Genomic DNA, 57,671 nt, shown 5'->3' on the forward strand with positions numbered 1-57,671 from the left:
CGCCGAGGACGGCCACGGCGAGGGCCGCGGCCGGACCGAGGCGGCGCAGGACGAGGATACCCGGCAGCATCAGCGCCCCGAGCACCGCCAGCATGATCGAGGTCTTGCTTTTCGTGAGGATCAGAAAGCCGAAGGCCGCCGCCGTGAAGGCGAGGCCGACCATCATCCGCCCCGGCCGCAGCCTGTCGAGGGTCCAGCCGAGGCCGACCACGACCGCGATCATCGCCACGAGCCCTGCAACGTTCTTCTGCGAGTGGTAGCCACGGACGCCGATATCGGTGAAGGCGAAGCCGGGATTGAGCACCGTCACCGCGAGGTCGGCGGCGATCACCACCGCCAGCAGGCCGACCGACAGGGCGAGGACCCGGCGCAGGGGGCCGATCCCCGCCGCGATGGCCAGCGCGATGAGAGTGATGAACACCATTACCATCACCCGGCGCAGGGCGATGTCCGGGAAGGCGGCCCAGGTCACGCTGGCGCAGAACCACCCCATCACCAGCCAGAGCGGCCAGGCCCGGGTTACGAGGGACAGTACCGCCCGGCGGCGGCGCAGGATCTCGATGAGGGCGACGCCGGTCATTCCGAGAACGGCGAACCGCTCGGTGGCGTTGCCGTCGCCCGAGGTAATGGCGCTCGCGTCGTTCATCGGCATCACGCCGATGTACATGTAGGCGAAGAACGCGAGGGTCAGCGCGACGGGCATCCAGCGCAGGAACCAGACCTCCCGGCGCGGGCGCGGGATGCCGGAGGTCTTCTCCGCGAGGGTCTGCTGGAGCCGGTGGACGGCGACGCTCACCGGCGTTCCGCCCAGCCGGCTGCCGTCCCGGTCGAAGATGACGGGGTCACGCGAGGGCTTCCTTGTCGGAGGCGAGGGCGAAGCGCTGCGGCAGGGGGCGCGCCCGCGCCGGGGCTGAAACGATGGGGTCCGCCCCGTTCACGACGAACAGCGCCCCGGCGATCTTGTCCGAACTCGACAGGAGCGCGGCGCGCAACTCCTCGATGCGATCCGAGGTGGCGACACCGCTCTCTGCCACGAGGACGATGGCGGTGGCCGTCGAGGCGGCGCGCCGCAGGCGCGTCTCGTCCTCGCCCGCGCCGCCGTCGATGACGACGCAATCGTAGCCCTCGTCCCGGTCTCCGGCGGTCTCCGTCGGCGGGCGCTCACTCACCGTGGTGGCGCAGAAAGGCGGGTAGCCCTCCACCGTGCAAGACACGACGCCGGCATGGCGGTCGCGCGGGATCATCCAAGTGAGGCGGCCGGAGCGGGTATCGCCGTCCACGAGGAGGGCGCGGCGTCCCCGCGCCGCCTGGGCCAGCACGAGGTTCTGGGCGATGATGGTGGAGAGTGGCCCGTCCGACGCGGCGACGACGAGCAGGCGCACCTGCCCGTGCTCGGCGGCCTCGTCGAGGTAGTCGGCGAGCCGGGTCAGGATCCGCGCCGAGGAGGAGGTGCGGGCGCCTGCCAGCACCGGCACGGCCTCGGTGGTCTCGCGCAGTCCCTTGCGCGGCAGCGGCAGGACGCCGAGCACCGGGATCCCGGTGCGGGCGGTCAGGCGCTCGGCCGAGTGGAGGCGGCCGCCCCGGCGGTCGTACAGCGTCGAGCCGCCGCCGACGACGATCAGACCGAGCAGGCCCGCCGCCGCCAGGATCATCGCCGGCTGGAGATCGATGGGCTGCGTATCCGGCTTCGAGGGGCTGACGAGGGCGACGTTGGAGGTGACGACGCTTTCCTGCTCCAGGAGCTCGCGCTCGCGGCCCAGGGTCTTCTCGTAGACGGAGCGCTGGGCCAGGGCCTCGCGTTCAAGCTGGCGGAGGGTCACGAGCGCCGTGTTCGTCTTGATGGTCTCGGCCTCGGTGCGGGCGATGTCCTTCTGGAGCGATTGCTCGCGGGTCTGCGCCGCCACGAGGTCGCTGCGGAGGGAGGACCGGATGCGGTTCGACTCGCGGGTGACGGCGGCGCGCAGGCTCTTCACCTGCGCGTCGAGTTCGAGGGCGGCCGGGTGGCGCGGTCCGAGTGTGGCGCGCAGGTTGTCCTGCTGGCGCAGGATCTCGGCGAGGTTCAGCCGGAGCTGGGACAGCATCGTCGAGTCGATCGGGTCGGGGGCGCCGGGTTCCGGGGCGCTCGCGCCCTGCCCGTCGAGAGCGGCGACCCGCGCCGCCAGCGTGCGCGTCTGGGCGCGGGCGGCGAGCAGCTGCGAATTCAGTTCGCTCAGGCGGGCGGTGTTCAGCACCTTCCCGTCCGAATCCACGACTCCGATCTCGCGCTTGTACTGTTCCACCGTCTGCTCGGCGGCGATCACGCGCTCGCTCTGGCCCTTCAGGGTGGCGCTCATCGCCTCGCGGGCCTTGGCGACGACGTCGCGGCGGCGGCGCTCGATATCGTCCACGAAGGCGTGGCCGATGGTCGTGGCGATGCGGGCCGCCTTGGCGGGGTCGTCGGCCTTCACCGTCAGATTGACGACGAAGCTCTTGCCGTCGCGCTGGACGGTGGTCTGCTTGCCCAGCACCGCCGTCGCCACGTCGACGGGATCGAGCGTCGGGCCGCTGCCCAGGCCAAGCATCTCCTTGATGCGCGAGGCGAGGCCGCGCTTCACGCCGAAGGCGGGATCGGCATCGAGGTGGAGGGCGACCACCACTTCCCGCAGGACGGTGTCGAAGTGGAGGAAGCGGGTCTGCGTCTCGATCACCGCGTCGTTCACGTCGGAGGACGGCGGCTGCGGCACGATCTCGTTGCTGACGACGTTCAGGCCCCGCGGGTCGAGGAGGATCTGGGCGGCGCCCACATAGGTTGGCGTGCGCGTGGCGACCACAGGCACCGCGACGGCGACGGCTGCGACGACGGCCATCAGGATCAAGACCCAGTGGCGGCGCAGGGAGGCCAGCGCCTCCCGGATCTCCAGGCGGAAGGCGTCCCACTCGTCGTGTTCGGCGCGCTGGAACTCCGAACCGCCCCGGCTCCGGTTGTCGCGTTCGACCAACTGCATCGATCGGCTGTCCCCGATAACCTCAGGTTCCGCGCCGGCCCGGAGGCCGGGGGCCGGGTGATCCCGGCGTAACACTCCGCGGTCGGCACGCGTCGGAACGCTCTCGTGCCGTAACGCGCCGCCGGTTGCGGAGGGTTAAAGTCTATCCCGGCGGGCGTTCTTTAATGCTATCCAGCGTTAATATTGTGTCGGCGATCAGGATCATCCGCGCAACCGCGGCCGGAGAGCGAGACAGCACTGAGTTCGCGTCGAACCGACTGGCGAACACGGTCTCAGGTCGAGCGGATGTGGGTCGCCTCGGCCCTGTAGAGGGGATAGAGGCTTCGCCAGCACAGCTTGCCGGCGATGCCCGCGACGCGGATCGCGATGCTGCGGGCGGGCGCCTCCCGCCGCAGCATCGCCAGCGCGGTGAGGGGCAGCAGGCCGATCTGGACCAGGGCTTTCGCCGCCATCATCGCGCCCTCCCACCGGGGTGAGGCACTGGTGCGGATCAGGGCGGCGGCGTAGGCTTGGCCGCCGGCGAAGTGGCGGCGGACGAGGTAGCCGGTGCCGCAGCGGTGCCGGGGCACGAAATCCGTGGCGCGGGCGGCGGGAAGCCAGCCGAACCGGCGCCCCTCCCGGGCGAGCCGGCAGAGGAGGTGCAGGTCCTCGCCGCCGCATTCCCCGAAATCGGGATTGAAGGGCTCCGGGCCGGGCAGGGCGGTCCGGCGGCGGAAGATGCTGTTTGCGGTGGACAGCACGAAGCCCTGCGCCGCCGGGCGCCTGGGAGCGAACAGGTCGTGACCGGCCGGCGCGTCCGACGCGCGGGTGAACAGCAGGCGGGCGGCGGGGGTGACCGCCTCCGGCGCCTCGAAGCGCGGCGCGATCGGTCCGAAGAACACGTCGTGGGGCAAGCGGGCGAGCCCGTCGAGGATCGCGGCGATCCAGCCCGGCTCGGCCTCCTGGTCGTCGTCGAGGAAGGCGACGGCCTCTCCCCGGCTCTCCCGGACCCCGACGTTGCGGGCGACGGAGATGTTGGCGGGGTGGGCGGTGACGTAGCGCAGGGGCAGGGCCGCTCCGGCGCCGAGGCCCTCGACGACGCTCCGCGCCGAGCCGCCGTCGCTGTTGTCCACCACGACGATCTCCACCGCGTCGCGGGGGGCGTCCTGGGCGAGGAGCGATCCGAGGAGCGCAGCCAGGAGGCCGGGACGCTCATAGGTGCAGATGACGACGCTGAGCCGCATGGTGAGCCCTTCCGCAGCCGAAAGGTGCGGCGGCCGCGGGACGCTCGTAACCGGAAAAACTCACTATTGGGTTGAGATAAGACCGCGCCTTTGCTTCAGCGGCCGGAGCCGCTCCGGTCGGTTTCCAGTTGCTGAAGCAATTCGGCGAGGCGCGGATCGAGCGCTTCGTCGATGACGGGATCGTACATCGCGCGCAACTCCTGCCCCAGCCTCCGCCGGGCGAGGTCGTCCAGGGCGGGCGCTTCGGCGGGGATCGGGAAGGTGCGCAGGGCGACGACCGGGGCGCGGCGTTCGGAATTGTGCATCGCGGCTCTGTCGGGATCCGGCGTCTCGGGAGGGGATACGTGTGTCACTCAGGCGTCATCGTCCACGGCGAAGACCTCTCCCACCTCCGCCAGCCGCGCGTCGGCCCTGTCTTGGCGCAGGTCGGTGGACGAAGTCCGCCCGGCTTGGCGAGCCAACGCGGCCCGCCAGTCCGGCGGGATCGGCCGATCGTCGGCCACCGTCAACTCGACGGCTTGACACACCACCTCCCAGGGCGCGTCCCCGAGGGCGGCGAGGTCCGGCCCGAAACCGAGTTCCGTGGCACGGTCGCGGGCGGCGGCGAGCCAGTGCGGCGGGAGCGACGCCGTGGCGCCCAGGGGATCGGACATCGCGCATGTCTCCGTGATTCGGTCGATGCACAACTTGAAAATGTAGGCTGCCCCGGTCGCAGGGGGCAGGGGCCACGTCGAGCGAAATCAACGAACGGCGCCCGCAAAGGTTCGACTCGCGCAACCGTGATCGCCCGGTCGGCGCTGGATCGCCTCAGGGCGCGAGGTGGCGGAGCATCAACCAGAGGATGCCACACCAGACGAGGGCGGAGGCCGCGACGGCGACCCCCCTCACCACCAGCGTGTCGAGGCGATCCCGCGGGGGCGGCGCGGGCGTCTCTCCGCGGCGCAGGTCGCCAGGCGTCGACGCGAAGGACCGGGCCGCCGGATCGCGAAGCAGGCGGGTCAGGGAGTCGGGCAGGGGGTTGGGCTGCGTGGCCACAGGCCGAGGCTACAACTTGCGGTAACGATCCGTCCACGGGACCGCGGCTCCGCCTTTGAAGGACCCGGCGCGCCCGTGCTACGTCGCTCGGATCCAGGGACAGACAGGCACGATCCGGCCCCGATGACCGCTCCCCGCATCCTCGTCACGGGCGCCGCCGGTTTCATCGGCTTCCACGTCGCGCAGCGGTTGTTGCGCGAGGGACGCGCGGTGACCGGGCTGGACAACGTCAACGCCTATTACGACCCGGCCCTGAAGGAGGCGCGGCTCGCGCAGCTCGGCGGTCCCGGCTACGCCTTCCATCGCATCGACCTCTGCGACGGTCCGGCCCTCGACGCGGTGTTCCGGGAGGGCCGGTTCGCCTGCGTCGTCCACCTCGCGGCCCAGGCGGGCGTGCGCTACTCGATCACCGATCCGCAGGCCTACGCCGCGAGCAACCTCACGGGCTTCCTCCACGTCCTTGAAGGCTGCCGCCGCCACGGCGTCGGGCACCTGATCTATGCCTCGTCGAGCTCGGTCTACGGCGCGGTGACGGCCAAGCCCTTCTCGATCCATCAGAACGTCGATCATCCGGTGAGCCTCTACGCGGCCACCAAGAAGGCGAACGAGCTGATGGCCCACAGCTACAGCCACCTCTACCGCCTGCCGACGACGGGCCTGCGATTCTTCACGGTCTACGGCCCCTGGGGGCGGCCCGATATGGCCCTGTGGCTCTTCACCCGCGCCATCCTGGCGGGTGAGCCGATCGACGTCTTCAACGGCGGACGGATGCGGCGGGACTTCACCTACGTGGACGACGTGGTGGAGGCGATCGGCCGCCTGATCGACCGTCCGGCGGCGGCGGATCCGGCTTGGAGCGGCGATGCGCCGGACCCCGGCACCAGCAGCGCGCCGTACCGCCTCTACAACATCGGCAATTCCGAGCCCGTGGAACTGACGGAGATGGTCGCGATCCTGGAGGAGAAGCTCGGCCGCAGGGCGGAGAAGAACATCCTGCCGATGCAGCCCGGCGACGTGCCCGAGACTTTCGCCGACGTGGCCGACCTCGCCCGCGATGTCGGCTTCAGCCCGCGCACCTCCCTCGCGGACGGCATCGGACGCTTCGTGGACTGGTACCGGGCCTACCATCGCGCTTGACGGGAGCCCCGGGGCACCGCTCCGGTGGCCCGTCGCGGAAGGCCGGGTGAGGGTGTCGGATGGCGGGTGATCGCAGGATCGCGGTGATCGGGCTCGGCTATGTCGGCCTGCCCGTCGCGGTGGCCTTCGCGCGGGCGGGCTTCGATACGGTGGGCTTCGACATCGATGCTGCCCGGGTCGCCGAGATCGCCGCCGGGCGCGACCGCACGGGAGAGGTCCCACCGGAGGAGCTGACCGGCCTCGCGCGCTTCCGGGCCTGCGACGATCCCGGGTCCCTGCGGGGGCGGGACTTCTTCGTTGTCACCGTGCCGACGCCGATCACGGCGGCGCGCACCCCGGATCTGCGGGCGCTGGAGGCGGCCTCCCGGATCGTCGGCGGCGCCCTGGCACCGGGCGCCGTCGTGGTGTTCGAATCGACCGTCTATCCCGGCGCCACCGAAGAGGTCTGCGTGCCGATCCTCGAAGCGGCCTCCGGGTTGCGGGCGGGGTGCGACTTCGCCTTCGGCTACTCGCCGGAGCGGATCAATCCCGGCGACCGGGCGCACCGCCTCGACACCGTGGTGAAGGTCGTGTCGGCCTGCGATGCGGACAGCCTTGAGGTCGTCGCGCGCACCTACGGTGCTATCGCCGGCGCCGGGGTGCATCGCGCGCCGTCGATCCGCGTGGCCGAGGCCGCGAAGGTGATCGAGAACGTCCAGCGGGACGTGAATATCGCCCTGATGAACGAGTTCGCGCTGATCTTCGCGAAAATCGGGCTGGATACGGGCGACGTGCTCGCGGCCGCGCGAACCAAGTGGAACTTCCTGCCCTTCCGGCCCGGCCTCGTCGGGGGGCACTGCATCGGCGTCGATCCTTACTACCTCACCCACCGGGCTCAGGAGGCCGGGCACCATCCCGAGCTCGTCCTGGCCGGGCGCCGGATCAACGACGGAATGGCCGACCACGTCGTGGAGACCTGCATCCGCCGCCTCCTCCCCCGGGGCAGATCCCGGCCCACGGTCACCGTGCTCGGCGTGACCTTCAAGGAGGACATCCCGGACATCCGCAACAGCCGCGCCGCCGACATCGTGCGTGCCCTCTCGGCCTACGGCATCGCCGTGCAGGCGGCCGACCCGATGGCCGATGCCGACGCGGTGCGGCACGAACACGGGGTCGCGCTCACGCCGCTCTCCGGGCTCGCCCCCGCCGACGCGGTGATCCTCGCGGTGCCGCACCGGGTCTTCCGCGACGGGGGATGGGGCGCGATCCTGCCGCTGCTCGCCGACGGCCGAGGGGATGTCCTCGACGTCACCGGCCTGCTCGACCGGTCGGCCACGCCCGCCGGCGTGGACCTGTGGCGGCTTTAGGAGGGATCGCAGTCGGAGCGGTCCGGGTCGCGCGCTTCACATTATCGGGAGGTCGGCCGCGGCTGGTTGGTCGCCGGCGGCAGGGAATTGGGACTGTAGAAGACGATCAGCAGGCTCCCCAGGACCGAGAGTCCGAGGGCGAAGCTGAAGAGGAGAAACAACCAGCGTGGCATGGATTCGTCCTATCACGGAAGGCGCGACCATGCCCTGGCGCATTGCCGCGCGCTGCTTTCCGTCAAGTGGTTCGATGGAAAAAGAAACCGGGAGACGCAATGATGCGTTTGTTGCGCAGCTTGGCGTAATCAGCTTAGACCTGTTCTAGTGCGCAGGTTTGAACGCCGGCGCGCCGGCTCACGCCGCAACTAGGAGGAAATTCATGCGTCAACTCGTTCTCGGCGCTCTCTTCGCCGCTTTGATTCCCCTGTCGGCTCACGCCCAGGATGCCGGCGACGCGGCTGCCGGTGAGAAGGCGTTCGCCCCGTGCAAGGCCTGCCACAACTTCCAGAAGAACGGCGTCGGGCCGGATCTGAAGGGCGTCGTCGGCCGCAAGGCGGGAACCTACGAGGGCTACAGCTACTCCGCCGCCCTCAAGAACTCGGGCATCACCTGGGACGAGGCCAATCTGCATGAGTGGCTGAAGAACCCGAAGACGAAGGTGCCCGGCACGAAGATGATCTTCCAGGGCTACACGGACGACAAGAAGATCAACGACGTGATCGCCTACCTCAAGACCCAGTCCTAAGGACCGGACCCGTGCCCGGTCGCGACCGGGCACACCCTTCCGCGCCGGGCTCCCTCGGGGTCCGGCGCGAGACCATTCAGACCGCGCTCTTGTCCCGCAGGCTCTGCCGCATCGTAACGAGGTCGTCGAGGACGGTCTTGCGCTTCTCGGGATCGAGCCCGGTCATCCCGCCCGCCTCGTCGGGGATGCAGGACAGGACGCCGCGCAGCGCCTCGCCCCCCTCCGTCAGGAAGATGCTCACCTGCCGCTCGTCCGGCCGGTCCCGCGCCCGGCGCACCCGCCCCGAGGCTTCCAGACGCTTGAGCAGCGGGGTCAGCGTTCCCGAATCGAGGAACAGCCGCTCGCCGATCTCCTTCACGGTGAGCCCGTCCTCCTCCCACAGAACCATCAGCACGAGGTACTGCGGGTAGGTCAGCTCGTAGCGCCCGAGCAGGCTGCGATAGGCCCGGCCGAAGGCGTGGGCCGCCGCGTATACGGCGAAGCAGAGCTGGTTGTCGAGCCGCTGTGACTCGGCGAGGGCGCCGGCCGTCTCCGGGGCCGCCGTCGCGGCGGACTCGACCGACGAAGCGCCTGTGCGCAATGGGGAAGCCCCCGACATTTCAGTCATCCTCTCGAACCTGCCGGGCCGACCGTCGCACCCGCCCGTCGGCGTCCGCCCGCCCCCGTCATCGCCGTGCGATCCGGGGTGACCTGGGCCGCCGCCTCGTCTTCCATCCGCCGAACGCCGCGCTCGCGTCGATGGGCCGAAATCCGTCAACCGCCCGTCCAGCCCGACGTTTTAATCCCCCGCGGCCATCCTTAGACACTAAGCGGGTGGCGTACAATGAATACAACTGATGCACTGCCCGGAACCCATCGCGGACTAAGGTTCGCCCTGGGACCACGCGGTGCGACCGAGACTTCGGGTGAAAGGCCGGGCGGACCGGCCCGGAGAACACGCTCGTGCCGTGACACGCTCACTCCGTTCATGCGTGTCTGCACTAGCTGATTGTTTTTGCATCAATTTTTCCAGTCTCGGCTGACGCCTCCGACTGGATCGATTCACTAGGTCGTCTCTCCCGGCCGGTCCATCAACGGATGCAGGTCTCGGACCATCGCCTTCAGCCGGTCGTCCAGAACGTGTGTATAAATCTGCGTCGTCGAAATGTCGGCGTGGCCGAGCAACTCCTGCACGATGCGCAGATCGGCGCCGTTGTGGAGCAGGTGGCTCGCGAAGGCGTGGCGCAGCACGTGCGGGCTCACCTTGTCGGCGCGCAGGCCCGCCGCCGTGGCCGCATCCTTGAGGTCGCGGGCGAAGGCTTGGCGGGTGATGTGCCCGCTCTCGCTGTCGGCCGGGAACAGCCACGGGCTGTCCTCGGGCACGGACGGCAGATGCGCGACCATCGCCGCGCAGGCCGCCTCGGTGAGGGGGATGAGCCGCTCGCGGCCGCCCTTGCCCTTCACCAGGAGGACGCGGGCGCCGGAACTGGCGGCCGAGCGGGGAAGGGCGACGAGTTCGGAAACACGAAGCCCGGTCGCGTAGAGGAGTTCGAGGAGGCAGGCCATCCGGCGGGCGCGCCGGACGGGACCCGTCGCATGGTCGGCACGGGTCGTCGCGTCCTGCGCCGGGTTCGGGGCTGAGGTCTGAACCGAGTTCTGGGCCCCGTCGTCGGCCAAACTGTGGGCCCTGGCAAGGAGCCGGTCCACCTCGGCGATCGAGAGCACCTTCGGCAAGGGGCGGCCCCGGCGCGGACCGGAGACGGGTGCGCCCGGATCGGCCTTCGCCACGCCCTCGGCATACAGGAATTTGTGGAAACCCCGGATGCAGGAGAGCCGCCGCGCGGCGGTGGCCGGCGCGAAGCCCCGCGTCTCCAGTTCGGCGACGAAGCCGCGCAGGGCCTTGGTATCGGCATCCTCCAGGGCAATGCCCCGTCCATGGAGATAGGCGAGATAGTCCGTGAGATCGCGGCGATAGGCATCGAGGGTGTTGGCCCCCGCGCCCCGCTCGGCGGCCAGCATGTCGAGGTAGTCGCCGACCTCCGGCGCAAGCGTGAGGGCGGTGCCGCTCACTTGCCCGGCTGGAGCTTGGAGGCGGGGATCGAGACGGTCATCTCCCGCGGGGTCGGCGTGACGAAGGTCGCCAGCGCGAACATCGCCGCGAAGCCGAGACCCGCCAGGATCGCGATGGTGGCGAAGAAACGAAAAAGGGTCGGCACGTGGTCGATCCTCGGGTGGACGGCACTGAAGGGAAGCCGGCGTTGCGGCCGGCCCGGGCCGCGACGCACAGCCGGTTTGCACCACGCGATGAAGGCGCTGACAAGGCCGGCGGAGCCACAGCGGGCGGGGGATCGCCGCGTTTCACGGGACGCGCATTTCGCGCTAAGAGCCGGAGCATTGGCGGGGGATGGCGCCCCCCTTCGCGGCGGCGCCGGAACCGGCGTCCGCTGCCCGGGGCTTTCCACGATGCGGGGATCGTGGAACAGCCTTCGGGCGAGGGGGCGCATCCCGTCCCGCCCGGCCGGACGCGGTGGCCGGGGGATCACTCTTGTGTTGTGTTGGTGTGTGTGTCGGACTCGATGGATGGCGGACAGGGCAGCGAGCCCATCGAAGCGCGGCTGAGGCGGGTCCTCGGGCTCCGCTCGATCGTGCTCGTCGGTTTGATGGGCGCGGGCAAGAGCACCGTGGGGCGGCGTCTCGCGACGCGCCTCGGCCTGCTGTTCAAGGACGCCGACAACGAGATCGAGGCCGCTGCCGGCCTCACCATCCCCGATATCTTCGCCATCTACGGTGAGCCGAGTTTTCGCGACGGCGAGGAGCGGGTCATCACCCGTTTGCTGCGGGCCGGGCCCCTGGTCCTGGCGACGGGCGGCGGCGCCTATCTTCGGCCCGCGACGCGCGAGCACATCCGCGAGCGGGGCATCTCGGTCTGGCTGAAGGCAGACCTCGACGTGCTGATGCGCCGGGTTCGCAAGCGGGGGAACCGCCCCCTCCTGCAGACCGAGGATCCCGAGGCGACGATGCGCGCCCTGATGGAGGTCCGCCACCCCGTCTACGCGGAGGCCGACATCGTCGTCATGTCCCGTGACGTCTCGCAGGATCGGGTCGTGGAGGACGTCATGGAGGCCCTCGTCTCCTTCCTCGAACCGCCGCCTGCCCTGGCGGCCCAGTGAGCGCGATCGTGGCGACCGACCCCCTTTCCGTGCATGTCGATCTCGACGGCGGGCGCGACTACGACATCCTGATCGGCCGCGGCCTCGTCGCCTCCGCCGGGCCGCGCATCGCAGCCCTCGGGGCTCGGGCGGCGGGCATCGTCACCGACACGAACGTCGCCCCGCTCTATGCCGAGGCCCTGCGGACGAGCCTGGAGGGGGCGGGCCTGCGCGCCGGAATCGTCACAGTACCGCCGGGGGAGGCCTCGAAATCCTACGGGCGCTTCGCGGAGGTCTGCGACGGCCTCCTCGCCCTGAAGATCGAGCGCAACGACGTGGTCGTCGCCCTGGGCGGCGGCGTGGTGGGGGACCTCGCCGGCTTCGCCGCCGCGAGCCTTCGCCGGGGCGTGCGCTTCGTCCAGGTGCCGACGAGCCTCCTCGCGCAGGTGGATTCCTCGGTCGGCGGCAAGACCGGCATCAATTCGCCCCTCGGCAAGAACCTGATCGGCGCCTTCCATCAGCCCCGGCTCGTGCTGGCCGACACCGCGAGCCTCGACACGCTCTCGGAGCGGGAGATGCGCGCCGGCTACGCGGAGGTCGCAAAGTACGGGCTGATCGGCGACGAGGCGTTCTTCGCGTGGTGCGAGGCCCATTGGCAAGGCATCTTCTCCGGCGGGCCGGAGCGGGACGAGGCGGTCGCCGCCTGCTGCCGGGCCAAGGCCGGCGTCGTCACCCGCGACGAGCGCGAGGACGGCGAGCGCGCCCTGCTCAACCTGGGCCACACCTTCGGCCATGCCCTGGAGCGGATCACGGGGTACGACTCCGCGCGGCTGGTCCACGGCGAGGGCGTGGCCATCGGCTTGGCCCTTGCCTTCCGCTTCTCGGCCCGCCTCGGTCTGTGCGGCGGCCAGGATGCGGGGCGCGTCGCCAACCATCTCGCCCTCGCCGGCCTGCCGACCCGCCTGCAACAGGTGCCGGGCGGCGCGGGCGACGCCGACAGCCTGCTCGACGCCATGGCGCAGGACAAGAAGGTCCGCGACGGCGCGCTGACCTTCATCCTCGCCCGGGGGATCGGCCAGAGCTTCATCGCGCCCGGCATCGACCGGGCCGCGGTCAAAGCCTTTCTCGACGACGAACTGGCGGCGGGCTGAAAGGCCGGAGCGGTCTTGCTTTGGCCGGGGCGGACGGCTAAGAGCGTCCGGCGCTCAGGGCCGTCACGGCCCGGAGCGGTTGCCGGTGTAGCTCAGTGGTAGAGCAGCGCTTTCGTAAAGCGAAGGTCGGGGGTTCAAATCCCTCCTCCGGCACCACTTCCCGATCCGCTCGGCGTGCCCCGGATCGACTCCAGCGTTTTCATTTAGCGAGCGGATAGGGTTTGCCGGTGTCGGCATGCCACCACCGCGACGTTGCCCACATTCCGATCATCGTCGGCCGGTTCGTTGCCGCGAGCGCAGCCGAGCAGGGCGATGCTGGCTGCGCGTCTCACGCGCCTGTCCTGCGATGCGTGAGGTGCTTCCTCTGCGCCGTCTTCACGAGCGTCGCGAAGCAACCCGTGGCAGCGAGCCGTTCTTGGGCGCTTGAGACTGCCTCGCATGCTTGGCTGCGCCGGCCAAACCGGAACGGCCCGTCGGCTGTCCGGCCTGGAAATTTGATGGCGCCGACCGGAACGGCAACGCCGCCGCCCGCGCGGGTGAGGGGGCGTCCGACGCTCTCCCCCGCCCTCGCGGTCAGCGACCGACGCGCACGCTAATCGCGTGCCCGGCCGTCGCTCAGAGGGCCTTTTGCTTCAATTCCCGCTCCAACTCGTGCGGGTCGAGTCCGGGGACCCGGACCGGTGACTCGGGCACCGAAGCCGGGGGCCGGGGATGGGCAGCTGTGCCGATGGCGGAGGCGAGGCGTGCCCTCTCGAAGACCACGACGACGACGATGGAGACCAGGGCCGGGAGCCAGAAATAGAAGATGCGGAACACGATCACCGCCGCGATGATCGCGTCCTTCTGGGCCGCGTCCGCGATGTTCATGGCGGTGATGAACACGATCTCGAACACGCCGAGGCCGCCCGGCGCGTGCGACGCCAGCGCCACCGAGAACGAAGCCAGGAAGATCGCCAGCACCGGGATGAAGCCGGGGTTCATCGCGTCCGGCAGGGCAAAGTAGATGATGCCGGCGGCGCCGAGCAATTCCAGCGGCGCCGCCGCCAGCTGCCGCAGCATGATGCCGGGCCGGGGATATTCCAGCTTGAACTTGCGGATATGGAGCGGCCGCAGCTTCAGGACGGAGCCCGCCACGTAAAGCGCGACGAAGCCGAGCATGCCGGCGCCCACGACCAACGCTGTCTTCGGATCCGTGAGGAAGCCCGGCAGCTTTCCGTCGAGCCGGGTCAGCAACTCCGGATCGTAGACGAGGCAGAAGCCCCCGAGGAGCACGGTGCCGAGAAAGAACGTGAACGAGCAGAGGGCCACCAGCACGGCCACCTGGGCCGCCGTGAGCCCCTTGGCGGTGTAGGCCCGGTAGCGCACCAGGGCGCCCGAAAACACCGAGGCGCCGATGTTGTGTGACAGCGCATAGGTGGTGAAGGAGCACAGGGAAACGAACAGCCACGAGATGTGGCGCACGCCCAGGTGCAGCAGCGCGATCCGGTCGTACCAAGCCAGCGCCGCGTAGGCGACGAGCGTGGAGAGGGCGGCCAGCAGGATCCGGTGCGGCGGGATCGCCAGGATCGCTTGGCCGATCGCGTCGATCGAGGTCGTCTTCAGCTCTTGATAGAGGAAGTACCCCGACACAACGACGGCGGCGAGGCCGATCAGGGGCCAGATAAACTCGCTGAGCTTCTTCATTGAGATCGACGCCTCGGGAGAGCCCCCTGATGCGCCAACCGGCGGCGCGCCGCAACCCGGCGTCCGAAGCCGGTCGCGCGACGGCATGTCATTCGATCGTGACAGTTTCGTGCCGAAGGCCGCTGCGGCCTCCGCGGGTCATGGCCGGCCGGGGGGAGGGCGCCTGCGCCGTCCCCCCTTCCGATCCGGCGCGGAGGAAATCAGGCCCGGGCGCGGGCCAGCCCGACGGCGTCCATCGCCGCCTGGTCGCGGGCCGCCTCTGCGGCGCGCTCGGCGCTCCGCTCGCGGTCGTCGAGGATCTCGACCTTCTTCAGTTCCTCGAACGCCTCGCCCAGCTCCGCCTTGGCTTCGGCCAATTGGCCCTCCAGGGCCTGGGCGGACTGGCGCATGTTGTCCCGCCGGGTGGCGGCGGCGCGGGCATAGGTCGGGTAGGCGAAATGCGCAACGTCGGTGATGCCGGCGCGGGCTTCCTCGGTGGCGACCTCACGGTCGAGTTCCGTCGCCATGCGGTTGAAGTCCGCCATCATCATCTCGATCTGCGTCACGCGGCGGCGCTTCTCGTCGACCTGAAAGCGGCGCAGGCGGATCAGCGTGTCACGCGACTTCATGGGGATACGCTCACTCCACGCGGTGCGCGCCGGCGATGGTGACCCGAGGCGCGTCGATCTCAAGCCCCGCCGACAATCTCAGCGAGACGGCTGTAACCATCGCCGATGGACGTTGCTTCTTCCTTACTTTGCCCCAGAAAAGCCTCAAGACTTGGGATGAGCGCGACGGCCTCGTCCACCTCCTGCGACGACCCGGCGCGGTAGGCGCCGAGCCGGATCAGTTCCTCCATGTCGGCATAGGTCGAGAGGATCCGGCGGGCGCGGCGGACGACCGGCAGGTAGGCGGGATCGCAGGAGCGGGGCATCGTCCGCGAGACCGAGCGGAGGACGTTGATCGCCGGATACCGGCCGCGCTCGGCGATGGCCCGCTCCATCACGATGTGGCCGTCGAGGATGCCGCGCACCGCGTCGGCCACCGGCTCGTTGTGGTCGTCTCCCTCGACCAGCACGGTGAACAGGGCCGAGATCGTCCCCGCGCCGGTGCCCGGCCCGGCGCGCTCCAGCAGGCGCGGCAATTCGGAGAAGACGGTGGGGGTGTAGCCCTTGGCCGTCGGCGGCTCTCCGGCGGCGAGGCCGATGTCGCGCTGCGCCATGGCGAAACGGGTGATCGAATCGATCATGCACAGCACCCGTGCCCCCTGATCGCGGAAGTGCTCCGCCACGGACAGGGTGACGTAGGCCGCGTTGCGCCGCATCAGCGCCGGCTCGTCCGAGGTGGCGACCACGACGACCGAACGGGCGAGGCCTGCCGCGCCGAGGTCGTCCTGCAAGAACTCCTGCACCTCGCGCCCGCGCTCGCCCACGAGGCCGATCACCGCCACGTCCGCCGCCGTGTAGCGGGCCAGCATGGAGAGCAGCACCGACTTGCCGACCCCGCTGCCCGCGAAGATTCCCATTCTCTGCCCGGCGCACATGGTGAGAAAGGTGTTGATGCAGCGCACGCCCAGATCGAGGGGCGGGCCGACCCGCTGCCGGGCGTGGGCGGGGGGCGGATCGGCTCGGAGGGGATAGATGGACGGCCCCTGCGGCAGGGGGCCGAGCCCGTCGATCGGTCGCCCGAGGGCGTCGATCACCCGGCCGAGCCACGCGCCCGAGGGGCGGATCGCTCCGGCGGCCTCGTCCCGCACGAAGGCGGGGCAGCCGCGTCGTACCCCTTCGAGGGAGCCGAAGGGCATGGCGAGGGCGCGGTCGCCCTGGAAGCCGATGATCTCGCAAGGGATGGTGCCTTGGCCACCCGCGCCCTCGATGTCGAGGCGCCCGCCGAGCCGCATGGCCGCCACCGGACCGGCGACCTCGACGAGGAGGCCGCGGATCGCCACCACGCGGCCGTAGGTTTGAAGGGACTCGACCTGATCGAGCGCGCTCAAGGCGGCCGCGAGCCGCGTGTCAGACCTTGCTGGGTCGTGTGCCAACGCGCTCGCCCTCAACGGTTCGTTTACCCGCCTCATTAACACTGCGGTCATCGGGCTTGTAGCGGCCCGGAGCCGGATCGTCGGGTGGCCCCGTCCTTCGCGAAGCCGCGAAGGTGTGGCGCCCGAGCCACGACCCGGACCCGGATCGTTTGAGCCGAAGTACTTAGGACAGGTCGCGGGCGAAACCGATGGCGATGGCAAGGACGTTTCGACGTCCGGCCGGCGAGGGCGGGGGTGAAATCTCCGGCCGAGCTGGCGGATCGCTAAAGTAAGCGCTTGCGGGCGGGAATCAGGTTTTGTTAACGATTAACTCATAGCGTTTCACGTCAAGAGCGGTGGGGCGCCTGTCCACAGGCCGGTGGCAGGCTGTCGACGGGGACGTGTGCGCGCACTGATACGGCCGGCGGGGCTGGGGACCGACGATGCGGGTACTTCTGATCGAGGACGATAGCGCCACGGCGCAGAGCATCGAGTTGATGCTGAAGTCCGAGAATTTCAACACGTACACGACCGACTTGGGCGAGGAAGGAATCGACCTCGGCAAGCTCTACGACTACGACATCATTCTCCTCGACCTGAACCTGCCCGACATGTCGGGCTACGAAGTGCTGCGCAACCTGCGCGTCGCGAAGGTGAAGACGCCGATCCTGATCCTCTCGGGTCTCGCCGGCATCGAGGATAAGGTGAAGGGCCTCGGCTTCGGCGCCGACGACTACCTCACCAAGCCCTTCCACAAGGACGAGCTGGTGGCGCGCATCCACGCCATCGTCCGCCGCTCGAAGGGCCACGCGCAGTCGGTCATCACCACGGGCGACCTGATCGTGAACCTCGATCAGAAGACCGTCGAGGTGTCCGGCGCCCGCGTCCATCTCACGGGCAAGGAGTACCAGATGCTGGAACTCCTCAGCCTGCGGAAGGGCACGACGCTGACCAAGGAGATGTTCCTGAACCATCTCTACGGCGGCATGGACGAGCCCGAGCTGAAGATCATCGACGTCTTCATCTGCAAGCTGCGCAAGAAGCTTGCCAATGCGAGCCAGGGCAAGAACTATATCGAGACCGTCTGGGGCCGCGGCTACGTGCTGCGCGAGCCGATGGACGGCGAGGAGCGCATGGCGGTCTGATCCGCCTCACCGTTCCATCTTCCATTCGCGCCCCGCCCGGCCCCGGCCGAGCGGGGTTTTTCGTCGTTCGGGCTCTGGGGCGGGTTCACATTCCAGGCATCGCGCCGGGCAGGGCCACGCCCGTGTCCGAGGGGCAACCGGCGGGAGCGGAGAACGGAAACGCTGCATCGTCGCCGGCGAATCAACGCACCGCTCGATCCCGCACCTGAACGCCGGAGCCGACCGAGTTGGCACGCGCCGTTCCGTCGTTGCGAACGAAGCGAAGCAATCAAAGACAGCGGGATGCTCCGAGCAAAGCGCGTCGCTGGGTTGGTTACACTCGCGCTCGCCATGAGGGCCTGCGCTCCATCGACGAGGGTAGCTGCCCCGATGGGCCGCGACCAGAAAACCCGCCGCGAATCACCCCTGCTCGTACGTCGCGTGATTCGCCGAGCCGTGCGCGATCGCCCGGCGCGCGGCGGCTCCGGGTGGGCGCACAAGGGCTTCTGGAAGTCGGCCCGGGGGAAGGTTTCGCGATGCGGCTGGCCGACGGCCAAGTTGAGCGACCGACGGATGCTGTCGAAGCATTGATTTCGATGGACTGAAGATGCTCGTCTTTTGGACAGTCGAACGAATGTATCATTCAGAAATGTACGGGGTAATCGCTCATATTATAGGCGGTATTTTGGGCAGATATCGCGGAAAAAATCAGTTTTTCAATCACAGTAATAAGTAAAAATCCGCCCTTTCCGAGAGTGAACCCGTGATCGAAAATCGGTTACATATAATAATGTGTTGTACGAGCGTATTGATCTTAGATCGTGTAGCAAAATAGTTGTTGTATAGGGCTATTTATCGACATGATACCGAGGACTTGGGTGATGTCGTAACTGAAATTAACCATTACGCCGCTATAATTCATGGGGTAAGCGATCACGGAGAGTTGTCCCCATGAAGAGGTTCGTCATCCATTCGGTTGCGGCGGTGGCTTTCATCGCCCAGGCCCAGGCCGCAGACTTGCCGGCCAAGTCGCCGCCGGTCGAGGAAGCGGCGCCTGCCGAGCCTTTTTCTTGGACCGGCTACTATCTCGGCTTCAGCGGAGGCTACGGAACGCAACACAACGTTGCAAAGACCAGTCCCGCGGGCGACACCGGGCTGTTCGGTCCCGACGATTTCGCAGCTCTCCGGCTAAACCACACGAAGTTCGACGGCGATGGCTTCGTCGGCGGCGCCCATGCCGGCTACAATTATCAAGCGACGCCGGGCACCGGTATCGTCGTCGGCGTCGAGACCGATGTCGCGCTCGCCGATATCAAGCAGGCGCGTTCCTGGGGATTTTCCAACTCATTGCAGATCAACGGCGGCTTCCTGACCAGCCAGACCAACGTGGCGACGCAGGATAAGCTCGATTTCCTCGGGACCGTGCGGGGGCGCATCGGCTACGCCTTCAACCGCGCCTTCGTCTACGGGACGGGCGGCCTCGCCTACGGTGACACCAGCTACCGCCACGACATCACCTACGTCGCAAATTATGCTCCGCTGAACGGCGCGCCGATGAATGCCTCCGGCCAGTTCGGAGCCCATTCGGGCGGCATGAATGTCGGGGTCGCCTACGGCGGCGGCATCGAATACGCTTTGCCCGTCAACGAGGCGCTGAACCTGGGCTCGTCCAGCGTCGTGACGCTGGCCGGCGAATATCTCCATTACGATCTCGGCGATCGTACGGTGAAGGGCTTCACCGAATCGGGCGGGCGACGTGATCTGGTGAGCAGCACCAAAATCAGCACGGAGGGCGATATCGTCCGCGGTCGCTTGAGCGTGAAGTTCGGTCTGTAGGCGACCGCCGCAGGTTCGCCGGGTCTGACGAACGTCCACCCCGGTGAACGGGCTGCCGAGGCCCGTCAGGCTCTCGGAGATCGTGGGCAGTCCCGCAGAGCCGTCTTGGCGACAGGATGTCGTCGGGGCGGCTTTGTCATGCGACGTTGACCGCCGCGGCGCCGCCGCCGGCTGCTCCTCATCCTGACCGATCCCCGCTGCAGCGATCTCTCTCCCCGAATCCTCGCTGGAAGCGGCTCAGCTCTCGGCCGAAAGAGGCGGAGTGTGCCGAATCTCGGTGCCAAGGATATTGATCATTCCAAAATAGCTTATCACGATGATTGAGATTTGTATTTCTTTAGAGAATTGATGTTAGGCTCGACATTAATGGCGCAAAAAAGGAGCAGAATACGCGGAATAAAACATTGTTGATCGATCCCAATAGATAAATGTTGCATTGATGCAACAACTTCGACGGGGTGTTGCCGGTAAAAGACCTGCGTCAACCTGACCCAAGGGCTTCCAAAGATGCGTCAGTACACTCTCGCGGTCGCAATCGCGGCCGTCACTGCCACGAACGCCTTCGCCGCCGATCTTCCCTACCGGAAGGGTCCGCCGGTCATCGCCCCGGTGATGCCGGCCTTCACGTGGACGGGCGCGTATATCGGCGTGAACGCCGGCTACCTCGACGGGCGCAACAAGGCGATCACCGCCCCGGACGGCGCGAGCACGCCTCTCCTCACGCAGTACCTCGCGTCTCAGTTCACCGTTCTCGGCGCCCAGCGCACGCGCCTGAACGGATCCGGATTCACCGGCGGTGGCCAGCTCGGCTACAACTACCAGATCACGCCCGGCTCCGGTCTGGTCGTCGGCATCGAGGCCGACGCGCAGTATGTCGATGCCAAGCGCAAGCGGCTCTCGTCATACTCGTTCACGCAGCCCAGCGTCGCCATTCCGGGCGGCACCTTCAGCGACACGTTCACCTATAGCCAGAAGGATCAGCTCGACTTCCTGGGTACCGTCCGCGGCCGTATCGGCTATGCGTTCGACCGCGTGCTGATCTTCGGGACCGGCGGTCTCGCCTATGGCAACGTGAACTACCGCGGTCAGTTCACCGATGCCTATAGCTGGAGCAGCGGCATCAGCGGCTACACCAACATCTCGAGCAAGTCGAACAATATCCAGGTCGGCTACGCCTATGGCGGCGGTATCGAATACGCGATCCCGACCGACAGCTTCCTGAACGTCTTCAAGGCCAGCGCCGTGACGGTGAAGGCCGAATACCTCCATTACGACCTCGGCAGCCGCAAGATTGCCGGCGTCTTCTCGACCGGCGGCGACGTGCCCAGCAGCAACAGCTCCTCCGTGACCAAGCTCACGACCAATGGGGACATCTTCCGTGCCGGCCTGAACTACAAGTTCGGCTCTTACTGATCGTCACCAACGATGCCCTCCGCCGCGTCGGCGCGGCGATGGGCTACGGCGGGTCTAAACCGCCGCCGGGGGGGCGCCACCGACGGTCTGGTGATCGTCGCTGGCGCCCCATCTCGTGGCAACGAGGCTTTTACGGGTGCCGGATGCCCCCGCCTCTCCGTTGCCGGGACGTGAAGCCGGGTCCATCGAAAGACGCAGGACCATCGGAGACGCATGAGGTCGCGGCACGGCGCCACCCGGTTCGCGTCGCCGATCCCCGCGTCGTCCGCGAGGCGGGGGCCTCCCGTCAGCGCAGTCCGGCAGCGGAGAACACCTGCGCGGCCGGTGCGACGATGACGTAGCGGCCGCAGGGCGCCGTCTTGGTGAGGACGGCGCTGGCGACACCCCAGACGTAGCTGCCGTTGCGATCGGTCGCGATCACCGGGCCGCCGGAGTCGCCGAAGCAGACTTGGCCCCCATTCACATGGGCGATGGTCAGGCCGGTATTCGTGGCCGCGACCGGCGTCAGCCCCACGGTGCGCAGGCGGCCGACGCCCGTGCGTGAGAGGCCCGCTCCGGCGAAGCGCAACTGCTTCGGCACCCGTCGCGGATCGCTTGCCAGGAGCACCGGCCGCCGGTCGCGGACCGGCTGCGTCAGCTTCAGCACGGCGAGGTCCACCGACAGGTCGGCGAGGCTCACATCCGGCGCCGCATTGGGCAGCATCTCGCCCGGATCGGGGCTGTATCGGGCCAGCACGCGTGCCGCGTAGACGGGGCTTGCCGGGCTCGATCCGTCGAAGAACACCACGAGGGCGCCGAGAGGATCGCCGTTGACGCAATGGGCGGCGGTGAGGACGAGGTCCGGCGCCACCAGAATCCCGGAGCAGCGCGTGAGCTTCAACGCGTCTTCCGGCCGGGTAATCGTGCCGATGGCGACGGTCGCCCGGGCGAGGGCGTCGCGACCGGCCGGGGCGCCGCCATCGATGGCTCGGGCGCCCCAGGGGCCGAAGACCGCCGCCATCGCCGCCGCCGCCGCCGTCACGCGCCACGCCTTGGGGGCGAAACTCAGACCACACACCACGCTTCGACCTCGTTCTCTTGAGCCGCCGCCCGTCGAGGACCCGGCCGTGTCGGCCATCCGGCGCGGGCGGCGAGGATGGGCCCGCCGCGGTCCGCCGCCAAGCGGGACGTTGGGACGCGGGCGATGCGAGGAGTGGATCGATCCGGACGGATGCGCTCCGCTGCCCTGGAGCGCTTCGCCTTCCACGCAAGGATGGAGGCTCGCGCGCCTACTCGGTCGCCTTCGGCTCCCGATGGGTCAGTCGGCGGCGGGCTTCGTCACCGTCCACACGGTCGTGCCGTCCTTGTTGTCCTTCACGGACACGCCCATGGCCGTCAGCGCGTCGCGTGCCCGGTCGGACGCGGCCCAATCCTTGGCGGTCCGCGCATCGCGGCGGGCGGCGATCAGGGCTTCCACCGCCGCGACATCCACGCCGGAGGCCGCGATGCGGGATTGCTCCCGCGCGGTGCGGGTCTGCCCGAGGAAGCCGAACAGGCCGGCTCCCGCGCGCAGGGCCTCCGGCGTCTCCAGCCTGTGCAACTCCGCGAGGGAGGCGGGCGTGTTCAGGTCGTCGAGGAGTGGGGCCAGCACGGCCTCCGGGACCTCGGCGGCCGGGGCCGCATCGCCCGCAGCCGCATACCAGCGCTCGAGCATCCGGCCCGACTCCTCGAGGCCGCGCACGGTCCAGTCGATGGGCTGGCGGTAATGGGTCTTGAGCATGGTGAGGCGCGCGACCTCGCCCGGCCAGTCCTTCAGGACGTCACGGATGGTGATGAAGTTGCCCAGCGACTTCGACATCTTCTCGCCCTCGACGCGGAGAAAGCCGTTGTGCAACCAAAGGTTGGCCATCACCGGCGTGCCGAAGCAGCAGCGCGACTGGGCGACCTCGTTCTCATGGTGGGGAAAGATGAGATCGATCCCGCCCGCATGGATGTCGAAGGTCTGGCCGAGATGCTTGGCAGACATCGCGGAGCACTCGATATGCCAGCCCGGCCGCCCCGGCGCGGCGATGCCGCAGGGCGACGGCCAGGAGGGCTCGCCCGGCTTCGAGGGCTTCCACAGCACGAAGTCGAGGGGGGATCGCTTGTAGGGCGCCACCTCCACGCGGGCGCCCGCCTCCATCTCGTCGAGGGGGCGCTTCGAGAGCTGGCCGTAATCGGGCATGGACGGCACGTCGAACAGCACGTGCCCGTCCGCGACGTAGGCGTGTCCGGCGGCGACGAGACCCTCGATCATGCGGACCATCTCGACGATGTGATCGGTGGCGCGGGGCTCGATGAAGCGGGGCGCCTGCCCGGCGATGTTCACCTCGTCCGGCATCAGCACGCCGAGTTCGCGCACATCCGTGTGGAACTGCGCCAGCGTGCCGTCCGTCAGTTCGCGGATGGTGATGCCGCGCTCGGCCGCACGGGCGTTGATCTTGTCGTCAACGTCCGTGACGTTGCGCGCGTAGGTGACGTGCGCCGGCCCATAGAGGTGTCGCAGCAGGCGGAAGAGCAGGTCGAAGACGATGATCGGCCGGGCATTGCCGATATGGGCGGCGTCGTAAACTGTGGGCCCGCAGGCGTACATGCGGACGTTGCCGGCATCGATCGGCGCCAGGACGTCCTTGGCCCCGGTGAGCGTGTTGTAAAGTCGCAACGTCGGCGCCATCGTGATCACCCCTCCCGGCGTTGGCCCTTGCCGAGGCGAAGCTCCGCCGTGCCGCCTTCCCCAGGCGGGTCTGGCGAACCGGCGACCTCCGCGCGGCGAAAGCATGGCACCCGCCGGACACGCCCGCTCCGGCTGTTGCGCTGCGGCGACTGCCCCGGGCGCCCAATGGGGCTAACCCAAAACAATAAGAAATTCGAGAATCCGGACGGATTGGCGAGGAAGGCTTGGCCGTAAGGCTTCCTTAACCACGCTCCCCGACCGTCCACTCGGCGCTCGTCCGGTCACCCATCCCGTGACAGAGGAAAATCCATGCGACGCACGGTTGTCGGTACCCTCGCCCTCGCGGCCCTCACGTCCCTCGGCTTGGCCGGGCAGGTCTTCGCGGGCGGCGATGGCGAAACGCCTCCGACCGCCGCCGGGCACGTGGAGAAGACCTTCCTCATCCCGTCGAGCGACGGCTACGGTGTCGCCGATTGCCTGACCTCGCCCGGCAGCGAGTGTGGGAAGACCGTCGCGAACGCGTGGTGCGAGGCCCAGGGCTACGCCGCCGCCGGATCGTTCGGAACCGCCGCCGCCGAGGATTACACCGGCGCCATCGACCAGCCGCGGGTGACGAAGCAGGCCGACCGGCCGATCCGCATCACCTGCCAGGACTGAGCGCTCCCGGGCTGCGATCCCGGATCGCACACCCCCGGTTGCCGGGGGCGCATGATCCGGTGACTGCGTGTCGATGCGCGGCCGGAGGGCCTCAGCCCTTCAGGAAGTCGGCGCATTTGGGCGCCGGTTCGGTGCCCCAAGGCGCGAGGGGAACCGCCGAGGTGGAGTTTTTGGGCGAACCCTGGATCACCTTGTCCGAATACACCATGTAGATCAGTGTATTGCGCTTCACGTCGCAGCCGCGGACGATCTGCATCGATTTGAAGATCAGCGAGCGTCGCTCGCTGAACACCACCTCGCCCTGCTTGAACTTGTCCGAGAAGCGGACCGGGCCGGTCTGGCGGCAAGCGAGGGAGATGTCCGAGACATCTTCCGCGAGCCCCAGGGTGCCCTTGATGCCGCCCTTCTCCGGCTGCGTGTACCAGCAGGCGACGCCCGCCACCGCCGGATCGTCCACGCCGTACACGGCGAGCTTGTCGTTCGGTGTCAGCGGACGCCAAACGGTCGATTTGTCGAAGATCCGGTCAGGCTCCTGGGCCTGGGCCGGGACCGCAGCCACGGCGACGAATGCCGCCGCGCCGGCGAGAGTGAGACTCCGAAACCACATGGGTGACCAATTCCCCCGTCCTGTTGATGGCCGGAATGTAGGAGGGGTGACGTCACGGTTCGAGGAGGCGTACAACTTTTGGCACCGCGAGACGCGAACCGCCGGGGCGAGCAGCGCGGTGATGATCGTATTCGAGCCTATACTCCCGCGATGAAGCTGTTCCTGTCATTTCCGCGCGGCCGCTCGGCCTTAACCGCTCATGACTGGTCCGGTGATACCCTCCTCGCGGCTTCGCAATCGGGCATCCCGCAGGCTGGCGACATGGAACGGATGGATCACCGGCATCACTCCGCGGCCGTTCCGCGCCGCAGGGCGCCATTCGCCCTGGCCGCCATCGTGCTCGCCTGCGCGACGCTGACGATGCCCGCCTTCGCTCTGCCGTCGTCCGATCCCGCGCCCTCCGACGCACCGGTGGCCACGCCCGCACCCCCGCCGCAACTGCCCTCGCCGGAATGCCGCCGCTACCGGGCGGAGCTGGCCTCGGTCCAGGTGAGCGGCAACGCCACCCGCGCCCTTCAGGACGAGATCGGCCGGCTCCAGACCTACTATCGCAGCTTGAATTGCGAGGGGGGACGCTTCCTCTTCTTCGATACGCGGCCGCCCCAGTGCGGCGCCGTGGAGCAGCGAATCCGCGCCCTCAACGCGACCTATGGCGGCGCGGTGATCGATGACACGGTGAGCCGCAAGCGTGAGTTGCAGGCGCTGGTCTCGCGCGCATGCCCCAGCGCCGAGGCGACGGCGGGCGGCGACGCCTATGCCCGCGGCGGCAACCAAGTGATCTGCGTGCGCACCTGCGACGGCGGCTATTTCCCGATGAAGAACCTGCCGGAGGGCCGTGGCGGCGCGGACGAGATGTGCCAAGCGCTCTGCCCCGGCACCGAGGCCGTGGCCTATTCGATGCCGAACGGGGACGACGCCCTGAAGCAGGCCGCCACCGTCAAGGGCAGCCGCGCCTACACGAGCCTCGCCAACGCCTTCAAGTTCCGCAAGACCTTCGTGCCGAATTGCTCCTGCAAGCCGGAGGGCAAGACCTGGGCGCAATCCCTGGTGAAAGCCGAAAGCATGCTCGTGCGGCACAAGGGCGACATTTTCGTTACCCCGATGCAGGCCGAGGCCCTCTCGCGGCCGAAAGTGCGCCTTACCCTCGTCGGCCGGGCCGACCGGACCGCCGCCGAACTCGCCGCCGATGCGGCGGGCCGTGCCGGTGGCGAGACCAAGGCCGGTGTTGGGCGCGCCGAGGACCCCGCGGCGGATGCGGCGGCGTCCACCGGCGGACGGAGCGAGCACGCCACCGTCCGGCTTATCGCCCCCGAGGTCGTCGCCGTCCCCACGCGGATGGCGCCCTGACGCCCGCAGCCACGCCGCCGCTCAACACGATGTGAGCGAGGCGGCGCCCCCGGCCAGGTCCGGTCCCGGAACCATTTCTCAGCTCGGCAGTTCGGTACGGCCTTGGCCGCGCTCGCTCCAGCGATGGGCGCGGCCGACCACCGTCAGCGTGACGCGACGCCCGCCCCATGACCCGTGGGCGGGGCGCGTTCCGACAGAACGAGGTGCCGATGCAGCGTTTCCGACTCCTCCTTCTGGCCGGCACAGTCCTGCCAGGTTTGGTGATGGCCCATGCCGCCACGGCGCGGCCGGACGGCATCGTGCTCGCTCAGGGAGGCCCGGAGGAACGCGGCCCCGGTGGGCCCGGTGGCCCTGGCGGGCCCGGTGGTCCCCGTGGCGGGGAGCGCGGCGGCCCCGGTGGTCCCGGCATGGAGCGTGGTCCCGGCCCCGGCGGCCCGCGCGAGCGTGGCGGCCCGCCAGCCGAGCGTGAACGGCCCGAGCCGCGTCCCGAGCGTGCGCCCCCCGCCGCGCGCGAGAGGCCTGAGCCGCGCGAAGCTCCCGAGCCCCGCCAACCCCGCCCCGAGCCGCAGATGGAACGGCAGGCGCCGCCGCGTCCGCAGCCGCCGGCCCAGCGCGAGCAGCGGCCCGATCGCCCCGAGCGGCCGGATCGGCCAGACCGCCCCGACCGGCCCGATCGCCCCGACCGGATGGAACGGCCGGACCGTCCCGAGCGCCCCGATCGTCCGGATCAGCCCCGCGCGCCGCGCCCGGACCGCCCGGATGCGCCGGCCGCGCGTCCGGCTCCCGACCGCGCCCCGCAGGGCCGCGATCAGCAGGAGCGCGAGCGAGCGCCGGCCAATCCCGACCGTGCCACTCCGCCCCCCGCTCCCGAGCGCGCCGCGCCGCCGGCGCCCACCCCAGCACCGGGTGCTCCCGGTCGCCCGTCGCCGCGCCCCGATGCCGGACCGGGCGCCGAGCCCGGCCGGCCGCCTGCGCCGAACCAAGCCCCCGGCGTTCCCGGCCGTCCGGTCCAGCGCCCCGATGCCGGTCCGGGTGCGGAGCCCGGCCGTCCGGTGCCGCCGAACCAGCAGCCGGGCGTTCCAGGCCGTCCGGTCCAGCGCCCCGACGCCGGACCGGGCGCCGAGCCGGAACGCCCGCCCGCGCCGAACCAAGCGCCCGGCGTTCCCGGCCGCCCCGTGCAGCCGCCCGGTGCCGCGCAGCCGCCGGCTCCGGGGCAACCCGGCGCGCCCGGCCAGCCGCCCGCACCGCCACCGCCCGGCGCCCCCGGCGCCGCCGCCCCGGCTCCCGCCGCGCCGGTGCCTGGCCAACCCGCGCCTGGACAAGGCCAGTTCCGCGGCGAGCAGCAGGGCCTCGGCGTCAACGGCGCACGGGGCGACTTCAACGTGCCCGGCCGCCCCGGATACATTCCCGGCGGCTTCCGGGAGAACGACGAGGTGCGCGACTACGAGCAGGTGCGCCGCGACCGCCGGGAGTTCCAGGCGGATGGCCGGACCTACTACCGTGAGCCGGGCCGGGTGATCGTGCAGGATCGCAACGGGTACCTGATCCGCCACGACGAGAACGAGCGGTTCCGCGAGCTGGACCCGCGGGGCTACCGGTACGAGCGCCGGGGTTCGGACTACATCAGCTTCATCGACCGGCCCGGCGGCGACCGCATCTACACGGTCACCGACGACGACGGTCGCCTGCTGCGCCGGTACCGCCGCTTCTCGGACGGACGCGAGGTCGTGATCATCGACAACACCTACGGCGGGCCGCCGAGGCCGATCTACGACGACGTCGTGGTGCTGCCGCCGCCGGACATCCGCATCCCCCGTGATCGCTACGTGGTGGAGTACGATCAGGCGGATCCGGGCCTCGTCTACGAGGCCCTGACGGCGCCCCCGGTGGTCAACGTCGACCGCCGGTACACGCTGGACCAGATCCGCTACAGCCCGGATCTCCGCGCGCGGATGCGCTCGGTCGATATCGACACGATCAACTTCGATACCGGCTCGTTCACGGTGACGCCCGACCAGGCACGGCGCCTCTCGGTGATCGCGGACGCGATCAACAAGGCGATCCGCGCCAACCCGCAGGAGGTGTTCCTCATCGAGGGCTACACCGACGCGGTCGGCTCGGACATCGACAACCTGTCTCTGTCGGATCGCCGGGCCCAGTCCGTCGCCACGGTGCTGACGCAGCAGTTCCAGGTCCCGCCGGAGAACCTGACGACCCAGGGCTACGGCGAGCAGTATCTCAAGGTGAACACGCAGGGCCCGAGCCGCGAGAATCGCCGCGTCACGGTCCGCCGTATCACCCCGTTGCTGCAACAGGGCCAGAACCAGGGCGGAGGCCAGGGCCAGTATCAGGACCAGGGCGCGCCGCCGCCGCGCTGAGGCGCTGCGAGCGCGTTCGGAACGGTGGCGCGGGAAACCCCGCGCCACCGCCCGGTTTTGCCTGTAAGAGGCGGCATGGCGAAGGCGGGGAGGGCCGTGCCGCATCCCGCTGAAGACCTCGCCACGATCCGCGAACGTCACGTCGCGGTGCTTGCCCACGGCGCCCTCATCGACGAACTGGAGACGTGGCCCAAGCCCGGCCTCGTCAGCCCGGTCGATTCCGGCAGCCATCGGGACATGGACGCGGAGACTCTCCGCCGCAGCGCGAGGGCCATCGCCCCCTATTTCGCGGAACTGGCGCGGGCGGGCGCGGCCTCCGCCGGCCTGCCGGACCTGCGCCGGATCGGCCTCGCCGCCGAGGTCGCGATGCTCGCCGCGACCGGCGGCGTGAACGCCCATCGTGGGGCGATCTTCTCCCTCGGCCTCATCGCCGCCGCCGAAGGTGTCTCAGGATACGTGACGGCCTCGGCCGAGGCGCGGGCGGCCAGGGTTGGCGCGCTGTGGGGCCGGGCCATCGCCCGTCATCCCCCCTCGGCCCTGAGCCACGGGGCGCGGGCTGCGCGCCGTTACGGGGTGGGGGGAGCGGCGGCGGAGGCGGCGGCCGGGTTTCCGGCGGTGCGCGCCCTCGGCCTGCCCGCCCTGCGCCACGGCCGCGCCCTCGCAAACGAGGATGCCGGGGCCGCGCGGGTCCAGTGCCTGTTCGCCCTGATGGCGGAACTCGACGACACCAACCTGCTGCACCGGGGCGGACGGGACGGTCTCGCCTTCGCACGCGCGGCCGCACGGCGGTTCCTCGACGGCGGCGGAGTCGGCGCGGCGGGCTGGCGCGACGAGGCCGTCGCCCTGCACCGCGCCTTCGTGGAGCGGCGCCTCAGCCCCGGCGGATCGGCCGATCTCCTGGCCGTCACCGTGTTCCTCGACGGTCTGGCCGCAGCCTGACGGCGGCGCAGGCCACCGTCAGTTGTTGGCGACGCGCAGGGGCCCGCCCGCCACGTTCGAGGGGGCTGCGCCCGCGCCGGGCACCACCACGAGCTGGCGGATCTCGCCGCGCAGGTAGGCTTCGAGGAAGCGGTTGTAGTCCCGGAAGGAGACGCAGCCGTTGGAGGCGCCCGTCGGGCCAAGCATGAAGGTGTGCGCGAGCAGGCCGACGCGGCCGTAGATCGATTCGGCGCCGCCGACCGGCGTCAGGCGGATGGCGCGGACGCCGTGGAACGGTTGCTCCCGCTCCGACAACACGTAGGTGCCGGGGGGCGTCGCGCCGCGCATCCGCACATGGACATGCCGGGGATCGTCCATGATCTCGCCGAGTCCGGAATGCGCTTCGAGGCGCTCGCCGCTCGGCAAGGTCACGATGCGGGCGGAGATATCGTAGGTGGCCGTGCCGCCTTCGCCGACCGGGGGAGCCACCGGCGGGCTGAGGCGCGGGCGTGGCGTTGGATCGACGGGCTTGCTGTCGAGGGCGACGTAGGACCGGGCCGGCGGCGTCTCGACGCCGAACAGCTTCTCGAGGAAGGACCGATTATCCTCCGGCGTCGGCGGGGGCAGGACGGCCTGCTGCTGGACCGGCGTGCGGGCCGCCCGGCGGACGGCATTGCCGCGCAATTCCGGCGGCCGGGGAACGGGCAGCGGCACGGTCATCGCCGTGCGTGGCGCCTCGGCCTCCGCCGGGGCCGGGGCGGCGGGCGCTTCGGCGACGATCTCGGGAGCGGACGCCGGGTTCGGCTCCGCTTCCGTGGGGGCCGACCCGGCGGCGGTCCAGGCCCAGCGCGAAAGCCTGCCGCCGAGCGTCACCGACCACGGGTCCATGGCATCGACGAAGGGTGCCGGGTCGGCGGCGGCGACCGCCTGCGGCATGGAACTGTCGGCCATCGGCTGGGTGGGTGCCGCAGCCCCGGGACCGTGGGCCGGCGGGGCGACGAGGCTGGCGGCCAGGGCCAGCGTCGTGGCTGCGGCGAAGGTCGCGAGCGGCGCCGCGATGCCACGGCGCGCCACGATCGAACCGGCTTGCGGCTGCATGCGATCAGTCATCGGGTCGCCCTTGCTCCTCGTCACGGAGCGGGCGGCGGGCTCCCAGGCGGACGGGGATGGCCCCGGGCCGGGAGCGGACCGGCACGACCCGCGAGGCCGCAGACAGCCGGTCGGGACCGGCGATTTCAGGGCACAGCCATGGTCGAACCGGGCCGGACCTTGACTGTTTTCGGGCGAAACGTGGCCATATCCTGCTTTCCGCCTCAATTGCCTGAGGTTTGCAAACTTACGTCAGCATTCGTTGCGGATAAGCTTGGCCGTTCCCTTTGGAATCATTGGCCGTCGCGTCGGGTTGCGGAACGGGCGGCGACACCGGGCGCGAATCGTCGTGTCGGCAGGGTCTTCCGCCGTCATGCTCCTGTGATAAGCCACGGCCCCAACGGGGGGATGGTCACGGTGTCGTCCCGGATGCCGGACGGGCCTGGACGGATCGTCCGGGCGGCGGGCCGTCACGGCCGCCGGCCCCGGCCACTGCCCTCACGCGGAGAGTTTCCATGGATTTGCACGGCGACAACCTGATCGGCGGCGAGGCCCTGACGGTCCAGGGTGAGCGCTGGCGCGCCATCGAAGCCGCAACCGGGCGCGAGCTTCCGAGCGATTTCTCCGCCGCGACGCCGGAGATGGTGGAGCGGGCCTGTGCCCTCGCCGACGAGGCCTACGACACCTTCCGCGAGACCACGCCCGAGGCGCGGGCCGCCTTCCTGGAGGCCGTGGCACAGGCGATCCTCGACATCGGCGACGATCTTATCACCCGCTGTATGGCCGAGAGCGGCCTGCCGCGGGCGCGGCTCGAGGGCGAGCGCGGCCGCACGGTCGGCCAGCTGCGGATGTTCGCGGGCGTGCTGCGCGAGGGCTCCTTCTACGAAGCGCGTATCGATCCCGCGATGCCGGACCGCGCACCCCTGCCGCGCCCGGACCTTCGTCTGCGCACCATCGCCGTCGGACCCGTGGCCGTGTTCGGCGCCTCGAACTTCCCGCTCGCCTTCTCCGTGGCGGGCGGCGACACCGCCTCCGCCTTCGCTGCCGGCTGTCCCGTGGTCGCCAAGGCTCACCCGGCCCATCCGGGGACCTCGGAACTCGTCGGCCGCGCCATCGCCAAGGCGGTGACCTCCAGCACTCTCCCGGCGGGCGTGTTTTCGCTGCTGTTCGATCCCGGCATCGAGGTCGGCCAGCGTCTGGTCTCCGATCCGCGCATCGCGGCGGTGGGCTTCACGGGCTCGCAGCGGGGCGGCACGGCGCTGATGAAGCTCGCCGCCGAGCGGCCCGTGCCGATCCCGGTCTACGCGGAGATGAGCAGCATCAACCCGGTCATCCTGATGCCGGCGGCCCTGGAGGCGCGCGGTGCGGCGATCGGCAAGGCTTTCGTCGGCGCGCTCACCCTCGGCTCGGGCCAGTTCTGCACCAATCCGGGCCTGATCCTGGCCGTCGAGGGACCGGGGCTCGAAGCCTTCCTCGCCGGCGCCGGAGAGGCCCTGAAGGGCGTCGCCGCGCAGACCATGCTGACGCCGGGCATCCATCGCGCCTTCTGCGAGGGCGTCGCCGCCCTGGATGCCAACGCGGCCGTGACCCGGATCGCGGAAGGACAGGCGGGGGGCGAGAACCAGGGCCAGCCCGTCCTCTACACCACCACCGCCAGGGCCTTCCTGACCGACCACAGCCTCGCGGAGGAGGTGTTCGGGGCGGCCTCCCTCGTCGTGACCTGCCGCGACGCCGGCGAGATCCGTTCGGTCCTCGCGCGCCTCGAGGGTCAGCTCACGGCCTCACTTCACATGGACGAGGCCGATCACGAGCCGGCCCGCGCCCTGCTGCCGCTGCTCGAACGCAAGGTCGGCCGCATCCTCGTCAACGGCTTCGGGACCGGTGTCGAGGTCGCCCACGCGATGGTGCACGGCGGCCCGTTTCCCGCCACCTCCGACGGCCGGACGACCTCCGTCGGCAGCCTCGCGATTCAGCGGTTCCTCCGCCCGGTCTGCTATCAGGACGTGCCCGACGCCCTGCTGCCCCCGGCCCTGAAGCAGGCGAACCCCCTTGGCATCCCGCGCCGGGTGGACGGCAAACGGGAGGGTTAACGGCTTCCCCTCTCGAAGCACGGCCGCCGTTACCGCAGGCGAGAGCCGGAGCAATTCAGGGGTGCGCATCGTCCGCAGGCGTAACGCCGCCCTGGATTGCTTCGCTCATGCTCGCAGAAACGGCGCTGCGTGAGCCGATCCGGTCGCCAGCGGATTTAGATCGATCCCACCGTCCGCAGCCGCGCCCGCGGGTGGATCTCCGCTTGGCTGATCACGGGGGTCTCCCGGCGGAACCGTTCGATGATCGAGCGGACGAAGGGCCGGGCCTGGGCGGAGGTGACGAGCACCGGCATCTCACCCTGCCGCGCTGCATTCTCGAACCGGTCGCGGACCAGAGTGACGAACTCCGAGAGCTTCGAGGGTTGCATGGCGAGGTAGCGCTCCTCGCGCTCCCCGACGATCGACTCCGCGAAGGCCTGCTCCCAGGCGGGCGAGAGGGTGATGATCGGCAGAGCCCCGTCCGGCCCCTGGTATTGCGCGCAGATCTGGCGCCCGAGGCGCGCCCGCACATGCTCCACCACGTCGCGGGGGTTCTTCACCGCGCCCGCCACCTCCGCGATTCCCTCGACGATGGTGCCGAGATCGCGGATGGAGACGCGCTCCGCCAGCAGGAACTGCAGCACCCGCTGGATGCCGGTGGTCGAGATCTGCGACGGGCAGACCTCCTTCAGGAGATCGCCGTGCTCCTTGGGCAACTCGCGCATGAGCTTCTGGACCTCGACATGGTTCAGGAGCTCGGAGACATGGGCCTTGATCACTTCGGTGAGGTGGGTCGAGACGACGGTGGCGGCATCGACCACCGTGTAGCCCTTCAGCTGGGCGTCGTCCCGGAGCGCCGCGTCGATCCACGTGGCGGGTAGGCCGAAGGTCGGCTCCAGCATGTGCTGGCCCGGCAACTGGACCTGGCCGCCCATGGGGTCCATCGCCATGAACTGCCCCGGGAAGATCTTGCCGCTGCCGGCCTCGATCTCCTTCACTCGCACCACGTAGGCGTTCGCCTCCAACTGAACGTTGTCGAGGATGCGAACGGACGGCATGACGAAGCCGAGTTCCGCCGCGAGCTGGCGGCGCAGGGCCTTGATCTGGTCGGTGAGGCGGTCCTGCCCCTCGCCATTCACCAGGGGGAGCAGGGCGTAGCCCATCTCCAGCTTCAGGTCGTCGAGCTTGAGGAGGTCGGTAACGGTCTCTTCCTTGGCTGCGCCGCCCTGCGCGGGATCCACGGGCTTGCCCTCCGCGTCCATGACGGGGGCGTCCTTCGCTCCCTTGTTGAGCTTCCAGGCGGCATAGCCCGCGCCGCCGCCGAGGAGGAGGAAGGGCAGGATCGGCATACCGGGCAGCAGGCCAATCAGCAGCATCACCGCCGCCGACATGCCGAGCGCCTTCGGATAGTGGGCGAGCTGCTTGCCGAGGGCCTTGTCGGCCGAGCCACGGACGCCGGCCTTCGAGACGAGGATGCCCGCCGCCGTCGAGACGATCAGGGCCGGCACTTGGCTCGCGAGGCCGTCGCCGATGGTGAGCAGGGTGTAGCTCTTGGCGGCTTCGCCGAAGCCCAACCCCTGCTGCGCGACGCCGATGATGATGCCGCCGATGACGTTGATGAAGGTGATGAGCAGGGCCGCCACGGCATCGCCGCGCACGAACTTCGAGGCGCCGTCCATGGCGCCGAAGAAGGCCGATTCCTCCTCCAGCGCCGCCCGGCGCGCCTTGGCGACCTTCTCGTCGATCAGGCCGGCGGAGAGGTCGGCGTCGATCGCCATCTGCTTGCCGGGCATCGCATCGAGGGTGAAGCGCGCCGCCACCTCCGCGATGCGTCCCGAACCCTTGGTGATGACAACGAAGTTCACGATGATCAGGATCGCGAAGACGATGATCCCGATCACGAAGTTGCCGCCCATCACGAAGTGGCCGAACGCTTCGATGACGTGCCCCGCCGCCGCCGTGCCCTCGTGGCCGTGGCCGAGGATCAGCCGCGTCGAGGCGAGGTTGAGGGCGAGCCTCAGCATCGTCGCGATGAGGAGCAGGGTCGGGAAGACCGTGAATTCCAGCGGATTGTCGATCGAAAGCCCGGTCATCATGATGAGGACCGAGAGGATGATCGAAACCGCCAGCAGCAGATCGAGGAGAACCGCGGGCAGCGGGAAGATCAGCACTGCCAGGATGCCGAGCACGCCCGTGGCGAAGAGCAGGTCGGAGCGCTTCGACAGGGCGTGGAGATCGCCGCGGCTCGGCAGGGCGAACTGGGCGAGGAGCGACGCCATGTCGGCCTTGCCCCCGTTGGCAGGCGTCACCGCCTCGCTCATCCCGAATCTCCCGCGCCGGTCCGCCCCGCACCCGGCAGACCCGGCAAGATCTGCCGGGTGGATGGTTAGCGATGCGTTAAGCTTCGGAACCCGCGCCCCCGCGAGGGCTTGACCGGACTCTGTCCCAAGGAGTTCCCGATGCACCAGCGCGCGGTCACCGCCCTGTTCGAACGCTATGCCGACGCGGAGGCGGCCATCGCGCGCCTCGAGGCAGCGGGGATTCCCCATGCCGACATCGCGATCCTGGCAAGCCGCTCCGAGGATGCGCCGACGGTCTCCGCCCCGGGGACGGGCTCGGTGGCCGGAGACGCGGAGGCCCAACGGTCGGCCGGACTGTCCCCCGGCGCCGGAGGGGCGGCCCACGGCGGCGACGCCGTCAGCCCGACGGGCGCGGGGGCTACCGTCGGGACCCTGCTGGGCGGCGGCGCGGGGCTTCTGGCCGGGCTCGGCCTCCTGGCGGTGCCGGGTTTGGGACCGGTGGTCGCGGCGGGCTGGCTCGTGGCCACCGTCACCGGCGCGGGCATCGGCGCCGCGGCGGGCGGCCTCGTCGGGGCGCTCACCGGCGCGGGTATGAGCGAGGAAGAGGCGGCGGCCTATGCCGAGGGCGTGCGCCGGGGCGGCACCTTGGTCACCGTCCGCGCCGAGGAATCGCGCACCGCCGGCCTCATCTCCCTCATGAAGGAGGCGGGCTCGATCGACATCGACCAGCGCGCCGAGAACTGGCGCTCCGAGGGCTGGACCGGGGGAACCCGTGGTTCCTCGAATGCCGCGCCGGGCCAGGTGTTCGGCGGCGAGCGGCCCTGATCCCTCGGGACGCGATCCCCGAGCGGGCGGCTTCGGCATCCCGCTGGGATCGAGCGGTGACGGTCACATCCGGACCGCGAGCCGCGACATGCATCTCTCTCCACGAGGGGAGAGCGCGCGTGCTTAGTGTCGTGGCCGATCACGTCGGCTCACGCAGCTCCGTCATGGCGAGCGAAGCGAAGCAATCCAGGGCAGCGGGACGCCTCAGGATGTGGCGGCTCCATGGATTGCTTCGCTTGCGCTCGCAATGACGAGAGAGCGCAGCGACTCGAGTGTCACCGGAATTGCTCAATCCCTCCAACCCCTGCGATCCGCCTCGAAACAAAACCGCTCTGCGGTGCCCTGAGGTGTCGCACCACAGGGAAGGGTCGCAGGGCGCAGCCGTCGTGGTCGAACCGGATCTGCCGCGGGCGGCGCCTCACTGCCAGTGGAAGATGCCCCCGCTGAAGATCCAGATGATCTTGCTGCCCTGGTTGCGCAGGCTCTCCGAGATGAGCGTCAGATCCGTGCCGGCGCCCATGGCCATGGAGATCCAGTGGCTCTCGTTGCGGCTCAGGGTGACTTCCTGTGTGTTGAGCTTCATGCGGGCGCGGATCGGACTCGGGGCGTTCGAATAGTACATCGTATCGAGGATCAGCCGCGGAAACGGTTTGGCCGCGCGCATCACCAGTTCATGATTGCCGGCGCCGATGATGTGCAGGTCTTCGCCGATGCGGAAGGCGTGGACCGATCCGCCTTCCTCCACGGTCATGGACACCACCTCGAAGCCCGCGCTGGCGAGGGCGTCCCGGAAGATGTCGGGAATGTCGGACCACGGCACGAGGGCCGTCTGCTTCAGTTCGAGATCGTGCCCCTTCTCCAGGGCGTTGTCCCGATTATTGGTGAAGTAGCGCCAGCGGTGGGTGAACCGGATGTCCCCCGTCATGTGGAGGCCCCGAATCGGACCGTCGGCACCGTGGAAGGAGATCTCGCCCGCCGCGTCGGCGACCTCGGCCAAGCCGTATTTCGTCACGAAATTCTGGAGTTCCGACAGGCGGTTGACCCGCCCGTGCCCGGCCCAGAGCTGGAGGAGCGTCGTGTCGAGCCCATAGCTGAGGGTAAAGTCGGTGCCGACCCGCTCGAAGCTGGCCCGGACGAACCGGCTAAAATCGCGCCATGCCTCCGTCGTGCCCGCCACGAGCCCGGCTTGCACGGCGCCGCCCATCCGCTCCTGGCCGACGTAGTAGACCAAGTGCATGTTCTCGTCCTTGTTCGGCCCGATCAGTTGGTCCGTGATGAAAGTGCAGAACATCTGATCGCGACAGGCGAAGATGTTGTCGCCCTCGATCGCGTCGAACAGGTCGAAGTGGGGGTGGCAGAACCAGATGTCGGCGTCGTAGAGCGCGACCTTGCGCAGCCCGGGATTGGCCTCGCACAGGCGAGACACCTCCATGTAACGGGCGACGGCCAGCGATTTCTCCGCGGATTCGATGACGTTCACGGAGTTGGCGCGGAGGAGGTCGATCTTGTGCTGCGACAGGCCGAAGCCGATGACGCAGACATAGCCGGTATAGTTCGTTTGTCTCAAGGACAGTAGGAACGGCACGAGCATCTCGTACCAGGCATTGTCGTTATCGTTGATCGCAACGCACACTGCCAGATCGCCGGCATAAACCGGATAAGTCGCCATCCCCGTCGGCCTTCATGAACCCGTGCCGGGGGGGTCTTACCAGCAAAGCTTCGCCAAGTATTGTGACTTGGCGATGTATTATTTTTGGCTACGCAACTATTAGATGTATCAGTCGATCATCTTGCGCAGGAACAGAGCGGCCGCGAACAGCACCGCCGAGGCGGCGGTGATGAGGCTGATCATGAGGATGCGCCGCGGCTGGGTCGAGGATTCCGCCCGCACCGGGTTCACGATGGGGCTGAAGAACTCCACTTGGCGGGCGGCGATGATGCGGGCGCGCTCGTGCGCCGAAAGCACCGACTCGTAGTACTTGGTGGCGTTCTTCCGCTCGTTGTCGAGGGCTTCGAACCGGGTCAGCGCCTCGGAGAGGACGCGCTTCTGCTCCGGGTCCTGGGTCGCGGACGCCTTCTCGATCCGCGCGATATTCTCGTCGATATCCCGGATCTGTTGCTTGATGTCGATGATCCGCCGCGCCTCCGGCCCGAGGTCGCGCTGGCCGATGGCCAGCTGGACCGCGAGATTGATCCGGTTCGCCCGCAGCTCCGAGATGACCTTGAGGTTGGCTTCGTTGCTCTTCTGCGCATCGAGGACGCCCTCGCGGTTGCGCAGGTCGCGCAGCGCCACGCTGACCTTCTTGAGGCGCTCTTCCGCCAGCGCCAGCTCGCGGTTGCTCTCGGCGAGCGCATCGTTGCGGGCGGCGGCGCTGAGTTCGTTGACGTTGCGCTCGGCCTCCTTCAGCACCGCCTTGGCGATGGCCAGGGACTCGTCCGGATCGAACGCCTCCACCGTCAATCCCATGATGCCGGAGGAGGATTCCACCTCCAGCTCGACGCGGTGGCGCCAGTATTTCAGGAACTTCTCGATCGGCTTGTCGGCATCGAAGCGAGACAGGTAGTCGATGCTGTCGCGGCTGAACCACTGCCGGATCGGCAGTTCCTTCTCGATGGTTTCCACCATCGGTCGGCTCAAGATATAGGTGTAGGTGATCAGCGTATCCTGCGCGATCATCTCCTTGGGCACGCCCGAATTCGTGCCGACGCCGTCGGGCGTCGCCTTCTCGGCCGAGCCGATGGCGGGGCGGATCGCGAAGCGGGCCTCGGTCACGTAGCGGTCGGAGGCGATGAGGCCGTAATACACGGCGCCTGCGAGGCTCGGCAAAACGAAGAACAGCACGAAGAAGAGCGGCATCCAAGGATCGCTCTTCACATGGCTCTGGTACGAGCGGATGCCCTTGCGCCGGTCGGCGAAGCGCGACATCCGCGCGAACTGCCGCAGCGATTCGGCGATGGCCTGCTGCCGATCCGCCGGTGTGAGCGGCCTGCCCTCGGGCTTGCCGACCTCCATGTTCATCGAGCGATTCCCGATCTGTCCGCGCGCCGCCGGGCGGCCCGCACCGGCCGCGCCTGCCCATTCCCGATGCCTCTGCCACCGCCTGACGGCAAAAGCATGTCGGCCGAGGGGCGCTTCACGCGTTCAGGCGGTGGTACACCTCGATGGCGTCGTTCACATCTTCGTAGACGATGGCCCGGCCGTTCAGGAGCACGATCCCTTGCGTGCACCAGCCCCGGATGACCTCCATCGAGTGCGAGATCATGATCACGTCGGCGTGCTTGCGCCGCTGGGAGAACACCTCCTCGCACCGGCGGGCGAAGCGCCCGTCACCCACGGAGGTCACCTCGTCGATCAGGTAGCAATCGAAGGGGATCGCCATGCTCATGCCGAAGGCGAGGCGGGCGCCCATGCCCGAGGAATAGGTCCGGATCGGCACGTCGAGGTAGCTGCCGAGCTCGGAGAAATCCTCCACGAAGTCGAGCACCCGCTTCGGGTCCTCGCCGTAGATCCGGGCGATGAATTTCACGTTGTCCCGCCCGGTCATCTGCGGGTGGAAGCCGCCGCCGAAGCCCAGGGGCCAGGAGACGCGCAGGCCGCGCTTCACCCGCCCGCGGGTCGGCTCCTCGGTGCCGGCGATGAGGCGCATCGTCGTCGACTTGCCGGCGCCATTGATGCCCAGGATACCGTAGGAGATGCCGGGCTTCAGGGTGAAGGAGGCCTGCTCCAGGATCGAACGGCGATGTCCGTCCGTCTTGTAGATCTTCGTGACGTTCTCGAAGCGGATCACGGACGGGGCCTTCGTACCGATACGAGCCTGCCGTCTGCCGCCGGAACAAGGCGAATCTGAGGATTCCGGCCCCGCTCCGCCGGCGCGAGCGGCGACGACTGCGGAGGCTTTTCGGGCGGTCCGTCAGATATGCCCCTGGAGGGCGAGGCTTTCGCCGAAATTACCGGAATAGGTCTGCTGTCCGAGGTGGTTCAGCCGGGAGGTCAGGTCTGCGTAGACCTTGCCGCCCATGTCGCGCCAGCGGCGGCAGAAGGCGTAGTCCTCCGAGAGGTATCGGCCGGAATCCGGATCGATCATACAATCGAAGAACAGCCAATAGAGGTGTGCGTAGGGGTCCTTCTCTCGGCCGTCCGGCGTGTAGTTCAGGTTCGGATAGTGATCCATCATGCGTAGGATCACCTCGCGCTTGATCACCATGAAACCCGTCGTTGCCTCTGCGACCTCGATGAAGCCGTCGCCGTCGATGTATCGCTGCAAGGGCTCGGTGCCCTGGCCGATGGGATTGAAGGCGTATTGCGTGTAGCGCCGCTCGAACTCCGCCCGAGTCATCCCGGCGGGCAGGCCCTCGGCGGGCCAGTAATCGAGCTTCAGCGGATAGACGCCGGACGCCACGTCCCGATCCGCGAGCAGCAGGCGGAAAACCTGATCGGGCGTGAAGGCGATGTCGGAATCGATCCAGAACAGGTGCGTGAAGGATTCCTCCTGGAGGAAAACCTTGAGCATCCGGTTGCGGGCGCGGGTGATCAGGCTTTCGCTGCGCATCTGCAGCATCGTCACCATGCCTTCGTGGGCGCAGGCATAGGCCAGCGAATAGAGGCTCGTGACGTAATTCATCGAGACCGCCGAGATGTAGCACGGCGTGGCGAACATGACTTTCATCGACGGGAGCGCCGACCGCGGCAACATCATGAAGAGTGATCCCTTCCGGGCTCTGCCCAGGCTCGGCGGCAACATTGGCGCCGTCGGGTATGGGAAAGTATCGATCCGGCCGGAATTTGGGAAGTGTATTTTCGGAATTTTGGAAATTACAACCATTAATTAATTATATAATGATCGCTCAATCAAAAGTATATTCAGCGAAAGCCGTTGTCCGCATCGCCGCACGCGAGGGCGGTGGAAGTCGCTTTGCTTGTAGGGCGTTGGAAGAGGCGGCGAACAGCCGGACGCGCGCCTCGAAACGAAAAACGCCGGGCCATCGCTGGCCCGGCGTCCTCACTGTCTCCGCTGAAGTCCCGCCGAGCGGGCCCGCGCCGGTCAGAACACCCGCTGGAACCAGCCGTGGCGATCCTCGGCGAGGCCGCGCTGGATGTCGACGAGGCGGGTGCGCAGGCGCTGCGCCACCGGTCCGGCGACGGCGTTGCCGATGGTGAAGTCGTCCTCACGCCCGCGCACGCGGCCGATCGGCGTGATCACCGCCGCCGTGCCGCAGGCGAAGGCCTCGGTCAGGCGGCCGGTGCGCACGTCCTCGCGCCACGCGTCGATGGTGTAGGGAACCTCGCGCACGGTGAGGCCGTCCTCCCGCGCCAGCGTGATGATGGAATCACGGGTGATTCCCGGCAGGATGCTGTCTGATAGGGGCGGCGTCACCAGGGTGCCGTCCCCGAACACGAAGAACACGTTCATGCCGCCGAGCTCCTCGATGTACCGGCGTTCCGCCGCATCGAGGAACACCACCTGCTCGCACTGGTGGCGCGCGGCCTCCGCCTGGGCCGCGAGGCTCGCCGCATAGTTGCCGCCGCACTTGGCCGCGCCGGTGCCGCCGGGCGCCGCTCGGGTGAAGTGCTCGGAGAGCCACACGGTCACGGTGCCGGTCGGGTCCTTGAAGTAGGAGCCCACCGCCGAGGCGATGGTGACGAACAGGTATTCCGAGGCCGGCTTCACGCCGAGGAACACTTCGGTGGCGATCATGAATGGCCGCAGATACAGGCTGCCGCCGGGCGTGTCCGGGATCCAGGCACGGTCGATCTCCACGAGGCGGCGCTGCGCCTCGATGAAGGCCTCCTCCGGGAAGGGCGCCATGGCCATCCGCTCCGCCGAGAGGCGGAAGCGGCGGGCGTTGGCCTCCGGCCGGAACAGGGCGGCGCCGCCGTCGGCGGTCCGGTAGGCCTTCAGACCCTCGAAGATCTCCTGGGCGTAGTGCAGCACGGCCGCCGCCGGATCCAGCGGCAGGGGCGCGCGGGCGGTGACCTTGGCATCGTGCCAGCCGCGGCCCGCGCTGTAGCGGGCAATCACCATGTGATCGGTGAATACCTTGCCGAAACCGGGATTCGCCATGAGCGCCGTCCGCTCCTCGACGGAACGGGGCGAGGCGTGGCTTTCGGTCTCGAACGTCAGGTCGCTCACGGTCAGGTCCTCTCGGCTGTGCTGTCTTCGCCGGATCGAAGCGGGGAGGGGGCTCGGCGCCCTCCCGCGTGAAGTCCGCGCAAAGGCCGGCTCCGCTTTCCACGCGGGATCGAACGAAGCCGGCAGCGCACGTCTTATGGCGCGCTCCGCGCCGCGACGCCACTGTCAAGCGCGGGCGCCGTATCATCGGTGATCTGCAGGCGCCGCAGGCGGGCATAGGCCCCCCCCGCCGCCATCAGCGCCTCGTGCCGGCCGGTCTCGATGACGTGTCCGCCCTCCATCACGGCGATCAGATCCGCGTCGCGCACCGTGGAGAGGCGGTGCGCGATGACGAGGACGGTGCGGCCGCGCATGAGCTTCCCGAGGGCGTCCTGCACCAGACGCTCGGATTCGCTGTCGAGGGCTGAGGTCGCCTCGTCGAGGAGGAGGATCGGCGCGTCCTTCAGGAAGGCCCGGGCGAGGGCGACCCGCTGACGCTCGCCCCCCGAGAGGCGCCCTCCGCCGGGCCCGACGCGGAAGTCGTAGCCCTCGGGCAGGGCGGAGACGAAGTCGTGGGCCGCCGCCGACCGAGCCGCCGCCTCGATCGCCTCCCGGCTCGCCCCGGGGCGGCCGAAGGCGATGTTGGCGGCCACCGTGTCGTCGAACAGCACCACCTCCTGCGAGACCACGGCCACCGCGGCGCGCAGCGAAGCGAGGGTGACCGCGCGGACGTCCTGCCCGTCGATGGTCACGCGGCCCGCATCCACGTCGTAGAGGCGGGGGACGAGGTTCAGCAGGGACGACTTGCCCGAGCCCGACCGCCCGACGAGGGCGGTGACGCTCCCGGCCGGGACGGTGAGGTCGATGCCCTCCAGCGCCGGGGTATCGGCGCGGTAGCGGAAGCGCAGGGCCTCGAACCGGATCTCGCCGCGTTCGATCCGCAGGGGGACGGCGCCGGGCACCTCACGGATGGTGGGCGCCTCGTCCATCATGTCGAAGTACCGTCGCAGGGCCGCGGCTGCCTCCTGCAGGATGGCGTTGAGGTTGCCGAGCGCCCGCGCAGGCTGGGCGGCGAGCAGCAGGGCCGCGACGTAGCCCGTGAAGTCGCCGACCGTCCGGTCGCCGTTGAGCACCCGGTGGCCGACGAGGACCAGCACGACGGCCACCGCCAGCCCGCCGCCGATCTCGAGCAGCGGATCGAGCCGCCCGCGGGCGTTGGCGGACTTCATCTTGAGCCGCCGGACCTCGTCGAGGGCGGCGGCGGTGCGGACCTTCAGGTACCCTTCGAGGGCGAAGGTCTTGGCGATCCGCGCGCCCTGGAGGCTCTCGGAGATGAGGCTCGCCGTGGCGCCCATCTGCTCCTGGGTGGTGGTGGAGACCCGGCGCAGCTTCTTGCCGATCCGGCCGATCGGTCCCGCCACGAAGGGCACCGTGACGGCCGAGACGAGGGTCAGGACCGGATCCATCCAGATCAGCGCGCCCACGAGGCCGATCAGCATGGCGACGTCGCGGAGCAGGACCGTCGAGATGCGCGTGAGCGCTTCCTTGATGAAGGAGAAATCCGTGGTGAAGCGCTGGGTCAGGGCGGCCGGACTTTCCCGCCCGATCTGGGCGAGGTCGGAATCGATCATGTGGCCGTACAGGGCGATCTGCATGTCGGCCTCGACCCGGGTCACGACCCGGTTGGTCAGCACCGTCTGCCCGAACAGGGCGAAGCCGCGCAGCGACGTGACCAGCACCACGACGAGGGGGCCGTAGGCGATGGCCGTGGCGTCCTTGCGATCGAAGGCGTCGAAGGCGGCCTTGATCAGGGCGGGATAGAGACCCGTGGAGGCGCCCACCAGCGCCACCAGCACCAGCACGATGGCCAGCGTTCCCCGGTGCGGGGAGAGCCACTCTCGCCAGAGCCGGGCGATCAGGGGGGCCGTATCGCCGGGCAGGCGTGCCATGAAACGTCCAGTCGCCGTCATGCGGGGCGCCGCGAGGGCGCCGGATCGGGTGGCGGTGTGCCGCCCCCGCCGCCGCGGATCAAGCCATCCCTTGCGGATGTAACAGTATACCATTAGTTCCGGCGGACGGACGGGGTCGGCCCCGGCCGCTCTCAGCGTCGCCCGGCTCGGGGCGCAGAACCGGAGGGGCGCGTGCCCGCTTTGCTCAGGATCGCCCTCGTCCTCGCCGCCTTGGTTTGGGTTTCGTCCCCTTCGGCCGCGGCGGCGGAGGAGGCCGAGAAGGTCCGCGTGGTGGCGAGCTTCTCCATTCTCGGCGACCTCGTGCGGCAGGTGGGCGGCGACCACGTCGAGGTCACGACCCTGGTCGGGCCGGAATCCGATGTCCACAGTTTCAGTCCCGCCCCCGGCAACGCCAGGATCCTGGCGCGGGCGAATCTCGTGGTCGTCAACGGACTCGGCCTCGAAGGCTGGATCGACCGTCTCATCCGCGCCTCCGGCACCCGGGCGCCGGTGGTGACGGCCAGCGCGGGGGTGAAGACGATCGAGGGCGTGGAGCCCGCGGGGCACCAGGGGCACGGTCACGACCACGACACCGATCCCCACGCTTGGCAGAACGTCGCGAACGTGAAGCTCTACGTCGCCAACATCCGCGACGGCCTCGCCAGGGTCGATCCGTCCCACGCGGCGGATTACGCCGCCGCCGCCGCCGCCTATGCCGACAGGCTCGATGCCCTGGACCGCGAGGTGCGGGCCGCCCTCGGCCGGATCCCGCCGGACAACCGCCGGATCATCACGACGCACGACGCCTTCGGCTATTTCGCCGCTGCCTACGGCATGACGATCCTGGCCCCCCAGAGCATCTCGACGGACAGCGAGGCGAGCCCCCGGGACATCGCGGCGATCATCACCCAGATCCGCAAGGAGCGGGTGCCGGCGGTGTTCCTGGAGACCGTGACCGATCCCCGGCAGATGGAGCGGATCGCCCGGGAGAGCGGGGCGCGGGTCGGCGGGAAGGTCTATTCGGACGCCCTGTCGGCGGCGGGCGGCCCGGCGCCGACCTACCTCGACATGATCCGCGCCAACGTGAAGGCCTTCGCCTCCGCCCTCGGCCCGGACCGGGGTTGATCGGCCCGTCTGCCGGCCCGGCGGATCGGATTTCGCGAGACACAGCGTAAACCAATGGTTAAGAGGCGCGCCCTACTTTGACGGAGGGTGCCGGCCCTTCCTCAGCGTGAGATCTCCGGCTTCAGCGTGACTGGGAGTACGCGTGGCTTGGGGGCCTGACCGCTGGCGCCTCTATCGTCTGGTCGGGCGGGAGGGCGCGCGCACGATCCGCGCCACCCTGGCGCGTTTCAGCGCGCCCCCGCCGATCCTCGCCCGCGTGCGGGTCAGCGCCCTGGTCATCGCTCCGCAGGACCTGCGGACCTCCGACGCCACCTTCGCCGACGACATCTACGCGGGGCTCTTCGTCTTCGCCGGTCGGTCCCTGGCGGCCGGGGGCGGCTCGCCCTTCGAATACGCGCCGCCCTCCCGCGAATGGGCTGAAGAGCTCTACGGTTTCGGCTGGCTGCGCCACCTGCGCGCCGCCGACACGGCCCTGGCCCGGGCCAACGCCCGCAGCTTCGTCAGCGATTTCATCGCCGGCCGGGGCGATCCGGTCCTCGCCCGGCAGACCCCCGTGGCGGCGCGGCGGCTGATCTCGTTCCTGTGCCAGTCGCCGCTGGTGCTGGAGGGTGCCGATCACGGGTTCTACGACAGCTTCCTGCGGGCCATCGGCCGCAACGCCCAGCAACTGGAGCGGGACCTGCGCCGGGGCGTCAGCCCGCCGTCGCGACTCGTGGCGGCGGTGGCGCTCTGCTACGCCGGGCTGTGCTGCGACGGCATCCAGCCGATCCTGCGGCGGGCGACGCGGGTCCTGGCGCGGGAACTCGACCGGCAGGTGCTGCCGGATGGCGGCCATCGCTCGCGCAACCCGCGCTTCGGGATGGAGCTTCTCCTCGATCTGCTCCCCCTGCGTCAGGCTTTCCTGAGCCGCTCCGTGGAGCCGCCGGCCTCCCTGCTTCAGGCCGTGGACCGGATGCTGCCGCTGCTCCGCCTCCTGCGCCACCCGGATGCCTCGCTCAGCCATTTCAACGGCATGGGCGCCACGGACGCGGACCACCTCGCGACGCTGCTCGTGTACGACGACACCTTCGGCCGGCCGATGATGCACGCGCCGAACACCGGCTACGAGCGTCTGGAGGGCGGCCGGATGGTGGTGACGGCGGATGTGGGGGCCAGCCCGCCGCTGCCCTATTCCCTCAACGCCACGGCCGGATGCCTCTCCTTCGAGATGTCGAGCGGCCCCCAGCGCATCGTGGTCAATTGCGGCCTGCCCGCCAGCGGCACGGACCTACGGATGCTCGCGCGGTCCACCGCCGCCCATTCCACCGCGACGGTCGCGCGCACCTCCTCCTGCCGGTTCGTGGAGAAATCCGGCTTCTGGTGGGAACGGCGGATGAGCGCGTGGATCAACCGCCGCCTCGGTCCCGTCGTGCTGCGCGGGCCGGAAGACGTGGCCGCCGAGCGTGTTGAGGATCGGGGCGGGGTCGTCCTCGCGGCCCGGCACGACGGCTACCAGCGCGAATTCGGCCTCGTCCACGAGCGGCGCTGGCATCTCCTTCCGGCGGAGGGACGCCTCGAAGGGTCCGATGCCTTCCTCCGTCAGGCGGGCAAGCCGGGGCCGCGGATCACGGGCCGCGGGCGGGCCCTGCCGGTGGCGGTGCGATTCCACATCCACCCGGCCATCGCGGTCCGCTCCGTCCCCGGCGGGATCGAGCTGGCCTCGGCGCTCGGCGAGGTCTGGCTGTTCGACGCCGAGGGCGCCGACATCCGCATCGAGGAGAGCGTCTACTTCGCCGGGCTCAGCGGGCCGCGGCGGACGGACCAGATCGTCCTCACCCTCGCGGTCACGGACCGCGCCGAGGTCCGCTGGACCTTCGCCCGCCTCGGATCGGCCATCCGCTGAGCCGCCGCGCCCCGCCGTGGATGCCGGGGCGGCCCCGCGGGCTCCCGGCTGGCCGCGTGCGAGGGTCCATGCTACCGCACCGCGATAGAACCAGGTCCGGCCCTTCCCATGTCCCATGATCAGGCGCGGGTGTCCCGCGCGCTCCTCTCCGTGTCCGACAAGACCGGTCTCGTCGATTTCGCCAGGGCGCTGCACGGCCGGGGCATCGCCCTTGTGTCCACGGGCGGAACCCATCGGACCCTGACGGAGGCCGGGCTTCCGGTGACGGAGGTCTCCGATCTCACGGGCTTCCCGGAGATGATGGACGGGCGCGTGAAGACCCTGCACCCCGCCGTCCACGGGGGCCTGCTCGCGATCCGCGACAACCCGGAGCATCAGGCGGCGCTGGCCGCCCACGGGATCGGCGCCATCGATCTCCTCGTCGTCAACCTCTACCCCTTCGAGGCCACCATCGCCGCCGACCGGCCGGAGGAGGATTGCATCGAGAACATCGACATCGGCGGTCCGGCCATGATCCGGGCGGCGGCCAAGAATCACGCTGACGTCGCCGTGGTGACGGACGTCGCCGACTACGCCACGATCCTCGACGTGCTGGAGTCGGGCAACGGGATGCTCGGCCTCGATCTCCGCCGCAGGCTGGCGCAGAAGGCCTACACCCGCACCGCCGCCTACGATGCCGCCATCTCGAACTGGATGGCCGCCCGGTTCGGCGTGGAGGGGCCGCAGCCCTACCGAGCCTTCGGCGGCAGCCTCGCCCAGGGGCTGCGCTACGGCGAGAATCCGCACCAATCCGCCGCCTTCTACCGCACGCCTGGCGTCCCCCGCGCCGGGGTCGCCACGGCACGGCAGCTTCAGGGCAAGGAGTTGTCCTTCAACAATTTCAACGACACGGACGCCGCCTACGAGTGCGTCGCCGAGTTCGATCCCGCCCGCACGGCGGCGGTGGCGATCATCAAGCACGCCAACCCCTGCGGCGTGGCCGAGGGCGCGAGCCTGCTGGTTGCCTACGAGCGGGCGCTGGCCTGCGATCCCGTCTCGGCCTTCGGCGGCATCGTCGCCCTGAACCGGGCGCTGGACGGCGAGGCGGCCCGGAAGATCGTGGAGATCTTCACCGAGGTCATCATCGCGCCGGACGCCACCGAGGAGGCCATCGCCATCCTCGCGGCCAAGAAGAACCTGCGCCTGCTCCTGGCAGGCGGCCTGCCCGATCCCCGCGCGGCGGGCGAGACGGTGCGCACCCTCTCCGGCGGCCTGCTGGTGCAGGGCCGGGACGCGGTGGTGGTCGACGACATGCCGTTCCAGGTGGTGACGAAGCGCGCGCCCACCGAGGCGGAAGCCTCGGACCTGCGCTTCGCCTACCGGGTGGCCAAGCACGTCAAGTCGAACGCCATCGTCTACGCCAGGGGCGGGGCGACGGTGGGCGTCGGCGCCGGGCAGATGTCGCGGGTCGATTCGTCCCGCATCGCCGCCTGGAAGGCCCGGGAGGGCGCCGATCGTCTCGGCCTCGCGGACAGCCTCGCCAAGGGCGCGGTGGTGGCCTCCGATGCCTTCTTCCCCTTCGCCGACGGGCTGCTCGCGGCGGCCGAGGCGGGGGCCACGGCGGTGATCCAGCCCGGTGGCTCCATGCGCGACAGCGACGTGATCGCGGCGGCCGACGAGGCCGGGCTGGCGATGGTGTTCACCGGTCATCGTCACTTCCGGCACTGACACGCGCCTGAAGCCCTCATCGTCCTTGCGAGCAAGGCGAAGCAATTCAGGGAGGGCGCCACGCCCCGGGGCGTCCCGCTGCCTTGGATTGCTTCGCGACACTCGCACTGACGGCGATGTGCGTGGGATGCGGTAGCGAACAGGAAAAAACCCCCGCCCACGGGTGGGGCGAGGGTCATGATGGTCGAATCCCGGCGCATCGCTGCGCCGGGGCGCCGGATCAGGCCATCAGGTCCCGGTCCTTGGTCTCGGGGATGAAGATCAGGCCCACCACGAAGGTGAAGAGCGCGATCACGATCGGGTACCAGAGGCCGTAGTAGATGTCGCCGGTCTGGGCCACCATCGCGAAGGCGGTGGCGGGCAGCAGGCCGCCGAACCAGCCGTTGCCGATGTGGTAGGGCAGCGACATGGACGTGTAGCGGATCCGGGTCGGGAACAGCTCCACCAGGGCGGCGGCGATCGGGCCGTAGACCATCGTCACGTAGACCGCGAGGATGAACAGGATCCCGATCACCGCGAGCTTCTGGCCCGTGAAGATGTCGAGCGGGTGCGCCGCCTTGATCACCGTCGGGTTCGCCGTCGCCGAGGGGTAGCCGGCCTCGGTCAGGGCGGCCGTGATGGACTTGGAGAAGGTCGGATCCGCGACGGGGAAGTCCTTCCCCTTCACGGTGACCACCGTCGGCGTGCCGGCCGGCTGATACTCGGTGGTGTAGTTCACGGCAGAGCGTGCAAGCAGCGCCTTGGCGACGTCGCACTCCTTGGTGAACTTGGCCGTGCCGACGGGATTGAACTGGAACGAGCAGTCGTCGGTGTTGGTCTTCACCACCACCGGCACGGTCGACTGGGCCGCGTGCAGGGCCGGGTTGGCGCTGGCCGTCAGCATGTTGAACAGCGGGAAGTAGGTGAGCGCGGCGAGCAGGCAGCCGCCCAGGATGATCGGCTTACGGCCGATCTTGTCCGAGAGCGCGCCGAACACCAGGAACCCGCCCGTCACCGCGATGAGCGACCACGCGACCATCACGTTGGCCGTGAACTGATCAACCTTCAGGATGCTCTGGAGGAAGAACAGGGCGTAGAACTGGCCGGTGTACCAAACCACCGCCTGACCGGCGGTGAGGCCGAGCAGCGCCAGCAGCGCCCACTTGGCGTTCTTCCACTGGCCGAACGCCTCGGAGAGCGGCGCCTTGGAGTGCGTGCCCTCCTCCTTCATCTTCTTGAAGGCCGGGCTCTCGCTCATCTGCAGGCGGATCCAGACCGAGATCGCCAGCAGCGCCACCGAGACGAGGAACGGGATACGCCAGCCCCAGACCTGGAAGGCGGTGAGCGTGCTCGTGCTGCCGTCGGCGTTGGTGATCGTGGTCGCCGGGTAGGCGTTGTTCACGTAGCCCTGCGTCGACAGGATGATGATCAGCGAGAGCAGCAGGCCGAGCGTGGCCGTCGCCTGGATGAACGAGGTGTAGAAGCCGCGCCGCCCGGTGGGCGCGTGCTCGGCCACGTAGACCGCCGCGCCGCCGTACTCGCCGCCGAGGGCCAAGCCCTGGAGCATGCGCAGGACGAGCAGGGTCACGGGCGCGATCCAGCCGACACCGTAGGCATTCATGGTCGAATAGGAGGGCAGCAGGCCGACCGCGAAGGTCGAGAGGCCCATGATCAGGATGGTGACGAGGAAGGTGTGCTTGCGGCCGACGAGGTCGCCGAGGCGGCCGAACACCAGGGCGCCGAAGGGGCGCACGATGAAGCCGGCCGCGAAGGCGAGGAGCGCGAAGATGTTGCGCGTGGCTTCAGGGTAGGCCGAAAAGAACTGTGCGCCGATGACGGTCGCGAGGGAGCCGTAGAGGAAGAAATCGTACCACTCGAAGACGGTGCCGAGCGAAGAGGCCAGGATCACCTTCTTCTCGCCAGCGGTCATCGGCCGCGCTGGAACTCCGGCCCGCGGTACCGCGGTTGCCACTGCCATAATGTGTCCTCCCCAGATGCTGAGGCGGCCGGGCGATGTCGGTTCGACCGATCGATTGCTGCGCCGGCGCCAACCTGCGCCAAACGCAGGTCACGTATGCGTTACATCAAGGGCGCGGCGAGCCCAACCGGTAAAGCAATCGTGAAGGCTCCCTATCAACACAAGTGGCCCAAAGCGTTACGCCGGAAACACACAAGCAAAAGAGGGCGCGGCCTGCGCCGCGCCCCCTTTCGTCGCAAGGACTTATCCGTCGGGTCAGTGGGCGTGGGCGCCCGCCGCCCCGATCCCGGTCTCCGAGCGTACGTACTGCGCCTCGAAGGCCGCCCGCTCGCGCTGCGCCCGGCGGGACCGGTCCATCAGCGACACGACGAAGATCGTCGCGAAGGCCAGCGGCATCGAGAACAACGCCGGGTTGTCGTAGGGGAACAGCGCCGCCGGATGGCCGAAGGTCGTCACCCACACGGCCTTCGACAGCACAACCATCGTCACCGCCGCGACGAGGCCGACGAGGCCGCCGGCCAGCGCGCCCCAGGTGGTCGTGCCCCGCCAGAGGATGGACATCGCCAGCACCGGGAAATTGCAGCTCGCCGCCACCGAGAAGGCGAGGCCGACCATGAAGGCGACGTTCTGGTTCTCGAAGATGTAGCCGAGCACGATGGCGACGATGCCGATCACCACCGCCGCGATCTTCGACAGCCGCACCTCGGCTGCCTCGGAGGTCCGCCCGCGGGCGAAGACCTGGGCGTAGAGATCGTGGCTGACGGCGGAGGCACCGGCCAGCGTCAGACCCGCCACCACCGCGAGGATGGTCGCGAAGGCCACCGCCGAGATGAACCCGAGGAAGTACGGCCCGCCCACGGCGTTGGCGAGGTTCACGGCCACCATGTTGGTGCCGCCGACCATGTCCTTCAGCTTGTCGAAGGTGCCCGCCGCGCCGAGCTTGAAGTAGCTCGGGTCCGACATCAGCAGGGCGATGCCGCCGAAGCCGATGATGAAGGTGAGGATGTAGAAGTAGCCGATCAGGCCGGTGGCATAGAACACGGATTTGCGGGCGGCCTGCGCGTCCGACACCGTGAAGAACCGCATTAGGATATGCGGCAGGCCGGCGGTGCCGAACATCAGGCCGACGCCGAGCGAGATCGCCTCGATCGGGTTCGACACGAGGCCGCCGGGCGCCATGATCGCCTCGCCCTTCGGGTGGACCTCGACGGCCTTCTTGAACAGGATCTCGGGGTTGAAGCCGTAGAAGTACAGCACGGCCCCGGCCATGAAGGTCGCACCCCCGAGCAGCAGGCAGGCCTTGATCACCTGCACCCAGGTGGTGGCCTTCATGCCGCCGAAGGCGACGTAGACGATCATCAGCACGCCAACGATGATCACCGCGTAGAGGTAGGGCAAGCCGAACAGGAGCTGGATCAGCTTCCCCGCACCGACCATCTGGGCAATGAGGTAGAAGGCCACCACCACGAGGGTGCCGGTCGCGGAGATGATGCGGATCGCCGTCTGGTCGAGGCGGAAGCTCGCCACGTCGGCGAAGGTGAACTTGCCGAGGTTGCGCAGCCGCTCCGCGATGAGAAACAGCACGATCGGCCAGCCGACGAGGAAGCCCGTCGAGTAGATCAGCCCGTCGAAGCCGGAGGTGTAGACGAGGCCCGAGATGCCAAGGAACGAGGCCGCCGACATGTAATCGCCCGCGATGGCGAGCGCGTTGGTGCCGGCCGAGATGCCGCCGCCCGCCGCGTAGAAGTCCGCGGCCGACTTGGTGCCCTTGGCCGCCTTGTAGGTGATGCCAAGCGTGGCCAGCACGAAGAACAGGAACATGCCGATGGCAGGCCAGTTCGTGCTCGATTGCTGCACGGCGCCGAGGTCGGGCCCGGCGGCGTAGGCGGCCGTCGCCGCGATGGCGGCGAGGGTCAGCCCGAGGAGGAGGGACGCGTGACGGATCACCGGCCGACCCTCCGCTTGAGGTCGTCGCTCAGGGCGTCGAACCGGGTGTTGGCGCGGGCCACGTAGATGCCCGTCAGCAGGAAGGCGAAGAGGATCACAAACACGCCGAGGAACAGGCCGAGCGAGGCGGTGGCTCCTCCGACCTTGATCGCCATCACCGACTTGTCGAAGGCGATGAGGCCGATGAAGCCGAAATAGACCACCAGCATCAGGCCGGTGAGGATCCACGAAAACCGCGTCCGCTCGGAGACGAGCTGCTGGAATTCGGGGCTGCGGGCGATTCGCTCGATTTGCGGATCGACGCCCCCGGCGGATGCCGCTCCTATGGGCGTGACGCGCCCCCCGACACGTCCGGCCGTAGACCCACTCATTGTGTATCCTCCCGGAAAGGCACCGTGCCTTTCGAACGATGACCGCGCTTGGCTTTTGTGCTGCGGCTTCACTGTCGTGGGGGCGGTCGCCGTGGCGCCCGCCCCATCCCGTGCGGGCTCGGGTCAGGCGCGGTTCTGGCGGTTGTCGATCAGATCGTCGACCACGGCCGGATCGGCGAGCGTCGAGGTGTCGCCGAGCGAGCCGAAATCGTCCTCCGCGATCTTGCGCAGGATGCGGCGCATGATCTTGCCGGAGCGGGTCTTCGGCAGGCCGGGGGCGAACTGGATCAGGTCCGGCGAGGCGATCGGGCCGATGTCCTTGCGCACCCAGGCGACCAGCTCCTTGCGGAGCCCGTCGTCGCCGTTCTCACCCTCGTTGAGGGTGACGTAGGCGTAGATGCCCTGGCCCTTCACGTTGTGCGGGTAGCCCACCACCGCCGCCTCGGAGACCTTCGGGTGCGCCACCAGGGAGGATTCCACCTCCGCCGTGCCCATCCGGTGGCCGGAGACGTTGATGACGTCATCGACGCGGCCGGTGATCCAGTAATAGCCGTCGGTGTCCCGCCTCGCGCCGTCGCCAGTGAAGTACTTGCCCGGATAGGTCGAGAAGTACGTCTGCTCGAATCGCTCGTGGTCGCCGTAGACCGTGCGCATCTGGCCCGGCCAGGAATCGGCGATGCAGAGGTTGCCCTCGCAGGCGCCGTCGAGAACCTTGCCCTCGGCATCGACCATCTCCGGCTTGACGCCGAAGAACGGCCGCGTCGCGGAGCCGGGCTTGAGGGCGGTGGCGCCGGGGAGCGGCGTGATCAGGATGCCGCCCGTCTCCGTCTGCCACCACGTGTCGACGATGGCGCAGCGGCTGTCGCCCACCACCTTGTAATACCAGTCCCAGGCTTCCGGGTTGATCGGCTCGCCGACCGAACCCAGCACCCGCAAGCTCGCCCGCGAGGTCTTCTTCACCGGACCCTCGCCGCCGCCCATCAGCGAGCGGATCGCCGTCGGCGCGGTGTAGAAGATGTTGACCTTGTGCTTGTCCACCACGTCCCAGAAGCGGGAGTTCGACGGATAGGTCGGGATGCCCTCGAACATCAGCGTCGTCGCGCCGTTCGCGAGCGGTCCGTAGACGATGTAGCTGTGGCCCGTGACCCAGCCCACGTCGGCGGTGCACCAGTAGATGTCGCCCTCGCGGTAATCGAAGACGTACTGGTGGGTCATGGAGGCGTAGACGAGGTAGCCGCCGGTGGTGTGCACCACGCCCTTCGGCTGGCCCGTCGAGCCCGAGGTGTAGAGGATGAACAGCGGGTGCTCGGCCTCCACCGGCTCGGCGGGGCACTCGTCGGTCACCTGCTCGGCGGCCTCGTCGTAGTAGACGTCGCGGCCGGGCTCCATCGCCACGGCGCCGCCGGTGCGCCGCACCACCACGACGTGTTCGACGATGGGCGAGCCGAGGCGCTTGATCGCCTCATCGACGTTGGCCTTCAGCGGCACCTTGCGGCCGCCGCGCAGACCCTCGTCGGCGGTGATCACCACCTTGGAGCCGCAGCCCTGGATGCGCTGCGCCAGCGAATCCGGCGAGAAGCCGCCGAACACGATGGCGTGGATCGCGCCCAGCCGGGCGCAGGCGAGCATCGCGTAGGCGGCCTCCGGCACCATCGGCAGATAGAGGGTGACACGGTCGCCCTTGCCCACGCCGCGGTTGCGCAGGACGTTGGCCCAGCGGCACACCTGCGCGTGCAACTCGCGGTAGGTGATGTGTTTGGACTCGTCCGGGCTGTCGCCCTCCCAGATGATCGCGGTCTGCTCGCCGCGGGTCCCCAGGTGACGATCGACGCAGTTGTAGGCGACGTTGGTCTTGCCGTCCTCGAACCACTTGATCGAGATCTGGCCGGGCTCGAAACTGGTATTCTTCACCCGCGTATAGGGCGTCATCCAGTCGATGCGCTTGCCGTGCTCGCCCCAGAAGGCTTCCGGATCGCTCACCGACGCCTTGTACATCTCGCGGTACTTGGCATCATCGACGAGCGCACCCTCGCGCCACGTATCCTGGACTTCGACGATCCTGCCTTCCATCGTATTCCATCCCTGTTTTGGTGCCCGATCGTATCGCGGCGATGACCGCGCAGCCAGGACTTCCAAAGTGGTGTAGCGGATCGTGAGCGTGTCCGTTAACCCCGGAATTTCCGCTCCACCCATAAACCTTTCGCGCTGAAATTAAGTTGAGCGCAATACAACCCTGATGGACGGGAGGGTCTCACCCTGTCAAGCGGGGTTTCCGGTTTTAATCCCGGCTCACCCATTACATTTTTTCGAGAGTGAACGACGGGAGGGGGGACCGCCGGACGGGGGCACTCCGGATGCGGGTTCCGGCGCCGCGCGCCGCGCGCGGACGCGGCGTGGCGCGATGGCTTGCGTCGATGATGAACCGGTTTCGCAACGTGGCCGATCGGGGTGGCTCAGCGAGCGTCAACGGTGCGAAAAAAATCGAAGCGAACCAGGGCAGCGGGACGCCTGCAAAGGGTGCGCATCCCTCGATTGCGTCGCGTTCGCTCGCAGTGACGACCCGGGAGCCATCGGCGGGAATGGCTCGCGCCGATCGGCTCCGGCGCTAGTTCTGGGCGCTTCGGCGGACCGGGAGCACGATTTCCACGAGGGTGCCGTCCTCGCCCCGGCCGCGCAGGCGCAGCTGCCCGCCATTGGCCTGGACCAGGGCGCGGGGCAGGGCGAGGCGCAGGTCCTCCTCCGCCGCCCCGGCCTGCGCGACCTCCTGCGCAGGCCCGCCGTCACGGACGCGCAGCGCCACCTCGGCCGCCTCGCCCGCCCCCGTCGAGACGATGACCTGCCCGCCCGCCACCGAGCGGCGGATCGCTTGCTCGATCACCAGGGAGGCCGCCCGGCGGACGGAGGGTTCGTCCACCTCCAGTTCGGCGAGGTTGGCCGAGAAGCTCGTGCGCAGGACGATCCGGCTGCGGGCCGCCTCGCCCTGCAGCACCGCCACGCAGTTGGCCACCACCTCGTTCAGGGCCAGCGGACGGGGGTGGAGGTCGATCTGGCCGGCCTCGACGGCGGCGAGATCGCTCAGTTCGGACACGCGCTCAAGAATGCGCACCCCCGCCTCGCGGATATCCGCGAGGCAGGCGCGGTAGCGCTGGTCGCCGAGCGTGCCGAAGCGCTCCTCCAGCATCGTGTGCGTGAGGGCGAGGATGGCGTCGATCGGCTCCCGCAGTTCGCGGTCGAGGCGCAGGGGCGAGGGCGCGCGCCGCGGCGCGGGTTCGGCGGTCGGCGGGTTCGCGATCGAGTCCGGCAGGCGGTGCAGCACCGCCACCCGATGGCCGTCGGCCCGGGGTGGGGCGAGGGCCAGCATCATCGCGCGGCCCTGGGCCAGCACCACGCCGGGCACATCACCCTCGCCGGCGAGGGCGCTCGCCAGGGCGATGGCACTGCCGTTGTCGAACAGGGAGGCGAGCCCCGCGCCGACGACTTCCGTGGCGTTCGCCCCGAACAGAGAGGCCGCCGCGCGGTTCAGGGTGACGACCCGCCCATCCCGGTCCACGGTGACGACGCCGGCCTGGAGCGCGTCCAGGGCGGCCTCGGCGCCCAGCGCGCGGCCGGCCTGAACCTCCCGGGCGAGGCGCTCGGCCGCGAGGGCGCGGCGGGGATCGTCCTCCTCCAAGCGGCGCAGGATCAAAATGGCCGCCGGGCCGCCCTCCCAGGCGCAGATGCCTCGCGTGACCTCGACCGGGCAGGATCCGCCCTCCGCGAGGGTGATCGCGGTTTCGTGGGTGAGGCCGCTTCGGAAGTTCGGCGCGCCGCCCGGGAACACCGCGTCCATCCCCGCGAGCCGCAGGGCGTCGGCGTCGGCGTAGCCGGTCAGGTCGAGGAAGGGGCGGTTCACGGCGATGATCGCCTCGCCCCGGTGGACCAGGGCGGCGATGGGCAACCCGTCGAGGAGGCCGCTCGTGTCCGTCTCGGGGGGCGGGGCGATGTCCTGGGCCTCCGCCCGCGCCACGGGGAAGGGCGTCACCGAGCCGGCGTTCCGGTCGGCCTCGTATTCGAACGGCTTCGTCTCCTCGTCGCCCGCGTAGCGCGCCCCGAGCGCCCTGGCGATCTCGCGGAAGGCGTCGTGCTCGGCCGAGGACAGGGAGGCGTCGGCGGTGGGCGCCTCCGTCCGCTCGCCCTCCTCGAAGTCCGGATCCTCGTAGTTCGCGTCTCCGCGGTCGGCCTCCTCTCCGTCGGCGTCCTGGACGTCCGGTTCGACGGGCGCCGGGTCGCCTTCGACGATCTCCCGAAGCACCGCGTCCAGCGGGGCATCGTGTCCGGCGAGGGCATCGGCCGGAGCCGGGGTCGCCTCGATCTCCGAGGATACCGCCGTCGATTCGGAGCGGTCCGGCTCGACCTCGGCCCGGGGCTCCGGCTCCGGCTCCGAGACGGGGGCGCCGCGTTCAGGACCGGTGGCCCGCACCACCCCGAAACCTTCGAAGCCCCGGAAGACCGCGCCATCCCGCCCGGCGGGAGCGCCGGACAGGTCGGCCTCGATCGACCGGGGCGACAGCAGGATCCGCGCCGGGACCTTGCGGAAGGTCCGGCGGGCCGCGAGGGCGTCCGCCACCGGTCCGCCAAAATCCGACACGGCGCGTCCGACGAGGGCGGCGAGGGGACCACTCACCGAGGTGAGCGTGTCCTGCTCGTCGCTCCGCCACAGGAAGCGATGGCCCGGCGGGATGCCGTCATCCTCCGCCGGGGGCGGGGCGGGCGGCGCTTCGGCCGGCTCCCCGTGGGGCACGGTCGCCGTCGGCGCCACGGCGGGCAGGCGCGGCAGCGCGGTCGGGCCCGAGGGGATGGCGAGGAAGATCGCATGCCCGTCGTCGTCCTGCCCCCGGGCCACGAGGAACAGGGAGGGCGGGACGATCCGGCGGGGATCGAGGCGCAGGCGCACGAGGCGC

General features: G+C 69.4%; 46 protein-coding genes, 1 tRNA gene and 1 pseudogene (1 of these 48 running past the window's edge). 18 read left to right on the forward strand and 30 right to left on the reverse strand.

What is annotated here, in order from left to right; translation table 11 throughout:
* From MFF06_RS15405 to MFF06_RS15430, 6 genes and pseudogenes are all read right to left on the reverse strand, one after another.
* Window positions 1-796, reverse strand: a pseudogene (locus tag MFF06_RS15405) (O-antigen ligase family protein); the annotation flags it as partial.
* Between the two features lie 46 nt (window positions 797-842).
* The gene (locus MFF06_RS15410; RefSeq protein ID WP_238205491.1) at window positions 843-2,984 is read right to left on the reverse strand and encodes an exopolysaccharide transport family protein; all 2,142 of its coding nucleotides are present in this window, start codon (window positions 2,982-2,984) and stop codon (window positions 843-845) included.
* A gap of 272 nt (window positions 2,985-3,256) precedes the next feature.
* A complete protein-coding gene (locus tag MFF06_RS15415) occupies window positions 3,257-4,207 on the reverse strand; it encodes a glycosyltransferase family 2 protein (RefSeq protein ID WP_238205493.1) in 951 nt (316 codons plus the stop codon).
* A 95-nt stretch (window positions 4,208-4,302) separates the two neighbouring features.
* Window positions 4,303-4,512, reverse strand: a complete 210-nt coding sequence (locus tag MFF06_RS15420) for a hypothetical protein (protein WP_238205495.1) — start codon at window positions 4,510-4,512, stop codon at window positions 4,303-4,305.
* Window positions 4,513-4,560: 48 nt separating this feature from the next.
* Window positions 4,561-4,860, reverse strand: a complete 300-nt coding sequence (locus tag MFF06_RS15425; RefSeq protein WP_238205497.1) for a hypothetical protein — start codon at window positions 4,858-4,860, stop codon at window positions 4,561-4,563.
* Window positions 4,861-5,014: 154 nt separating this feature from the next.
* Window positions 5,015-5,242, reverse strand: a complete 228-nt coding sequence (locus MFF06_RS15430; protein ID WP_238205500.1) for a hypothetical protein — start codon at window positions 5,240-5,242, stop codon at window positions 5,015-5,017.
* Between the two features lie 123 nt (window positions 5,243-5,365).
* On the opposite strand from MFF06_RS15430, the gene MFF06_RS15435 reads away from it, so the two are divergent.
* Window positions 5,366-6,379, forward strand: a complete 1,014-nt coding sequence (locus MFF06_RS15435; RefSeq protein WP_238205502.1) for an NAD-dependent epimerase — start codon at window positions 5,366-5,368, stop codon at window positions 6,377-6,379.
* 59 nt (window positions 6,380-6,438) lie between these two features.
* Window positions 6,439-7,725 (forward strand): nucleotide sugar dehydrogenase, encoded by a 1,287-nt coding sequence (locus tag MFF06_RS15440; RefSeq protein ID WP_238205504.1) that lies wholly within the window; start codon window positions 6,439-6,441, stop codon window positions 7,723-7,725.
* Between the two features lie 41 nt (window positions 7,726-7,766).
* Here MFF06_RS15440 and MFF06_RS22685 read toward each other — a convergent pair whose 3' ends face one another.
* Window positions 7,767-7,898, reverse strand: a complete 132-nt coding sequence (locus MFF06_RS22685) for a hypothetical protein (protein WP_283207278.1) — start codon at window positions 7,896-7,898, stop codon at window positions 7,767-7,769.
* Between the two features lie 203 nt (window positions 7,899-8,101).
* Here MFF06_RS22685 and MFF06_RS15445 point away from each other — a divergent pair, with 203 nt between their 5' ends.
* A complete protein-coding gene (locus MFF06_RS15445; protein ID WP_238205506.1) occupies window positions 8,102-8,467 on the forward strand; it encodes a c-type cytochrome in 366 nt (121 codons plus the stop codon).
* 76 nt (window positions 8,468-8,543) lie between these two features.
* Here MFF06_RS15445 and MFF06_RS15450 read toward each other — a convergent pair whose 3' ends face one another.
* From MFF06_RS15450 to MFF06_RS15460, 3 genes are all read right to left on the reverse strand, one after another.
* Window positions 8,544-9,047, reverse strand: a complete 504-nt coding sequence (locus MFF06_RS15450) for a MarR family winged helix-turn-helix transcriptional regulator (RefSeq protein WP_238205508.1) — start codon at window positions 9,045-9,047, stop codon at window positions 8,544-8,546.
* A 464-nt stretch (window positions 9,048-9,511) separates the two neighbouring features.
* Entirely contained in the window at window positions 9,512-10,465 is a 954-nt protein-coding gene (locus MFF06_RS15455) for a site-specific tyrosine recombinase XerD (RefSeq protein WP_238205838.1), read from the reverse strand.
* A 47-nt stretch (window positions 10,466-10,512) separates the two neighbouring features.
* Window positions 10,513-10,662 (reverse strand): histidine kinase, encoded by a 150-nt coding sequence (locus MFF06_RS15460; protein ID WP_238205510.1) that lies wholly within the window; start codon window positions 10,660-10,662, stop codon window positions 10,513-10,515.
* Between the two features lie 360 nt (window positions 10,663-11,022).
* Between MFF06_RS15460 and MFF06_RS15465 the strand changes: the two genes are divergently transcribed.
* The 3 genes from MFF06_RS15465 to MFF06_RS15475 all read left to right on the forward strand — a co-directional run bounded on the left by MFF06_RS15465 (window position 11,023) and on the right by MFF06_RS15475 (window position 12,902).
* Window positions 11,023-11,616, forward strand: a complete 594-nt coding sequence (locus MFF06_RS15465; RefSeq protein ID WP_238205512.1) for a shikimate kinase — start codon at window positions 11,023-11,025, stop codon at window positions 11,614-11,616.
* A gap of 8 nt (window positions 11,617-11,624) precedes the next feature.
* Window positions 11,625-12,746 (forward strand): 3-dehydroquinate synthase, encoded by a 1,122-nt coding sequence (aroB, locus tag MFF06_RS15470; RefSeq protein ID WP_238205514.1) that lies wholly within the window; start codon window positions 11,625-11,627, stop codon window positions 12,744-12,746.
* A gap of 81 nt (window positions 12,747-12,827) precedes the next feature.
* Window positions 12,828-12,902, forward strand: a tRNA-Thr gene (locus MFF06_RS15475).
* Between the two features lie 459 nt (window positions 12,903-13,361).
* On the opposite strand, the gene MFF06_RS15480 is transcribed toward MFF06_RS15475, so the two are convergent.
* The 3 genes from MFF06_RS15480 to fliI all read right to left on the reverse strand — a co-directional run bounded on the left by MFF06_RS15480 (window position 13,362) and on the right by fliI (window position 16,485).
* Entirely contained in the window at window positions 13,362-14,429 is a 1,068-nt protein-coding gene (locus tag MFF06_RS15480) for a lysylphosphatidylglycerol synthase domain-containing protein (protein WP_238205517.1), read from the reverse strand.
* Window positions 14,430-14,629: 200 nt separating this feature from the next.
* The gene (gene fliJ / locus MFF06_RS15485; protein WP_238205519.1) at window positions 14,630-15,037 is read right to left on the reverse strand and encodes a flagellar export protein FliJ; all 408 of its coding nucleotides are present in this window, start codon (window positions 15,035-15,037) and stop codon (window positions 14,630-14,632) included.
* A gap of 59 nt (window positions 15,038-15,096) precedes the next feature.
* Window positions 15,097-16,485, reverse strand: a complete 1,389-nt coding sequence (gene fliI / locus MFF06_RS15490) for a flagellar protein export ATPase FliI (RefSeq protein ID WP_370876494.1) — start codon at window positions 16,483-16,485, stop codon at window positions 15,097-15,099.
* A gap of 386 nt (window positions 16,486-16,871) precedes the next feature.
* Here fliI and ctrA point away from each other — a divergent pair, with 386 nt between their 5' ends.
* From ctrA to MFF06_RS15505, 3 genes are all read left to right on the forward strand, one after another.
* The gene (gene ctrA, locus MFF06_RS15495) at window positions 16,872-17,573 is read left to right on the forward strand and encodes a response regulator transcription factor CtrA (RefSeq protein ID WP_238205523.1); all 702 of its coding nucleotides are present in this window, start codon (window positions 16,872-16,874) and stop codon (window positions 17,571-17,573) included.
* Between the two features lie 930 nt (window positions 17,574-18,503).
* Window positions 18,504-19,388: an outer membrane protein gene (locus MFF06_RS15500; RefSeq protein WP_238205525.1), complete on the forward strand. Its 885-nt coding sequence runs from the start codon at window positions 18,504-18,506 to the stop codon at window positions 19,386-19,388.
* A 507-nt stretch (window positions 19,389-19,895) separates the two neighbouring features.
* Complete coding sequence (locus MFF06_RS15505; RefSeq protein ID WP_238205527.1) at window positions 19,896-20,801, forward strand: outer membrane protein; 906 nt, start codon at window positions 19,896-19,898, stop codon at window positions 20,799-20,801.
* Window positions 20,802-21,087: 286 nt separating this feature from the next.
* Here the strand turns inward: MFF06_RS15505 and MFF06_RS15510 are convergent, their stop codons facing one another.
* Both MFF06_RS15510 and cysS read right to left on the reverse strand, forming a co-directional pair.
* Window positions 21,088-21,858, reverse strand: coding sequence for a trypsin-like serine protease (locus MFF06_RS15510; protein WP_238205528.1), 771 nt, complete (start codon window positions 21,856-21,858; stop codon window positions 21,088-21,090).
* Window positions 21,859-22,098: 240 nt separating this feature from the next.
* Entirely contained in the window at window positions 22,099-23,493 is a 1,395-nt protein-coding gene (cysS, locus tag MFF06_RS15515; RefSeq protein ID WP_238205530.1) for a cysteine--tRNA ligase, read from the reverse strand.
* A 309-nt stretch (window positions 23,494-23,802) separates the two neighbouring features.
* Here cysS and MFF06_RS15520 point away from each other — a divergent pair, with 309 nt between their 5' ends.
* Complete coding sequence (locus tag MFF06_RS15520; protein ID WP_238205532.1) at window positions 23,803-24,150, forward strand: hypothetical protein; 348 nt, start codon at window positions 23,803-23,805, stop codon at window positions 24,148-24,150.
* A gap of 91 nt (window positions 24,151-24,241) precedes the next feature.
* Here MFF06_RS15520 and MFF06_RS15525 read toward each other — a convergent pair whose 3' ends face one another.
* A complete protein-coding gene (locus MFF06_RS15525; protein WP_238205534.1) occupies window positions 24,242-24,757 on the reverse strand; it encodes a CreA family protein in 516 nt (171 codons plus the stop codon).
* A 270-nt stretch (window positions 24,758-25,027) separates the two neighbouring features.
* On the opposite strand from MFF06_RS15525, the gene MFF06_RS15530 reads away from it, so the two are divergent.
* On the forward strand, window positions 25,028-26,104 hold the full coding sequence (locus tag MFF06_RS15530; RefSeq protein WP_238205535.1) for a DUF2865 domain-containing protein: 1,077 nt from the start codon (window positions 25,028-25,030) through the stop codon (window positions 26,102-26,104).
* A 143-nt stretch (window positions 26,105-26,247) separates the two neighbouring features.
* On the opposite strand, the gene MFF06_RS22810 is transcribed toward MFF06_RS15530, so the two are convergent.
* Entirely contained in the window at window positions 26,248-27,321 is a 1,074-nt protein-coding gene (locus tag MFF06_RS22810; protein ID WP_370876492.1) for a hypothetical protein, read from the reverse strand.
* A 78-nt stretch (window positions 27,322-27,399) separates the two neighbouring features.
* On the opposite strand from MFF06_RS22810, the gene MFF06_RS22815 reads away from it, so the two are divergent.
* Together MFF06_RS22815 and mdcB are read left to right on the forward strand one after the other, a co-directional pair.
* Complete coding sequence (locus tag MFF06_RS22815; RefSeq protein WP_370876491.1) at window positions 27,400-28,482, forward strand: OmpA family protein; 1,083 nt, start codon at window positions 27,400-27,402, stop codon at window positions 28,480-28,482.
* 75 nt (window positions 28,483-28,557) lie between these two features.
* Window positions 28,558-29,421, forward strand: coding sequence for a triphosphoribosyl-dephospho-CoA synthase MdcB (mdcB, locus tag MFF06_RS15540; RefSeq protein WP_238205537.1), 864 nt, complete (start codon window positions 28,558-28,560; stop codon window positions 29,419-29,421).
* Window positions 29,422-29,439: 18 nt separating this feature from the next.
* On the opposite strand, the gene MFF06_RS15545 is transcribed toward mdcB, so the two are convergent.
* Window positions 29,440-30,510 carry a DUF2778 domain-containing protein gene (locus MFF06_RS15545; protein WP_238205538.1) on the reverse strand — a complete coding sequence of 357 codons (1,071 nt, stop codon included), beginning with the start codon at window positions 30,508-30,510 and terminating at the stop codon, window positions 29,440-29,442.
* Window positions 30,511-31,004: 494 nt separating this feature from the next.
* Here MFF06_RS15545 and MFF06_RS15550 point away from each other — a divergent pair, with 494 nt between their 5' ends.
* On the forward strand, window positions 31,005-32,579 hold the full coding sequence (locus MFF06_RS15550) for an aldehyde dehydrogenase (NADP(+)) (RefSeq protein ID WP_238205539.1): 1,575 nt from the start codon (window positions 31,005-31,007) through the stop codon (window positions 32,577-32,579).
* Window positions 32,580-32,734: 155 nt separating this feature from the next.
* On the opposite strand, the gene flhA is transcribed toward MFF06_RS15550, so the two are convergent.
* A complete protein-coding gene (flhA, locus tag MFF06_RS15555; protein ID WP_370876489.1) occupies window positions 32,735-34,879 on the reverse strand; it encodes a flagellar biosynthesis protein FlhA in 2,145 nt (714 codons plus the stop codon).
* A gap of 138 nt (window positions 34,880-35,017) precedes the next feature.
* Here flhA and MFF06_RS15560 point away from each other — a divergent pair, with 138 nt between their 5' ends.
* On the forward strand, window positions 35,018-35,683 hold the full coding sequence (locus tag MFF06_RS15560; protein WP_238205540.1) for a hypothetical protein: 666 nt from the start codon (window positions 35,018-35,020) through the stop codon (window positions 35,681-35,683).
* 418 nt (window positions 35,684-36,101) lie between these two features.
* On the opposite strand, the gene MFF06_RS15565 is transcribed toward MFF06_RS15560, so the two are convergent.
* From MFF06_RS15565 to MFF06_RS15590, 6 genes are all read right to left on the reverse strand, one after another.
* Window positions 36,102-37,268 carry a hypothetical protein gene (locus MFF06_RS15565; protein ID WP_238205541.1) on the reverse strand — a complete coding sequence of 389 codons (1,167 nt, stop codon included), beginning with the start codon at window positions 37,266-37,268 and terminating at the stop codon, window positions 36,102-36,104.
* 192 nt (window positions 37,269-37,460) lie between these two features.
* Window positions 37,461-38,702, reverse strand: a complete 1,242-nt coding sequence (locus MFF06_RS15570) for a KpsE/RkpR family capsule polysaccharide export protein (protein WP_238205542.1) — start codon at window positions 38,700-38,702, stop codon at window positions 37,461-37,463.
* A 115-nt stretch (window positions 38,703-38,817) separates the two neighbouring features.
* Window positions 38,818-39,471 (reverse strand): ABC transporter ATP-binding protein, encoded by a 654-nt coding sequence (locus MFF06_RS15575; protein ID WP_238205543.1) that lies wholly within the window; start codon window positions 39,469-39,471, stop codon window positions 38,818-38,820.
* Window positions 39,472-39,594: 123 nt separating this feature from the next.
* Window positions 39,595-40,341 carry a hypothetical protein gene (locus MFF06_RS15580; RefSeq protein ID WP_238205544.1) on the reverse strand — a complete coding sequence of 249 codons (747 nt, stop codon included), beginning with the start codon at window positions 40,339-40,341 and terminating at the stop codon, window positions 39,595-39,597.
* Between the two features lie 384 nt (window positions 40,342-40,725).
* The gene (locus MFF06_RS15585; protein ID WP_283207280.1) at window positions 40,726-41,814 is read right to left on the reverse strand and encodes a branched-chain amino acid aminotransferase; all 1,089 of its coding nucleotides are present in this window, start codon (window positions 41,812-41,814) and stop codon (window positions 40,726-40,728) included.
* 134 nt (window positions 41,815-41,948) lie between these two features.
* Window positions 41,949-43,742 (reverse strand): ABC transporter ATP-binding protein, encoded by a 1,794-nt coding sequence (locus MFF06_RS15590; RefSeq protein ID WP_238205545.1) that lies wholly within the window; start codon window positions 43,740-43,742, stop codon window positions 41,949-41,951.
* A gap of 231 nt (window positions 43,743-43,973) precedes the next feature.
* Here MFF06_RS15590 and MFF06_RS15595 point away from each other — a divergent pair, with 231 nt between their 5' ends.
* From MFF06_RS15595 to purH, 3 genes are all read left to right on the forward strand, one after another.
* Window positions 43,974-44,867 (forward strand): metal ABC transporter solute-binding protein, Zn/Mn family, encoded by an 894-nt coding sequence (locus MFF06_RS15595; protein ID WP_370876517.1) that lies wholly within the window; start codon window positions 43,974-43,976, stop codon window positions 44,865-44,867.
* Window positions 44,868-45,009: 142 nt separating this feature from the next.
* Window positions 45,010-46,749 carry a heparinase II/III family protein gene (locus MFF06_RS15600; RefSeq protein WP_238205547.1) on the forward strand — a complete coding sequence of 580 codons (1,740 nt, stop codon included), beginning with the start codon at window positions 45,010-45,012 and terminating at the stop codon, window positions 46,747-46,749.
* Window positions 46,750-46,857: 108 nt separating this feature from the next.
* A complete protein-coding gene (purH, locus tag MFF06_RS15605) occupies window positions 46,858-48,456 on the forward strand; it encodes a bifunctional phosphoribosylaminoimidazolecarboxamide formyltransferase/IMP cyclohydrolase (protein WP_238205548.1) in 1,599 nt (532 codons plus the stop codon).
* A gap of 220 nt (window positions 48,457-48,676) precedes the next feature.
* Here purH and MFF06_RS15610 read toward each other — a convergent pair whose 3' ends face one another.
* The 5 genes from MFF06_RS15610 to MFF06_RS15630 all read right to left on the reverse strand — a co-directional run.
* A complete protein-coding gene (locus MFF06_RS15610) occupies window positions 48,677-50,413 on the reverse strand; it encodes an MFS transporter (RefSeq protein WP_238205549.1) in 1,737 nt (578 codons plus the stop codon).
* Between the two features lie 255 nt (window positions 50,414-50,668).
* A complete protein-coding gene (locus MFF06_RS15615; protein WP_238205551.1) occupies window positions 50,669-52,360 on the reverse strand; it encodes a cation acetate symporter in 1,692 nt (563 codons plus the stop codon).
* Window positions 52,357-52,731 (reverse strand): DUF485 domain-containing protein, encoded by a 375-nt coding sequence (locus MFF06_RS15620; RefSeq protein ID WP_238205553.1) that lies wholly within the window; start codon window positions 52,729-52,731, stop codon window positions 52,357-52,359. The genes MFF06_RS15615 and MFF06_RS15620 overlap by 4 nt, the downstream gene beginning before the upstream one ends.
* A gap of 123 nt (window positions 52,732-52,854) precedes the next feature.
* Entirely contained in the window at window positions 52,855-54,801 is a 1,947-nt protein-coding gene (acs, locus tag MFF06_RS15625; protein ID WP_238205555.1) for an acetate--CoA ligase, read from the reverse strand.
* A gap of 535 nt (window positions 54,802-55,336) precedes the next feature.
* Window positions 55,337-57,671: the 3' portion of a sensor histidine kinase gene (locus MFF06_RS15630; RefSeq protein WP_238205557.1), read on the reverse strand. 257 nt of this gene lie beyond the right edge of the window; only the last 2,335 of its 2,592 coding nucleotides appear in the window; the start codon falls outside the window, past its right edge; the stop codon is at window positions 55,337-55,339.

Origin of the sequence: Methylobacterium aerolatum, assembly GCF_022179085.1 — a bacterium.
Classification (GTDB): domain Bacteria; phylum Pseudomonadota; class Alphaproteobacteria; order Rhizobiales; family Beijerinckiaceae; genus Methylobacterium; species Methylobacterium aerolatum.

Coding starts and splice junctions, on each gene's coding strand:
- MFF06_RS15410 (WP_238205491.1), bottom strand. CDS start 2,984: ATGCAGTTGGTCGAACGCGACAACCGGAGCCGGGGCGGTTCGGAGTTC.
- MFF06_RS15415 (WP_238205493.1), bottom strand. CDS start 4,207: ATGCGGCTCAGCGTCGTCATCTGCACCTATGAGCGTCCCGGCCTCCTG.
- MFF06_RS15420 (WP_238205495.1), bottom strand. CDS start 4,512: ATGCACAATTCCGAACGCCGCGCCCCGGTCGTCGCCCTGCGCACCTTC.
- MFF06_RS15425 (WP_238205497.1), bottom strand. CDS start 4,860: ATGTCCGATCCCCTGGGCGCCACGGCGTCGCTCCCGCCGCACTGGCTC.
- MFF06_RS15435 (WP_238205502.1), top strand. CDS start 5,366: ATGACCGCTCCCCGCATCCTCGTCACGGGCGCCGCCGGTTTCATCGGC.
- MFF06_RS15440 (WP_238205504.1), top strand. CDS start 6,439: ATGGCGGGTGATCGCAGGATCGCGGTGATCGGGCTCGGCTATGTCGGC.
- MFF06_RS22685 (WP_283207278.1), bottom strand. CDS start 7,898: ATGCCACGCTGGTTGTTTCTCCTCTTCAGCTTCGCCCTCGGACTCTCG.
- MFF06_RS15445 (WP_238205506.1), top strand. CDS start 8,102: ATGCGTCAACTCGTTCTCGGCGCTCTCTTCGCCGCTTTGATTCCCCTG.
- MFF06_RS15455 (WP_238205838.1), bottom strand. CDS start 10,465: ATGCTGGCCGCCGAGCGGGGCGCGGGGGCCAACACCCTCGATGCCTAT.
- MFF06_RS15465 (WP_238205512.1), top strand. CDS start 11,023: ATGGATGGCGGACAGGGCAGCGAGCCCATCGAAGCGCGGCTGAGGCGG.
- MFF06_RS15480 (WP_238205517.1), bottom strand. CDS start 14,429: ATGAAGAAGCTCAGCGAGTTTATCTGGCCCCTGATCGGCCTCGCCGCC.
- fliJ (WP_238205519.1), bottom strand. CDS start 15,037: ATGAAGTCGCGTGACACGCTGATCCGCCTGCGCCGCTTTCAGGTCGAC.
- fliI (WP_370876494.1), bottom strand. CDS start 16,485: ATGAGGCGGGTAAACGAACCGTTGAGGGCGAGCGCGTTGGCACACGAC.
- ctrA (WP_238205523.1), top strand. CDS start 16,872: ATGCGGGTACTTCTGATCGAGGACGATAGCGCCACGGCGCAGAGCATC.
- MFF06_RS15500 (WP_238205525.1), top strand. CDS start 18,504: ATGAAGAGGTTCGTCATCCATTCGGTTGCGGCGGTGGCTTTCATCGCC.
- MFF06_RS15505 (WP_238205527.1), top strand. CDS start 19,896: ATGCGTCAGTACACTCTCGCGGTCGCAATCGCGGCCGTCACTGCCACG.
- cysS (WP_238205530.1), bottom strand. CDS start 23,493: ATGGCGCCGACGTTGCGACTTTACAACACGCTCACCGGGGCCAAGGAC.
- MFF06_RS15520 (WP_238205532.1), top strand. CDS start 23,803: ATGCGACGCACGGTTGTCGGTACCCTCGCCCTCGCGGCCCTCACGTCC.
- MFF06_RS15525 (WP_238205534.1), bottom strand. CDS start 24,757: ATGTGGTTTCGGAGTCTCACTCTCGCCGGCGCGGCGGCATTCGTCGCC.
- MFF06_RS15530 (WP_238205535.1), top strand. CDS start 25,028: ATGGATCACCGGCATCACTCCGCGGCCGTTCCGCGCCGCAGGGCGCCA.
- mdcB (WP_238205537.1), top strand. CDS start 28,558: ATGGCGAAGGCGGGGAGGGCCGTGCCGCATCCCGCTGAAGACCTCGCC.
- MFF06_RS15545 (WP_238205538.1), bottom strand. CDS start 30,510: ATGACTGATCGCATGCAGCCGCAAGCCGGTTCGATCGTGGCGCGCCGT.
- MFF06_RS15550 (WP_238205539.1), top strand. CDS start 31,005: ATGGATTTGCACGGCGACAACCTGATCGGCGGCGAGGCCCTGACGGTC.
- flhA (WP_370876489.1), bottom strand. CDS start 34,879: ATGAGCGAGGCGGTGACGCCTGCCAACGGGGGCAAGGCCGACATGGCG.
- MFF06_RS15560 (WP_238205540.1), top strand. CDS start 35,018: ATGCACCAGCGCGCGGTCACCGCCCTGTTCGAACGCTATGCCGACGCG.
- MFF06_RS15570 (WP_238205542.1), bottom strand. CDS start 38,702: ATGAACATGGAGGTCGGCAAGCCCGAGGGCAGGCCGCTCACACCGGCG.
- MFF06_RS15580 (WP_238205544.1), bottom strand. CDS start 40,341: ATGTTCGCCACGCCGTGCTACATCTCGGCGGTCTCGATGAATTACGTC.
- MFF06_RS15590 (WP_238205545.1), bottom strand. CDS start 43,742: ATGGCACGCCTGCCCGGCGATACGGCCCCCCTGATCGCCCGGCTCTGG.
- purH (WP_238205548.1), top strand. CDS start 46,858: ATGTCCCATGATCAGGCGCGGGTGTCCCGCGCGCTCCTCTCCGTGTCC.
- MFF06_RS15610 (WP_238205549.1), bottom strand. CDS start 50,413: ATGGCAGTGGCAACCGCGGTACCGCGGGCCGGAGTTCCAGCGCGGCCG.
- MFF06_RS15620 (WP_238205553.1), bottom strand. CDS start 52,731: ATGAGTGGGTCTACGGCCGGACGTGTCGGGGGGCGCGTCACGCCCATA.
- acs (WP_238205555.1), bottom strand. CDS start 54,801: ATGGAAGGCAGGATCGTCGAAGTCCAGGATACGTGGCGCGAGGGTGCG.